The organism is Brevundimonas sp. (genome assembly GCF_036732845.1).
Lineage (GTDB): Bacteria > Pseudomonadota > Alphaproteobacteria > Caulobacterales > Caulobacteraceae > Brevundimonas.
Map to the genome: position 1 here is coordinate 1 of NZ_DAINBO010000007.1, position 54,260 is coordinate 54,260.

Annotated in this window: 60 protein-coding genes (1 of these 60 running past the window's edge); 33 read left to right on the top strand and 27 right to left on the bottom strand. The window is 69.5% G+C overall.

Annotated features, from left to right (window positions below):
• Positions 1-58: 58 nt before the first annotated feature.
• Together V7D63_RS03920 and V7D63_RS03925 are read right to left on the bottom strand one after the other, a co-directional pair.
• The gene (locus V7D63_RS03920; protein WP_333590950.1) at positions 59-1,354 is read right to left on the bottom strand and encodes a Y-family DNA polymerase; all 1,296 of its coding nucleotides are present in this window, start codon (positions 1,352-1,354) and stop codon (positions 59-61) included.
• Between the two features lie 61 nt (positions 1,355-1,415).
• A complete protein-coding gene (locus V7D63_RS03925; RefSeq protein WP_333590951.1) occupies positions 1,416-2,432 on the bottom strand; it encodes an adenosine deaminase in 1,017 nt (338 codons plus the stop codon).
• A gap of 71 nt (positions 2,433-2,503) precedes the next feature.
• Here V7D63_RS03925 and V7D63_RS03930 point away from each other — a divergent pair, with 71 nt between their 5' ends.
• Complete coding sequence (locus V7D63_RS03930; RefSeq protein WP_333590952.1) at positions 2,504-2,662, top strand: hypothetical protein; 159 nt, start codon at positions 2,504-2,506, stop codon at positions 2,660-2,662.
• Positions 2,663-2,665: 3 nt separating this feature from the next.
• Here V7D63_RS03930 and argS read toward each other — a convergent pair whose 3' ends face one another.
• From argS to ileS, 5 genes are all read right to left on the bottom strand, one after another.
• Positions 2,666-4,429, bottom strand: coding sequence for an arginine--tRNA ligase (gene argS, locus V7D63_RS03935; RefSeq protein WP_333590953.1), 1,764 nt, complete (start codon positions 4,427-4,429; stop codon positions 2,666-2,668).
• A complete protein-coding gene (locus V7D63_RS03940) occupies positions 4,426-5,130 on the bottom strand; it encodes a Tat pathway signal sequence domain protein (protein WP_333590954.1) in 705 nt (234 codons plus the stop codon). Before V7D63_RS03940 ends, argS begins: the two co-directional genes overlap by 4 nt.
• A 137-nt stretch (positions 5,131-5,267) precedes the next feature.
• Positions 5,268-5,831, bottom strand: coding sequence for a DUF3035 domain-containing protein (locus V7D63_RS03945; protein ID WP_333590955.1), 564 nt, complete (start codon positions 5,829-5,831; stop codon positions 5,268-5,270).
• 60 nt (positions 5,832-5,891) lie between these two features.
• The gene (gene lspA / locus V7D63_RS03950; protein ID WP_333590956.1) at positions 5,892-6,395 is read right to left on the bottom strand and encodes a signal peptidase II; all 504 of its coding nucleotides are present in this window, start codon (positions 6,393-6,395) and stop codon (positions 5,892-5,894) included.
• 84 nt (positions 6,396-6,479) lie between these two features.
• A complete protein-coding gene (ileS, locus tag V7D63_RS03955; RefSeq protein ID WP_333590957.1) occupies positions 6,480-9,398 on the bottom strand; it encodes an isoleucine--tRNA ligase in 2,919 nt (972 codons plus the stop codon).
• Between the two features lie 244 nt (positions 9,399-9,642).
• Here ileS and V7D63_RS03960 point away from each other — a divergent pair, with 244 nt between their 5' ends.
• Together V7D63_RS03960 and V7D63_RS03965 are read left to right on the top strand one after the other, a co-directional pair.
• Positions 9,643-10,185 (top strand): DUF3828 domain-containing protein, encoded by a 543-nt coding sequence (locus V7D63_RS03960; RefSeq protein ID WP_333590958.1) that lies wholly within the window; start codon positions 9,643-9,645, stop codon positions 10,183-10,185.
• 53 nt (positions 10,186-10,238) lie between these two features.
• Positions 10,239-10,778: a DUF3828 domain-containing protein gene (locus tag V7D63_RS03965; RefSeq protein WP_333590959.1), complete on the top strand. Its 540-nt coding sequence runs from the start codon at positions 10,239-10,241 to the stop codon at positions 10,776-10,778.
• On the opposite strand, the gene V7D63_RS03970 is transcribed toward V7D63_RS03965, so the two are convergent.
• The 5 genes from V7D63_RS03970 to tipF all read right to left on the bottom strand — a co-directional run bounded on the left by V7D63_RS03970 (position 10,759) and on the right by tipF (position 14,937).
• Positions 10,759-11,709 (bottom strand): bifunctional riboflavin kinase/FAD synthetase, encoded by a 951-nt coding sequence (locus V7D63_RS03970; RefSeq protein ID WP_333590960.1) that lies wholly within the window; start codon positions 11,707-11,709, stop codon positions 10,759-10,761. The two genes, V7D63_RS03965 and V7D63_RS03970, sit on opposite strands and share 20 nt — an antisense overlap.
• Position 11,710: 1 nt before the next feature.
• Positions 11,711-12,172 (bottom strand): MaoC family dehydratase, encoded by a 462-nt coding sequence (locus V7D63_RS03975; protein ID WP_442882111.1) that lies wholly within the window; start codon positions 12,170-12,172, stop codon positions 11,711-11,713.
• A 70-nt stretch (positions 12,173-12,242) separates the two neighbouring features.
• On the bottom strand, positions 12,243-13,112 hold the full coding sequence (locus V7D63_RS03980; protein ID WP_333590961.1) for a TIGR01459 family HAD-type hydrolase: 870 nt from the start codon (positions 13,110-13,112) through the stop codon (positions 12,243-12,245).
• 43 nt (positions 13,113-13,155) lie between these two features.
• Complete coding sequence (locus tag V7D63_RS03985) at positions 13,156-13,650, bottom strand: YkgJ family cysteine cluster protein (protein WP_333590962.1); 495 nt, start codon at positions 13,648-13,650, stop codon at positions 13,156-13,158.
• A gap of 12 nt (positions 13,651-13,662) precedes the next feature.
• Positions 13,663-14,937 carry a flagella assembly cyclic-di-GMP phosphodiesterase TipF gene (gene tipF, locus V7D63_RS03990; protein WP_333590963.1) on the bottom strand — a complete coding sequence of 425 codons (1,275 nt, stop codon included), beginning with the start codon at positions 14,935-14,937 and terminating at the stop codon, positions 13,663-13,665.
• 99 nt (positions 14,938-15,036) lie between these two features.
• Between tipF and V7D63_RS03995 the strand changes: the two genes are divergently transcribed.
• Positions 15,037-15,807, top strand: a complete 771-nt coding sequence (locus V7D63_RS03995) for an SDR family NAD(P)-dependent oxidoreductase (RefSeq protein WP_333590964.1) — start codon at positions 15,037-15,039, stop codon at positions 15,805-15,807.
• Complete coding sequence (locus tag V7D63_RS04000) at positions 15,797-16,723, top strand: lysophospholipid acyltransferase family protein (RefSeq protein ID WP_333590965.1); 927 nt, start codon at positions 15,797-15,799, stop codon at positions 16,721-16,723. Before V7D63_RS03995 ends, V7D63_RS04000 begins: the two co-directional genes overlap by 11 nt.
• Here the strand turns inward: V7D63_RS04000 and V7D63_RS04005 are convergent.
• The 4 genes from V7D63_RS04005 to xseA all read right to left on the bottom strand — a co-directional run bounded on the left by V7D63_RS04005 (position 16,693) and on the right by xseA (position 19,921).
• Positions 16,693-17,205: a response regulator gene (locus V7D63_RS04005; protein WP_333590966.1), complete on the bottom strand. Its 513-nt coding sequence runs from the start codon at positions 17,203-17,205 to the stop codon at positions 16,693-16,695. The genes V7D63_RS04000 and V7D63_RS04005 overlap by 31 nt on opposite strands.
• A gap of 91 nt (positions 17,206-17,296) precedes the next feature.
• Positions 17,297-18,160 (bottom strand): M23 family metallopeptidase, encoded by an 864-nt coding sequence (locus V7D63_RS04010; protein ID WP_333590967.1) that lies wholly within the window; start codon positions 18,158-18,160, stop codon positions 17,297-17,299.
• A complete protein-coding gene (locus V7D63_RS04015; RefSeq protein ID WP_333590968.1) occupies positions 18,157-18,360 on the bottom strand; it encodes a DUF2093 domain-containing protein in 204 nt (67 codons plus the stop codon). Before V7D63_RS04015 ends, V7D63_RS04010 begins: the two co-directional genes overlap by 4 nt.
• A 97-nt stretch (positions 18,361-18,457) precedes the next feature.
• Positions 18,458-19,921: an exodeoxyribonuclease VII large subunit gene (xseA, locus tag V7D63_RS04020; RefSeq protein WP_333590969.1), complete on the bottom strand. Its 1,464-nt coding sequence runs from the start codon at positions 19,919-19,921 to the stop codon at positions 18,458-18,460.
• A gap of 114 nt (positions 19,922-20,035) precedes the next feature.
• Between xseA and purD the strand changes: the two genes are divergently transcribed.
• Positions 20,036-21,325 (top strand): phosphoribosylamine--glycine ligase, encoded by a 1,290-nt coding sequence (gene purD, locus V7D63_RS04025; protein ID WP_333590970.1) that lies wholly within the window; start codon positions 20,036-20,038, stop codon positions 21,323-21,325.
• A 156-nt stretch (positions 21,326-21,481) separates the two neighbouring features.
• Here purD and V7D63_RS04030 read toward each other — a convergent pair whose 3' ends face one another.
• The 4 genes from V7D63_RS04030 to V7D63_RS04045 all read right to left on the bottom strand — a co-directional run bounded on the left by V7D63_RS04030 (position 21,482) and on the right by V7D63_RS04045 (position 24,857).
• On the bottom strand, positions 21,482-22,387 hold the full coding sequence (locus V7D63_RS04030; protein ID WP_333590971.1) for a cobalamin biosynthesis protein CbiG: 906 nt from the start codon (positions 22,385-22,387) through the stop codon (positions 21,482-21,484).
• A gap of 61 nt (positions 22,388-22,448) precedes the next feature.
• Entirely contained in the window at positions 22,449-22,964 is a 516-nt protein-coding gene (locus V7D63_RS04035) for a hypothetical protein (RefSeq protein ID WP_333590972.1), read from the bottom strand.
• 3 nt (positions 22,965-22,967) lie between these two features.
• On the bottom strand, positions 22,968-23,771 hold the full coding sequence (locus V7D63_RS04040) for an exodeoxyribonuclease III (protein ID WP_333590973.1): 804 nt from the start codon (positions 23,769-23,771) through the stop codon (positions 22,968-22,970).
• 99 nt (positions 23,772-23,870) lie between these two features.
• Positions 23,871-24,857, bottom strand: coding sequence for a hypothetical protein (locus V7D63_RS04045; RefSeq protein WP_333590974.1), 987 nt, complete (start codon positions 24,855-24,857; stop codon positions 23,871-23,873).
• Between the two features lie 151 nt (positions 24,858-25,008).
• Here V7D63_RS04045 and V7D63_RS04050 point away from each other — a divergent pair, with 151 nt between their 5' ends.
• The 6 genes from V7D63_RS04050 to V7D63_RS04075 are packed head-to-tail and all read left to right on the top strand — an operon-like array spanning position 25,009 to position 29,817.
• Positions 25,009-26,073 carry an MBL fold metallo-hydrolase gene (locus tag V7D63_RS04050; RefSeq protein ID WP_333590975.1) on the top strand — a complete coding sequence of 355 codons (1,065 nt, stop codon included), beginning with the start codon at positions 25,009-25,011 and terminating at the stop codon, positions 26,071-26,073.
• The gene (locus tag V7D63_RS04055; RefSeq protein ID WP_333590976.1) at positions 26,070-26,840 is read left to right on the top strand and encodes an enoyl-CoA hydratase; all 771 of its coding nucleotides are present in this window, start codon (positions 26,070-26,072) and stop codon (positions 26,838-26,840) included. Before V7D63_RS04050 ends, V7D63_RS04055 begins: the two co-directional genes overlap by 4 nt.
• A gap of 35 nt (positions 26,841-26,875) precedes the next feature.
• Entirely contained in the window at positions 26,876-27,370 is a 495-nt protein-coding gene (locus V7D63_RS04060) for a GNAT family N-acetyltransferase (RefSeq protein WP_333590977.1), read from the top strand.
• 40 nt (positions 27,371-27,410) lie between these two features.
• Positions 27,411-27,965 carry a DUF1285 domain-containing protein gene (locus V7D63_RS04065; protein WP_333590978.1) on the top strand — a complete coding sequence of 185 codons (555 nt, stop codon included), beginning with the start codon at positions 27,411-27,413 and terminating at the stop codon, positions 27,963-27,965.
• Positions 27,962-28,615, top strand: coding sequence for a CoA pyrophosphatase (locus V7D63_RS04070; RefSeq protein WP_333590979.1), 654 nt, complete (start codon positions 27,962-27,964; stop codon positions 28,613-28,615). Before V7D63_RS04065 ends, V7D63_RS04070 begins: the two co-directional genes overlap by 4 nt.
• Entirely contained in the window at positions 28,612-29,817 is a 1,206-nt protein-coding gene (locus V7D63_RS04075) for a CCA tRNA nucleotidyltransferase (protein ID WP_333590980.1), read from the top strand. The genes V7D63_RS04070 and V7D63_RS04075 overlap by 4 nt, the downstream gene beginning before the upstream one ends.
• On the opposite strand, the gene V7D63_RS04080 is transcribed toward V7D63_RS04075, so the two are convergent.
• Entirely contained in the window at positions 29,732-30,742 is a 1,011-nt protein-coding gene (locus V7D63_RS04080) for an endonuclease/exonuclease/phosphatase family protein (protein WP_333590981.1), read from the bottom strand. The two genes, V7D63_RS04075 and V7D63_RS04080, sit on opposite strands and share 86 nt — an antisense overlap.
• Before the next feature lie 66 nt (positions 30,743-30,808).
• Between V7D63_RS04080 and V7D63_RS04085 the strand changes: the two genes are divergently transcribed.
• From V7D63_RS04085 to V7D63_RS04125, 9 genes are all read left to right on the top strand, one after another.
• Positions 30,809-31,279, top strand: coding sequence for a DUF4112 domain-containing protein (locus V7D63_RS04085; protein WP_333590982.1), 471 nt, complete (start codon positions 30,809-30,811; stop codon positions 31,277-31,279).
• A gap of 144 nt (positions 31,280-31,423) precedes the next feature.
• Positions 31,424-32,902, top strand: a complete 1,479-nt coding sequence (locus tag V7D63_RS04090; RefSeq protein WP_333590983.1) for a DUF2793 domain-containing protein — start codon at positions 31,424-31,426, stop codon at positions 32,900-32,902.
• A 5-nt stretch (positions 32,903-32,907) separates the two neighbouring features.
• Positions 32,908-33,054: a hypothetical protein gene (locus tag V7D63_RS04095; protein ID WP_333590984.1), complete on the top strand. Its 147-nt coding sequence runs from the start codon at positions 32,908-32,910 to the stop codon at positions 33,052-33,054.
• Positions 33,051-33,317: a hypothetical protein gene (locus V7D63_RS04100; RefSeq protein WP_333590985.1), complete on the top strand. Its 267-nt coding sequence runs from the start codon at positions 33,051-33,053 to the stop codon at positions 33,315-33,317. The genes V7D63_RS04095 and V7D63_RS04100 overlap by 4 nt, the downstream gene beginning before the upstream one ends.
• Positions 33,314-33,697 carry a M15 family metallopeptidase gene (locus V7D63_RS04105; protein ID WP_333590986.1) on the top strand — a complete coding sequence of 128 codons (384 nt, stop codon included), beginning with the start codon at positions 33,314-33,316 and terminating at the stop codon, positions 33,695-33,697. The genes V7D63_RS04100 and V7D63_RS04105 overlap by 4 nt, the downstream gene beginning before the upstream one ends.
• Positions 33,694-34,158, top strand: coding sequence for a hypothetical protein (locus V7D63_RS04110; RefSeq protein WP_333590987.1), 465 nt, complete (start codon positions 33,694-33,696; stop codon positions 34,156-34,158). The genes V7D63_RS04105 and V7D63_RS04110 overlap by 4 nt, the downstream gene beginning before the upstream one ends.
• A gap of 367 nt (positions 34,159-34,525) precedes the next feature.
• The gene (locus tag V7D63_RS04115; RefSeq protein ID WP_333590988.1) at positions 34,526-35,353 is read left to right on the top strand and encodes a flagellin; all 828 of its coding nucleotides are present in this window, start codon (positions 34,526-34,528) and stop codon (positions 35,351-35,353) included.
• Between the two features lie 95 nt (positions 35,354-35,448).
• On the top strand, positions 35,449-35,733 hold the full coding sequence (locus V7D63_RS04120) for a flagellar protein FlaG (RefSeq protein WP_333590989.1): 285 nt from the start codon (positions 35,449-35,451) through the stop codon (positions 35,731-35,733).
• A gap of 141 nt (positions 35,734-35,874) precedes the next feature.
• On the top strand, positions 35,875-36,711 hold the full coding sequence (locus V7D63_RS04125; protein ID WP_333590990.1) for a flagellin: 837 nt from the start codon (positions 35,875-35,877) through the stop codon (positions 36,709-36,711).
• Between the two features lie 6 nt (positions 36,712-36,717).
• On the opposite strand, the gene V7D63_RS04130 is transcribed toward V7D63_RS04125, so the two are convergent.
• A complete protein-coding gene (locus tag V7D63_RS04130) occupies positions 36,718-36,843 on the bottom strand; it encodes a hypothetical protein (protein ID WP_333590991.1) in 126 nt (41 codons plus the stop codon).
• A gap of 117 nt (positions 36,844-36,960) precedes the next feature.
• Between V7D63_RS04130 and V7D63_RS04135 the strand changes: the two genes are divergently transcribed.
• From V7D63_RS04135 to V7D63_RS04155, 5 genes are all read left to right on the top strand, one after another.
• A complete protein-coding gene (locus tag V7D63_RS04135; protein WP_333590992.1) occupies positions 36,961-39,669 on the top strand; it encodes a transcriptional regulator in 2,709 nt (902 codons plus the stop codon).
• Between the two features lie 83 nt (positions 39,670-39,752).
• Positions 39,753-40,430 (top strand): hypothetical protein, encoded by a 678-nt coding sequence (locus V7D63_RS04140; protein WP_333590993.1) that lies wholly within the window; start codon positions 39,753-39,755, stop codon positions 40,428-40,430.
• Positions 40,430-40,852, top strand: coding sequence for a hypothetical protein (locus tag V7D63_RS04145; RefSeq protein WP_333590994.1), 423 nt, complete (start codon positions 40,430-40,432; stop codon positions 40,850-40,852). Before V7D63_RS04140 ends, V7D63_RS04145 begins: the two co-directional genes overlap by 1 nt.
• A gap of 103 nt (positions 40,853-40,955) precedes the next feature.
• Positions 40,956-41,426: a single-stranded DNA-binding protein gene (gene ssb / locus V7D63_RS04150; protein WP_333590995.1), complete on the top strand. Its 471-nt coding sequence runs from the start codon at positions 40,956-40,958 to the stop codon at positions 41,424-41,426.
• A gap of 72 nt (positions 41,427-41,498) precedes the next feature.
• Entirely contained in the window at positions 41,499-42,410 is a 912-nt protein-coding gene (locus tag V7D63_RS04155) for a DMT family transporter (protein WP_333590996.1), read from the top strand.
• A gap of 35 nt (positions 42,411-42,445) precedes the next feature.
• Here the strand turns inward: V7D63_RS04155 and V7D63_RS04160 are convergent, their stop codons facing one another.
• Positions 42,446-43,012, bottom strand: coding sequence for a superoxide dismutase family protein (locus V7D63_RS04160; protein ID WP_333590997.1), 567 nt, complete (start codon positions 43,010-43,012; stop codon positions 42,446-42,448).
• Between the two features lie 122 nt (positions 43,013-43,134).
• Between V7D63_RS04160 and gyrA the strand changes: the two genes are divergently transcribed.
• From gyrA to V7D63_RS04185, 5 genes are all read left to right on the top strand, one after another.
• Positions 43,135-45,888: a DNA gyrase subunit A gene (gene gyrA, locus V7D63_RS04165; protein ID WP_333590998.1), complete on the top strand. Its 2,754-nt coding sequence runs from the start codon at positions 43,135-43,137 to the stop codon at positions 45,886-45,888.
• Between the two features lie 174 nt (positions 45,889-46,062).
• Positions 46,063-46,863 (top strand): aminotransferase class IV, encoded by an 801-nt coding sequence (locus V7D63_RS04170; protein WP_333590999.1) that lies wholly within the window; start codon positions 46,063-46,065, stop codon positions 46,861-46,863.
• 75 nt (positions 46,864-46,938) lie between these two features.
• Entirely contained in the window at positions 46,939-47,427 is a 489-nt protein-coding gene (gene coaD, locus V7D63_RS04175) for a pantetheine-phosphate adenylyltransferase (RefSeq protein ID WP_333591000.1), read from the top strand.
• Complete coding sequence (locus V7D63_RS04180; RefSeq protein ID WP_333591001.1) at positions 47,424-48,269, top strand: peptidylprolyl isomerase; 846 nt, start codon at positions 47,424-47,426, stop codon at positions 48,267-48,269. The genes coaD and V7D63_RS04180 overlap by 4 nt, the downstream gene beginning before the upstream one ends.
• A 10-nt stretch (positions 48,270-48,279) precedes the next feature.
• The gene (locus V7D63_RS04185) at positions 48,280-49,158 is read left to right on the top strand and encodes a peptidylprolyl isomerase (protein ID WP_333591002.1); all 879 of its coding nucleotides are present in this window, start codon (positions 48,280-48,282) and stop codon (positions 49,156-49,158) included.
• Here V7D63_RS04185 and V7D63_RS04190 read toward each other — a convergent pair.
• Positions 49,125-50,240 carry a Ppx/GppA phosphatase family protein gene (locus V7D63_RS04190; RefSeq protein WP_333591003.1) on the bottom strand — a complete coding sequence of 372 codons (1,116 nt, stop codon included), beginning with the start codon at positions 50,238-50,240 and terminating at the stop codon, positions 49,125-49,127. The two genes, V7D63_RS04185 and V7D63_RS04190, sit on opposite strands and share 34 nt — an antisense overlap.
• Before the next feature lie 162 nt (positions 50,241-50,402).
• Here V7D63_RS04190 and hspQ point away from each other — a divergent pair, with 162 nt between their 5' ends.
• Both hspQ and phhA read left to right on the top strand, forming a co-directional pair.
• Positions 50,403-50,717 (top strand): heat shock protein HspQ, encoded by a 315-nt coding sequence (hspQ, locus tag V7D63_RS04195; RefSeq protein WP_333591004.1) that lies wholly within the window; start codon positions 50,403-50,405, stop codon positions 50,715-50,717.
• A 70-nt stretch (positions 50,718-50,787) separates the two neighbouring features.
• A complete protein-coding gene (gene phhA / locus V7D63_RS04200; protein WP_333591005.1) occupies positions 50,788-51,663 on the top strand; it encodes a phenylalanine 4-monooxygenase in 876 nt (291 codons plus the stop codon).
• Here phhA and V7D63_RS04205 read toward each other — a convergent pair.
• The 3 genes in view from V7D63_RS04205 to astD are tightly spaced (at most 20 nt apart) and all read right to left on the bottom strand, a layout consistent with a single transcriptional unit that may run on beyond the window.
• Positions 51,660-52,271 carry a DUF998 domain-containing protein gene (locus tag V7D63_RS04205; protein WP_333591006.1) on the bottom strand — a complete coding sequence of 204 codons (612 nt, stop codon included), beginning with the start codon at positions 52,269-52,271 and terminating at the stop codon, positions 51,660-51,662. The genes phhA and V7D63_RS04205 overlap by 4 nt on opposite strands.
• A 20-nt stretch (positions 52,272-52,291) precedes the next feature.
• Positions 52,292-53,623 carry an N-succinylarginine dihydrolase gene (astB, locus tag V7D63_RS04210; protein WP_333591007.1) on the bottom strand — a complete coding sequence of 444 codons (1,332 nt, stop codon included), beginning with the start codon at positions 53,621-53,623 and terminating at the stop codon, positions 52,292-52,294.
• On the bottom strand, positions 53,620-54,260 hold the 3' end of the coding sequence (gene astD / locus V7D63_RS04215; protein ID WP_333591008.1) for a succinylglutamate-semialdehyde dehydrogenase. Its footprint extends 778 nt past the window's final position; the window shows 641 of its 1,419 coding nt (coding positions 779-1,419); the start codon falls outside the window, past its right edge — the gene reads right to left on this strand; its stop codon occupies positions 53,620-53,622. Before astD ends, astB begins: the two co-directional genes overlap by 4 nt.

Below are 54,260 nucleotides of genomic sequence, written 5' to 3' on the forward strand. Positions count from 1 at the left end.
CTCCCGCGAGAGCGCCGACCTAAGGCCCCGACTCCGGGCCGAAGTCAAGCGAGGCCGATCATTCGCAGAACTCGTCCAACTCGGGGATGCGGTTGAAGGCGATCTTGGCCCCGACATAGGCGGGCAGGTCGGGGCGCGGGCCGATGCTGACCGTATCCTTGCCGAAGCGGCGGTTCAGCGTGTCCAGGGCCTGCGACAGACGCAGCGAACGCGAGGCGCCGCCCTGGTCCGGGCCGGGGTCGAACAGATCGGGCGCGGTCTCGCCGATTGGCTTCAGCGCGTGGATCGACACCCCGACATAGGACGGCCGCGCGCCCAGCCCGGGCGCCGCCCGCCGCCACAGAGTCTCCAGCGCCGCCAACAGCACGAAGGTGTCGCTGGTCGGGGGCACGGCGACGTTGAAGCCGCTCGCCCACCCGCCGCGCTTTTGCGGCTCGTCCAGGTCGATATGCAGGCCCAGGGACCCGCCGGTCAGGCCCAGCCGCCGCAGCCGGGCGCCGCATTTGACGATCAACCGCCGCGCCACCGCCCGCGCTCCTTCGGGCGTGCGCATGGCCGAGGCCAGGACATGGCTGTGGCTGATCGAGGCGATGGGCTTGGGCGGGGGCGTGTCGCTGTCCAGGCCGCGCAGGCCGCGCCAGATCCGCTCGCCCTCGACGCTGCCCCATAGGGCGCGGGCGCGGCGGGCGTCCAGCGCCCACAGCCCGGCCGTGTCGGTGATCCCCGCCGCCGCCAGCCGCTTGACCATGCGCGGGCCGACGCCGGGATATTTCGACAGCGACAGGCCCAGCAAGGGACCGGGCAGGGCGTCGGCGCGCAGCACGGTCAGGCCGTCCGGCTTCTGCATCCCGCACGCCGTCTTGGCCAGGAATCGGCTGGGCGCCAGGCCGACGGAAGAGTGCAGGCAGTCGCCGACCTCCTTGCGGATCGCGGCCTGGACGGCCCGGGCCAGGGGAACGGCCTGGTCCACCCGTCGCTGGCCGCGGGTCAGTTCGCAGGACGCCTCGTCGATCGAGCCGACCTTGAAGATCGGCACATGGCGGTCCAGCACCGCCATGATGCGGTGATGGATCTTCACATAGAGGTCGGGCCGGGCGTCGGCGACGATCAGGCCGGGGCACAGGGCGCGCGCCTCGGAGACCCGCATGCCCGTCCGCACGCCGAAGGCCTTGGATTCATAGCTGGCGGCGATGGCGCCGGTGTGTTCGCTGGGGGCGGGCCGCACGATGACGGGCTTGCCGCGCCAATCCGGGTTCATCTGCTGTTCGACGCTGGCGAAATAGGCGTTCAGGTCCAGGAACAGCCAGCGCAGGCCCGCACCATCCTCTCCGCCGTCTGGAACCGCATCGCCCATGACGGGAACATATCAGGAACATTTAGGCGAATGAAGAGGACCGCCCCAACCGGCGGCAGGGTCAGGCCGCGTAGGCGTCGATCTTTGCGAGATGACGCGCCTTCTCGCTTTCGCTCAGGAAGCTGCCCTCGAAACTGTTCCGGGCGATCTGGGTCACCTGTTCGCGGGTCAGGCCGACCGCCGCCGCCAACTGTTTGTAGTTGGCGTTCACATAACCGCCGAAATAGGCCGGGTCGTCCGAGTTCAGGGTCACGTGCAGACCCCGGCGCAGCATCTCGGGGACCGGGTGGTCCTTCAGGTCCTTGACCACGCACAGTTTCAGGTTCGACAGCGGACAGACGGTCAGGGTCATCCGTTCGCCGGCCAGGCGGCGGATCAGGCCCTCGTCCTCCATCGAACGGTTGCCGTGGTCCATGCGGTCGATGTGCAGCAGGTCCAGCGCCTCATGCACATAGGCGGGCGGGCCTTCCTCTCCGGCGTGGGCGACACGCTTCAGGCCCAGTTCGGCCGCACGCGCGAAGACCCGCGCGAATTTCGACGGCGGGTGGCCGACCTCGGACGAATCCAGCCCGACGCCCACGATGCGGTCGAGGAAGGGGGTTGCGGCCTCCAGCGTGGCGAAGGCGGCGGCTTCGTCCAGATGGCGCAGGAAGCACAGGATCAGTTTGGAGGTGACGCCCAGCTCGTTCTCGGCGCGGGTCATGCCGTCCCACAGGCCCTCGATCACCGTCTCCATCGCCACGCCGCGGTCGGTGTGGGTCTGGGGGTCGAAGAAGATTTCGGCGTGGCGGACATTGTCGGCGGCGGCGCGCTGGAAATAGGCGAAGGCCAGATCCTCGAAATCGCGCCGGGTCAGCAGGACGTTCGCCCCCGCGTAATAGATGTCGAGAAAGTCTTGCAGGTTCGAGAAATCATAGGCCGCGCGCACGGCCTCGACGCTGTCGAACGGGATCGACACGCCGTTGCGCCGGGCCAGCTCGAACATCAGCTCGGGTTCCAGACTGCCCTCGATATGCAGGTGCAGTTCAGCCTTGGGCAGGCCGTCGATATAGGCGTCCAGGGATTGGGGCTGAGACATCACGGTTTCCGGCGCTGACAGGAACGAGGCCTGTCTGTTAGCGTTGAACGATCCACCTTAGGAGCACCGCCATGACCGACAAGCAAGACAAGCCGATCATCATCAACACCACGCCCGGCGTCATGGGCGACGGCACCGAGGAACAGAACCTGGGCCAGCCGGGTGATCCGTCCAAGCGCATCACCGAAGACGAAGTCCAGGACGCCTTCGGCGAGAAGAAGCCGGGCTGAACCCTACATCCGCTCCGGCGTCGCGATGCCCAGCAAGTCCAGCGCGATCTCCAACTGATCCAGCGCGGCCTTCGACAGGGCCAGGCGCGAGGCCCTGGTCGCGTCGTCCGGCGCGATCAACACCGGGCAGGCGGCGTAGAATTTCGAGAACGACTGCGCCAGACGATAGGCGTGCTCGGCGATCAGGTGCGGCATGCGCTTGTCATAGGCGTCGGAGACGGCCTGGTCGAAGGCGTCCAGCGTCAGGGCCAGGTCGCGCTCGGCCGGTTCGGCCACCGCGATGGCGCCGGGCGTCAGCCCCTGGTCGGCGGCTTTGCGCAGCAGGGATTTGATGCGCACGGCCTGGTACAGCAGATACGGCCCGGTCTTGCCCTCGAACGACATGAACCGGTCCAGGTCGAAGACGTAGCTGGTGGTCCGCGCGTTCGACAGGTCGGCGAATTTCAGCGCGGCGACGGCCACCTTGTGGGCGGTTTCCTCGAACTCGGCCTCGGGCAGATCGGCGCCCAGGTCGGCCTCTTTCAGCCGCTCGCGCGCCTTGTCCCTGGCCTGGGTGATCAGGTCGTGCAGCTTCAGCACCCCGCCCGCGCGGGTCTTGAAGGGCTTGCCGTCGGTTCCGTTCATGGTGCCGTTGGCGGTGTGCTCCAACTGCCCCGGCGCGGCGTAGCCGGCCTTGTAGGCGGCGCGGAACACCTGTTCAAAATGGTCGCCCTGACGCTGATCGACGCAATAGAGGATCAGGTCGAAGTCCTGGTCGCGGCGGCGTTGCAGGATGGTGGCCAGATCGGTCGTGCCGTACATGGCCGAGCCTTCCGACGACACCAGCAACAGCGGCGGCAGCTCGCGCTTGTCGCCGTCCTCGACCACGCGGATGATCCAGGCGCCCTGATCGAACTCGGCCAGGCCGCGCGCCTTCAGCTCGGCGACCATGTCGGGGATCAGGGGGTCGGCGTCCGACTCTCCGTTCCACAGGTCGAAGGTCACGCCCAGCGCGCCGAATTCACGCTCCAGCGCCGTGCGGCTGACGGCGACGAAATGCGACCACAGGGCGCGATAGCCGGGACGTCCGGCCTGAAGTTCGGCCGTCGCCTTGCGGGCGCGGTCGCGGAAGTCGGGGTCTTCCTTGGCCTTGGCGGCGGCCAAAGGATACAGGCGCTCCAGGTCCTCCAGCGTCACCGGGCTTTCGCTCGGGAAGGGACCTTCGCCCTCGGGCAGGAAGGCGTCGACCCTGCCCTCGTCGCCGGCGGCGACGATCAGCAGGCCCATCTGAAAGCCCCAATCGCCGAAATGGGCGTCGCCCCAGACGGTGTCGCCGCGGAAACGGAACAGCCGCTTCAGGCTCTCGCCGATGATGGAGCTGCGCAGGTGGCCGACGTGCATCGGCTTGGCCACGTTCGGCCCGGCGTAGTCGATGATCACCCTGCGCGGTTCGGCGACCGTGGAGGCGCCCGCGTGCACGGCGTCGCCCGCCGCCTGGGCCGCGCGCGCGGCCAGGGCCTGATCCGAGACCTTCAGGTTGATGAAGCCGGGACCGGCGATCTCGACCGAGACCAGACGCGGATCGCCGTCCAGCCGCGCGGCGACGCGGGCGGCCAGTTCACGCGGATTGGCGCCGATCGACTTGGCGGCGGCCAGGGCGCCGTTCGATTGGAAGTCGGCCAGATCGGGTCGATCCGAGGCGGTGACGCGCCCCTGGGAACCCGCCACGCCTTCGGCGGCGAAGGCGGCCTGGACCGCTTCGCCTAGAGCCGTCCTGAGATCGGTCATTGGGCGCCGGGCGCCGGGGTCTGAGCCGGGGCCTGGGCGGGCGTCTGCGGCTGGCCCGCCGGGATGCGGAAGCGGCTGCCCGAGCGGTTGAACTCGGCCATTTCCGGCGTGACCTCGAAGCCGACCAGAACCTCGAAATTATCACCGGCCACGGTGGCCGTGGCGCGCGGGATCAGGATGGTGTTGTCCTGGGTGACGGACGCCGTCTGCTGACCCTCGAAATTGACCGGCAGGTCGAAATACTCCTTGGCCAGGACGGCGCGGTTCCGCTCGGTCACGGCGATCCAATAGCGATAGGTGCGCTGGTCGCCCTGGGCCTGGGGGCCGCGACCCAGGTTGAACAGGGTGCGGATCTCCAGCTCGATCGGCTCGTCCGACTGATAGGCGCAGTCCGAGACCAGGCCCTCGATCTCGCCGGTGAAGCCGACGTTCTGCATCGACGGCCGGTTGTCGGTCAGTTCGACGTAGCGGGCGCCTTCGTACAGGATCTTCACATAGGGGCAGGGACCGGCGGCGGCGCGGCGGCGCAGCGGCTGGATGCGCGGCCGATTGCGGTTGGCGTCCTGATCCGTTCCGTCGGCGGTCTCGCGGCGGCCTTCGGTGCTGCGGCTGCCGCGCGTGGCGACCTGAGCCTCGGCGACGGTGGCCAGGGTTCCGCCGGCCAGGGCGGCGGCGGCGAGGGCGAAGAAGACGCGACGCATCGGGTTCAATCCAAGCGGAAAAATCGGGCCAGGCGGAAAATTGGTGTCGCGCCGGGACCGGCGTCGATCCCGCCACGCTCAATGCAGATAGCGGCTAAACCGAGGCGCGGCAAACCGGCGCCCCGATCAAGCGAGGGTCACAGACCGGGCAGTTTGAAACCGCTGCGACGCGGGGCGATCAATATGCCCGCCTGGCCGCCGGTCAGGGCTTGCAGCCGCTGATATTCGCTGGTCGCGTCGATGGTCACCGCGCCGCTCGACGTCTGGGCGGTGGTCGCGACCTGGGTGGCCGGGTCGTTGCGGCGCCAGAACAGCACGCGGTCGGCGAAGCTGGGGTCCTTGTGGGCCAGGTCGCCGAACTCGTCGTCGATGACGTAGCGGGCCAGGGGATCGGCGCGATCGGCGCCGGCCTGGGCGGTCAGGACCTGTTCGCCCGGCGTGCGGGTCACCGCCTGGCGCTGGCCCAGCAGGATCTGACGGGCGGCGCTTTCGGGGGCCAGTTCCTGGGGGCGCGGCTGGCCGGGGGCCGGGGGACGCAGGCCGTATTCCGGCGGCACCGTCAGCGGGGCGGTCGAAACGGTCACGAACTCGTCCGGCACGACCTTCACCAGGCCGATCGACTGACGGATGCCGCCGCAGGCGGTCAAGGCCAGGGCCGAAACGGCGAGCAGGGACAGGGCGGCGACGCGGCGGATTCGCATGTTCAGTTCAGGCTCCGGGCGCGGTTCACGCGCGATCACGGGTCTAGGAAGACCGCGTCATTACGACTTTTCGTTGGCCGCGCCAACCTTGGCCGGGCGGTCGGACAACAGGCTGTCGAGAAGCAACAGGGCGACGCCCACCGTGATGGCGCTGTCGGCCACATTGAACACCCAGGGGAAGACGCCCGTCTGGGAGAAGTCCAGGAAGTCGACCACATAGCCGAAGCGCACGCGGTCGATCGCATTGCCCAGCGCGCCGCCCATGATCAGGCCCAGGGCGGTGGTCAGAAGGCGACGATCCGATTTCGTCGCCCACCAGGCCAGAACGCCCGAGACGGCGATCGAAAAGACCGTCAGCGCCCCGCGCGCGGCGCCGCCGCCGAACAGGCCGAAGCTGACGCCCGTATTCTCGACCCAGGTGAAATTCAGGACGGGCGGCAGAACGGGGATGCGCCCAAGCTCGCGCAGATCGGCGCCGATCATCCAGGCCTTGGTCATCTGGTCGATGACGATGACGATGAGGGCGAAGGCGTAGGCCGTGACCGCGAGACGAGTGATCTTCATGCCGCGCCGGTAGCAGGAACCGGCGCGCGGGCGAAGAGGGAAAGCGTCATCCTGCCTTCTCCCTCGAGGGGGAGAAGGCAAAGGTCAGGCCCGCTGTGCGTCCCACCACCGCACCGCGTCGGCGTCGCGGGCGGACAGGTCGGGGTAGGCGGGGTCCGAGCCGACGTCCGGCACGCGGCGCCATGAGCGGGCGCATTTGGCGTATTCGGCCAGGCGGACTTCAGCGCTCACGCCATCGCCGCCGGGAGCCAGCTCGGCGCCCGATGTGCGGAAGACCTCGGCCGGGTCCAGACCGTCGAAGGCCGACAGGGCCTCGGCCGGGCCGGACACGCGCGGCCAGGCGTCCAGCGCCCCGCCGATGATCTTGTCGCGCCGCGCCGCCTCCAACTGTTCGTTGACGACCTCCAGCACGGCGTTGACGCGGCTCCAGCGCGCGGCCTCGGCCTCGTTGCGCCATTCGGCCGGCGTGTCCGGGATCACGCGCGCGCAGTTGGAGCCGCCGTCGGGGAAGCGGGTGGTCCAGGCCTCTTCCATGGTGAAGGGCGTCAGCGGGGCCAGCCAGGCGGTCAGGCGCATGAAGACCTCGTCCATCACCGTGCGGGCGGCGCGCCTGCGATCCGCGTCGGGGCGGTCGCAATAGAGGCTGTCCTTGCGGATGTCGAAATACAGCGCCGACAGGTCGCCGGAACAGAACTCCAGCACCGGCCGCACCACGTCCTGGAAACGGTACTCCGCATAGGCCTGGCGGACCTGGCCGTCGAGTTCCCACAGCCGGTGCAGGATGAACCGCTCCAACGGCGGCATCCGGTCGTAGGGCAGGCGCTCGCTCTCGTCGAACCCGGCCAGGGCGCCCAGCAGATAGCGGACGGTGTTGCGCAGCTTGCGATAGGCGTCGACCGTGGTTTGCAGGATCTGTTTTCCGATCCGCTGGTCCTCGGCATAGTCCACCAGGGCGACCCACAGACGCAGGATGTCGGCCCCGCTCTCCTTGATCACCACCGCCGGATCGGTGGTGTTGCCCTTGGACTTCGACATCTTCTCGCCGTTCTCGTCCTGGGTGAAGCCGTGGGTCAGCACGGCCTTGTAGGGCGCGCGGCCGCGCGTGCCGGAGCCTTCCAACAGGTTCGACTGGAACCAGCCGCGATGCTGGTCCGAACCTTCCAGATACAGATCCGCCGGCCAGTGCGACGGGCGGTCGCCCGTATAGCCCTGCTCGGGCGTGCGCGGCTCCAGGGTGAAGGCGTGGGTGCAGCCCGAGTCGAACCAGACGTCCAGGATGTCCTCGACCTTTTCGTACCGGGCCGGGTCGTGGGCGCCCAGGAAGGCCGCGTCAGGGGTTTCAAACCAGGCGTCGGCGCCGCCCGCCGCGACGGCGGCGGCGATGCGGGCGTCGACCTCGGGATCGTGCAGCGGCTGGCCGGTCTGTTTGTCGACGAACATGGCCAGGGGCGTGCCCCAGGCGCGTTGGCGGCTGATCAGCCAGTCGGGACGACCCTCGACCATCGAACGGATGCGGTTCTTGCCCACGGCCGGATAGAAGACCGTCTCGTCGATGGCGCGCAGCGCGGTCTCGCGCAGGGTGTCGCCGTCGTTCAGCGACTCATCCATGCGGATGAACCATTGGGGCGTGTTGCGGAAGATGACCGGCGCCTTGGATCGCCAGCTATGCGGATAGGAATGCTCCATCCGGCCGCGCGCCAGCAGGGCGCCCGCCTCGATCAGCTTGTCCATGACCGCGCCGTTGGCCGGGCCGAATTTGCCGGTCTTCTTGCCCTCGGTCTCCAGCACCTTCAGCCCCCCGAACAGCGGGACGTGGTCGTAATAGGCGCCGTCGGGATCGACCGTGTCGGGCACCTCGTGATGACCGTGGGCCTTCCACACCTCGAAGTCGTCGGCGCCGTGGCCGGGGGCGGTGTGCACGAAGCCCGTGCCCGCGTCGTCGGTGACGTGATCGCCCGCCAACAGGGGCACGGCGAAGCCATAGCCGGGGTGCAGCGGGGCCAGCGGATGGGCGCACTCAAGCCCTGACGGATTGACGGCGTCGATACGGGTCCACTCGGCGATCTTGGCCGCGGTGCGCACGTCCTCGGCCAGCTTGTCGGCGACGATGAACCGCTCGCCCGGCTTGGCCCAAGGCTCGAACTCCAGCCCCGTCTCCATGGCCGTGACCTCATACAGGCCATAGGCGATCTCGGGACCATAGCTGATCGCCCGGTTGGCCGGGATGGTCCAGGGCGTGGTGGTCCAGATCACCACCGACGGCGTGGCGTGGCGGAAGGCCAGCAGGTCGTCCGGGTGGTCGTCGCTGACCCCTGTGACCGGGAATTTCACCCAGATCGTCGGGCTGACGTGGTCATGATATTCGACCTCGGCGTCGGCCAGGGCGGTGCGCTCGACCGGCGACCACATCACCGGCTTGGACCCGCGATACAGTTGGCCCGAGTTCTTGAAACGGTGGAATTCCTTGACGATGGCCGCCTCGGTGGCGAAGTCCATGGTGGCGTAGCGGCGGTCCCAGTCGCCCAGGACGCCCAGGCGCTTGAACTGGTCGCGCTGCACATCGATCCAGCCGGCGGCGTATTCGCGACAGGCGGCGCGGAAGGCGGCTTTGGACACCTCGTCCTTGCGCTTGCCCTGGCTGCGGAACCGCTCCTCGATCTTCCATTCAATCGGCAGGCCGTGGCAGTCCCAGCCGGGCACGAAGTCGACGTCGTAACCCAAGAGGAAGCGGCTGCGGACCACGAAGTCCTTCAGCGTCTTGTTCAGGGCGTGGCCGATGTGGATGTCGCCATTGGCGTAGGGCGGGCCGTCGTGCAGCACGTACAGCGGAGCCTTCTGCGACTGGCGCAGGGCGCGAAGCGAGCCGTACAGGTCGCCCCACTGCTCCAGGATCACCGGCTCCTTCTGCGGCAGGCCGCCGCGCATCGGAAACGGCGTGTCGGGCAAAAAGACGGTGTCGCGGTAATCGCGGCCGGAGGAGGTGGTGTCGTTGGCGTCGGCCATGGAAAGTCTCGGCGTCTTGAATGATCGGTTCGCGTCTTGATTTCAGTCCCGACGTGCGTGGGGCGAATGCCCTGTGGCGCTACGCCGGGCGGCTAATCGAAATCTTGCGAACGACGCGGACGGTCATGGTTCCGGCGGTCTAGCAGACGCCGGGGCGGGGACGCCAGCGCGGATCGTCAGGAACCGCGAGCTTGGCGGCGGCAAGCGACGAGCGCAGCATGACGAGAATGCGGGAGGGACCCCCATGAGACGCCTCGTCATCGCCCTGGCTCTGATGTTGACGGCCTGTGACCGCCAACCCGCACAGGAAGCCGAGACTGCGATCCTGACCGCCTTGCCCGCGCCGCCGCCTCAGGTCCCGGCCGAAGGGGCCGAAGCCTATGTTCGGGCGCTGTACGCCAGCTATTCGGCGGGTGACGCCGCGCCGTGGTCGGGACGCCGGGTCTGGTCGCGGCGCATGGGCGCCCTGGTCCGGCGCGACGCCGAACTGGCGAACGGGGACCTGCCCTATCTGGACGCCGATCCCATCTGCGACTGTCAGGATTGGGAGAATCTGTCGGTGCGTTCGGTCGCCCTGTCGCCGGTGCGGGCCGACGGCTCGGTCGAGGCGACGGTGCGTTTCGTCAATGCGGGCGAAGACCAGACGGCCCTGCTGAAACTGGTGCGCGAAGCCGACGGCTGGCGCGTTGACGACGTGATGAACCCCGGCCATCCGTCGCTGGCCGAGAACCTGGCCGCGTCCAACGCCCGGATCGAGACGGGCAAACAGGCCATGGGGCGCGACTGACCCTTGTCGGGCGGCGCGTCCGCGCGGATAGTCGGCTCCACAGTGAGGACGTCATGCGCCATTTCGCCCTGATCGCCACGGCCGCCGCCGCTCTGGCCGCCAGTCTGGCCTCCTGTTCCGACCCCGACGCCGCCGAACCCGCCGACGCTCCGGCCGCCGCGACCCTGCCGCCCGGCCGCCCCGCCGTCTATCAGGCCGCCGTCGAGGGGGCGGAACCCTTCGTACGCGCGGTCTATGCGATGTATGAGGCGAACGCGGCGGGCGAAACGCCGCCGCCCGGCCGTGACCCGATGTACGGCCGCACCTTCAACGCCGCCGCCGGCGCCGACTTCCGCCAGAACCAGGGCCAGGTCCCGTTCCTGAATTTCGACCCGGTTTGCGGCTGTCAGGACGGGCAGGTGCGTCTGACCTCGGTCACGCTGACGCCGACCGAGAGGTTCAAGGCCGACGCCGCCGTCGCCTTCACCGTCGACGGCCAGGCCAAGACCCAGGTTCTGAAGCTGGAGCGCGAAGGTCAGAGCTGGAAGATCGCCGACGTGGTCCCGGCGGGCGAGACCTCGCTGCTGGAACGGATCATCGCGACGCTGAAATAGCGGCCAGGGCCGTGCGCGCGGCCTGGGCGTCGGCGTCGATCTGGACCTTCAGCGCCTCCAGGCCGTCGAAGGTCATTTCCGGCCGCAGCCAGGCGATCAACTGGGTCTCGACGACCTGGCCGTACAGGTCGCCGTCGAAGCCGAACAGCCAGACCTCAAGCATCGGTTCGGGTGTCCGCCACATAGGCCGGACGCCCAGATTGGCCACGCCGTCGAAGACGCGGCCGTCGGCCAGGCGGGTGCGGGTCGCATAGACGCCGAAGGCGGGGCGCATATAGCCGCCCAGGGGCACGTTGGCGGTGGGCACGCCGATGGTCCGGCCGCGCTTGTCGCCATGAACCACTTCGCCCGCGATGGCGAAGGGGCGGCCCAGTATGGCGGCGGCGCGCGCCATGTCCCCGGCCTTCAGGGCCTCGCGCACGGCCGATGACGACAGTTTCAGCCCGTCCGGGTCGTCGATCCGGTCGGTCACCGAGACGGTGAAGCCCAGTTCGGCGCCATAGGCCCTGAGCGCCTCGGGCGAGCCGGTGCGGCCCTTGCCGAAGGTGAAGTCGAAGCCGACGGCCGCATGACGGACGCCCAGGCCCTGGGCCAGCACCCGTTCGGCGAAGTCGCGGTCGCTCATCCCCGCCATCTCGGCGTCGAAGGCCAGCAGATACAGGCGCTCGACCCCCTGTTCGCCCAGGGCCTGGGCTATCTGGTCCGGCGTCATCAGGCCGAAGGGGGCGGCGTCCGGCTGGAAGAAGCGGCGCGGATGCGGGTCGAAACTGACCACGCCCAGGGGCGCGTTCAGCGCGCGGGCGGCGCGGGCCGCGTCGGCGATCACCGCCTGGTGTCCGCGATGCACCCCGTCGAAGGCGCCCACGGCGACGGCCGCGCCCTTCAGCCCGGCGGGCAGGTCGCGCGGGCCGCGGATGATCTCGGCGGCCAAGTCAGTCCTTCGCCGGCCGACGGCGGCGCGGCACGCGGACCAGGGCCTCGCCATCCATGACCACCTCTTCGCCGACCAGGCCCTGGGCCTTCAGCACGACGCGGGCGCTTTCGGGGTCGATCTCGGCCACGGTGACGCGGGCGGTCAGGACGTCGCCGATGCGAACCGGCTTTTGAAACGACAGGGTCTGGGACAGGAAGATGGCCCCCGCGCCCGGCAGCATGGTGCCGACCACCGCCGAACCGATCGAGGCCGACAGCAGGCCATGGGCGATGCGCCCGCGATAGGCGGTCTTGGCGGCATAGGTCTCGTCCATATGCACCGGATTGAAGTCGTCGGACGCCTCGGCGAACTGGACGATGCGCGCCTCGGTGATCTCGACGTGTTTCTCGGCCGTCATGCCGACGAACATTTCGTCCAGGATGTAACCGCCGGACGGATGGGCTTGGACCAGATCGCTCATGGCCGGGCTTTAGCCGTAAGCAGGCGGAGTGGAAACCCTCTCCCTCCCTGTTCGGGGAGGGGGCGTCGTGTCACCAGCCCAGGTCCAGCGCCGCGTAGCGCGCATAGGTCGTCTCGGCCTTCAGCAGGTCGAAGGCGCGGGCGGGGTCCAGGGCGCCGTCGGGACCACGCGCCTGGTCGCCGTGGATGCCCTGGGCGATGAACAGGCAATCCAGCCCCTGGCGGTTGGCGCCCATGACGTCGGTCACCACGCCGTCGCCGATGCACAGGATGCGCGATCGGTCGATCGGGCCGCCGCGCAGGGCCTCGGCCGCATCGACGGCCAGGTCGTAGATCGGGCCGAACGGCTTGCCCGCCATCGTCACCCGTCCGCCCAGGCTTTCGTACAGATCGGCCAGGGCGCCGCCGCAATAGATCAGCCGGTCGCCGCGCTGGACCACCCGATCCGGGTTGGCGCAGATCATCTCCAGATCGCGCGCAGCGGCGGGGATCAATCGTTGACGATAGTCTTCGGGCGTCTCGGTCTCGTCATCCTCGGGACCGGTGACCGAGATGAAGGCCGCATCGTCGGCGCCCGCCGCGCGGATCAGGCCGACGCCGTTGTACAGAGCCTCGTCGCGATCCGGGCCGATGATCCAGGCCGGGCCGGGCGCGCGGCGGCTTAGCTCGGCGCGGGTCGCGTCGCCCGAGGTGACCACCGTCTTCCACGCCTCACGCGGCACGCCCAGGGCGTCCATCTGGGCGACCACGCCGTCGGCTGGGCGCGGCGAGTTGGAGATCAGCACCACCGTGCCGCCGCGCGCATTGAACCGCGCCAGGGCCTCGCACGGGCCGGGCCAGGCCTCGCGGCCGTTGTGGATCACCCCCCAGACGTCGCACAGCAGCACGTCATAGGCGTCGGCGACGTCGGACAGATGGGGCAGGGCGTGGGGCAGGCTCATGAGGATCGGGTCTCGAACGCCGGGGGAGAGGCGCCAGGGACTATCAGGCGGGCGGCAGCACGGCCACCTTCACCTTGCCGTCCGGCCCTCGGCTGATGTGAAAGCGGGCGTCGGCGGGCGGCGCGCCCAGGTCGATGTCCTCATCCGGGGCGATCAGCCAGACGCGGGGGAAGGCGACGGCATAGACGGTGTCGCCTCGCGCCCAGCCCACGCGCGACCAGGCCTTGAGCCGACTGTACAACGGCTCCTTCTTCCAGGCGGTGGGGTTTGAGGCGTCGCAGCGCGCCATCAACCGCCCGTCGGGACCCAGGTCCAGGATCACCTTGGACCGGTCGGGCCGCAGGGAATCGGGCATGGACGGATCTTGCAGCCAGCCGCAGCGGAAGGTGCGGCAGGCCTGGGGGCGGGTCTCATAGGTCTTGCAGCCCTTGCCGATGTCGCAATGGACGCACCACTGGCCGATGGGCTTGTCCAGCGCCTCGATCAGCATGGTCTTGCAGCACAGGGTGCAGGCGCCGCAGGTCCGAGCCTCGGTCACGACAGGCCGGTCTCAGCCGAAACGGCGGCGCTGTTCGGCGCTGCGCAGGGTCGACCGCAGGAAGTCCGGCGGCGGGTCGGTCTCGGCCAGCACCTGTTCCTTGATGGCGCGCGGCTCTCCGAACAGGTGGCCTTGGCCGGCGGCGACGTCCAGTTCCAGGATGTCGACCACCTGACGCTCGTTCTCGACCTTTTCGGCGATCAGTTCGATGCCGTAGCGACGGGTCAGGGCGGCGAAATCGGCGGCCTGGATATCGGGCATGGACCGCAGCGGGGCGGCCCCGTCCAGATCCAGAAGCTGCTCGATCATCAGGTCGGCGGCGACCTTCATGAATTTCACGTCCGAGCGTTGCAGGTCGGCGAAGTCGACGTCCAGCGTCTGGACCTTGTCGATCGAGAAGCGGAAGCCCAGGTCGGCCAGCTTGGCCATGTTGCGCGCCTCGACCGCCCCGCGCGCATCGAAGGTGGCCTGGCCCAGTTCAAAGATCAGGGCCTGGTTCAGGTCGCGGTTCTCGTTCAGGAAATCGAGGAACTGCGGGAAGAAGGTCTCGTCGCCCAGGCTGGTCAGGGCGATGTTGCAGAAGACGCCGACCTTGCGATCCTGACGCGCCAGGCGCCGTACGATCTGGGCGCAGCGGAACAGCAACAGGTTGTCGATCACCGGCGCCAGGCCCTCGCCCTCCGCGACCGACAGATATTCGGCCGGCATCATCACCCGATCCGAGGCGTCGCGCAGGCGGGTGAAGCTTTCGTAGAAGATGGTCCGCCGCTGGGGCAGGGAGACCACCGGCTGGAGATACAGATCGACGCGGTTCTGGCTCAGCGCCTCGTGCACGACCTGGAGCAGGGCGGTGGACTGCTGCTGGCGGCGCGCCTCGACCGGATCGGCCACGGCGACGGGACCGGCCTTGAACCGATCCTCCAGCGTCTCGGTCATCTGCTGGACCAGGCCTTCCAGCATCCGCACCTCGCCCGACAGCTCCTCATTGCGGTTCAGGGCGCCGCTTTCGATAGCCTGGGCCAGGTCGCTGAGGGCGCCTTGCGTCTCCTCAAGCGCATCGGCCAGCAGACGGTGCGCCTCGCGGACCTGGTCGATTTCCTTCTTCAGGGACCGACGGTCGGACATCTGGGAGATCAGGCCGTGGACGGCGGCGAACAGGCCCAGGGCGCCGACCGCCCCGGCCGCGCCCGCCCCGGCGCCGAAACCGGCACGCCAGATGAAGGTCCCGACCGTCATGGCCAGGAACAGATAGGCGAACGCCAGAAACGCCGAGGTGATGTTGCGCATGGGAACGGATCGACCGCCTTCCCGGATGGAATCGGCCGAGTATCGGGGTATCAGGGACGCAGGGCTAGTGCGCCGGATGACGAAAGGGCGGGAAAACGCATGGAATTGTTCGATCTCAGCGGCAAGGTCGCCGTCATCACCGGTTCCTCGCGCGGCATCGGGCTGGCGATCGCCGAGCGGATGGCCGAGCACGGCGCCCGCGTGGTCATCTCGTCACGCAAGGCCGGACCTTGCGATGAGGCCGCCGCCGCCATCAACGCCAAATACGGCGAGGGCCGCGCCATCGCCGTTCCGGCCAACATCGCCTCCAAGGACGATCTGCGACGGCTGGTCGATGAGACGATGGCCGCCTGGGGGCGGATCGACATCCTGGTCTGCAACGCCGCCAGCAATCCCTACGCCGGGCCGATGGCGGGCATCGCCGACGAGCAGTTCGACAAGATCCTTCAGAACAACGTCGTCTCCAACCACTGGCTGATCCAGATGGCCGCGCCCCAGATGCTGGAGCGCAAGGACGGGTCGGTCATCATCGTCTCGTCGATCGGGGGCTTGCGCGGCAACGCCCTGATCGGCGCCTACAACATCTCCAAGGCCGCAGACATGCAGTTGGCGCGCAACCTGGCCGTGGAGTGGGGACCGTCGAACGTGCGGGTCAACTGCATCGCGCCCGGCCTGGTCCAGACCGACTTCGCCAAATACCTGTGGGAGAACCCGGCCCTGCTGAAGGAGGTGACCGGACCCGCGCCGCTGAAACGCATCGGCCAGCCGGACGAAATCGCGGGCGCGGCCGTCTATCTGGCGGCTCCGGCCTCGTCCTACATGACCGGTCAGACCCTGGTCGTCGACGGCGGGATCACCATTGCCTGGTGATCGGCCCGGCCTGGGCCAGACGCTGGCCTGGCGGCTGGAGGCGGCGGGCTTCGCCCTGCTGATTGCGGGCCTGCGCGCCCTGGGCGTCGAGCGGGCCTCGGCATTCGGCGGTTGGCTGTTGCGGACCCTGGGACCGAAGACGGGCACCCAGCGCACGGTCATGCGCAACCTGCGCATCGCCTTCCCCGAGATGAGCGACGCCGACCGTGAACGGCTGGCCGCCGATCAGTGGGACCAGACCGGCCGCACCTTCGCCGAACTGACCATGATGGACCGGCTGACGCCCGCCTCGGGCCGGATCGAGATCGTCGGCGCCGAGCGGCTGGAGGCCATCCGCGACAGCGGGCGTCCGGTAGTCTTCGTCTCGGGCCACCTGGCCAATTTCGAGCTGATGCCGGCGGTGATCCTGGCGGCGGGCGTGCCGTGCCAAATCACCTATCGCGCCACGAACAACCCCTATGTCGACGCCATGATCCGCGAGAACCGGGCGCGCTATGGGGTCAAGCTGTTCGCGCCCAAGGGCGGCGACGGTGCGCGCGAACTGCTGGCCGGGATGCAGCGCGGCGAATCGGTGGCCCTGATGAACGATCAGAAGTTTTCCGAAGGGCCGGAAGTGACCTTCTTCGGCCAGCCGGTGAACGCCGCGCCTGGACCCAGCCGCCTGGCCCTGCGCTTCGGCACGGTGCTTCAGCCCCTGTCGGTGACGCGCCTGCCGGGGGTGCGGTTCCGCCTGACGGTGCATGAGCCGATCACGATCACGCCGTCAGGCGACAAGTCGGCCGACATCGCGCGCGGCGTTCAGGCCGTGACGACCTTCGTCGAGGATCGCGTGCGCGAACATCCCGTCGACTGGTTCTGGGTGCACAGGCGGTGGCCCGACGCCGTCTATGCGGCGCTGGAATCCTCGCGCTTCTGATCCGTGGCGCGACGGAACGGGCCTTTGTAGTTGACCGGATTCTGGCGGCGGCGGTCGGGTCCGAAATAGCTGTCGGCCTTCACATAGGCGCGGGGGCGCAGGATCACGGCCTGCATCCGTTCCAGGATGGCCCGGGCGGTGATCGGCTTGACCACGAACTCGGTGACGCCGGCGTCGCGCGCCTCTTGGACCCGGCTTTTTTCCGAGTGGCCGGTCATCATGATGATCGGCAGATAGGGGTTGGCGCTGTCGGGGCTGTTGCGGACCAGGCGCGTGAACTCGACCCCGTCCAGCGGGAACATGTTGAAATCGACGATGGCCAGATCGACCGGATGGTCGCGCAGGGCCTCCAGCGCCGCCGCGCCGTCATGCGCCTCGCGCACCTTGCGGATTCCGGCCGACTGCAGGATCGCGGAGGTGATGGCCCGCATGTGCTGGTTGTCGTCCACCAGCAAGACGTGAACGGATTCGAGAGACGCCATGCAGGGCCGTAAAAATAGGAACGCCGATTTCTCGACCGGTGATTTCTGAACTTAGCGCGGCAATGGTTAGCGGACTGTGACCGATTCGTATTCAGGGTTGATTGTAAACGGTTTCCGGTGCTCGCCTGCCGACCATCAGGGCTGGGTTCAGGTTTCGGTCCCGCCACTTCATGCGCCAGCACAGATGCGGACCCGTGGCCCGTCCGGTCATGCCGACGCGGCCAATGGCCTGGCCCCGCGACACGCGCTGACCGGCCGTCACGTCGATGCGGGACTGGTGCAGATAGGCGGTGATCAGGCCTTGTCCGTGGTCGATCAAAGTCAGGCCGCCCTCGAAATGCATGCCTGTCTGGGCCATGGCGACGCGGCCGTCGGCGGGCGCGCGGATGATCGAACCCTGGGGCGCCGCCAGATCGACGCCGTAGTGCGGGCGCGCCGGCGTGCCGTTCAGCACCCTTTGGCTGCCCCACTGGCTGGTCACGCGATAGCTGGCCAGGGGCCAGTCGAAGCCGTCGCGGAAATCGTCGCCCGCGACCCGGCTGGTGAAGGCCTCGGTCTTGGCCAGCACCTCTCGCTGGATGCGGGCCAAGAGTTCGGGATCGGTCGGTTCGACCGTCGAGGGCGGCAGGCCGTTGACCGTCGTCGAGGGAAACCGTCCGGGCGCGATGTCCAGCGTCCGGCGCGCCGTCTGGCCGTTCGGGCCGCGCGCCTCGATCTGGGCCGAGCCGGGCGCGTCGCGATCAAAACCGACCACGAACAGGCCTGCGTCGGAAGCGGCGGTCAGGGCTTCTCCATCCACGAAGACCAGGGCGCGGGGCCAGGTGCGGCCGAAGGCGAAGCCGCCCTGGCGCCATTCGCCGTTCAGGACCAGGCCGGGCGTCTCTTGCGCCAGGACGCCGCCGCCGACCAGGCTGGCGGCGCCGCCGATCAGCAGATGGCGGCGCGCGGGGTTCAATCGATCGGTCCCATGCGGCTGAGCGCCTCCAGCGGGCCGTGATAGGCCTCCTGCCGTTCGGAACTCCAATAGCGCAGGATCTCCAGCGGGATCGGCTTTTCCGTCACGGCGCAGGTGACATAACGGCCGGGCTTCAGCACCGCGAACTCGCCGTCGCCGAAGTGGACGGTCGCCTGGCCGGGAGTGGTCACATCGTTCATGAACCCACGATAGCCGGGCCGCGCGAACCGCGCCAAGCCCTGCGCGTCTGACGGGAGATGACGAACCGGTGAGCGCCCCTTGGGAGAGAAGGCGCGGTCAGAACAGGTCGCCCTGTCCCGGCGCGGCCGGCTTGGGTTTCGGCGTCGGACGCAGCTTGCGCGGCGCCGGGCTGTCGCCGTCGCCGTCGATCCGCGCGCCGCGTGCGCCGTCGGGGAAGACCAGATTGACCGTCTGACCGGCCGTCAGGCCCGCCGCCTGGGCGATCCAGCGGCCGTCGGCGTCCTCGACACGGGCGAAGCCCGGCTTGGGCTTGGCGGGGTCCAGGTTGGACAAGGCCCGCGCCAGGGCGGCCAGACGTTCGCCGTCGCGCTCGATCCTCTGCGGCCAGCGGCCCAGACGATGCGACAGGGCCTCCAGCCGGTCGCCGCGCCGCTGGATCGCGTGGTCCAGCAGGTTGCGGTTCAGCCGCCCGGTCGTCCGCGCCAGTGCCTGACCATGCCGGATGGTGTTGAGCTGTAGGGCCGAAAACAGCCTGCTCCCGGCCAGGTCCAGCCGTTGTTGCGGCAGGGCCAGCAGGTCCTCGGGCCGGGCGGGCAGGCCGCGCGCGGCGGCGCGCAGACGGGTGCGGCGATCCTCGACCAGCCGCCCGCCCGCCCGCGCCAGGCGTCCCGACAACTCAGCGACGGCGTATCTCAGATCAGCCAGAACCGGCGTCGCCATCTCGGCCGCCCCGGTCGGCGTCGGCGCGCGCCGATCCGAGACGAAGTCGATCAGGGTGGTGTCGGTCTCGTGCCCCACGGCCGAGATGATCGGCGTGGCCGCCGCGGCCACGGTGCGGGCCAGCGTCTCGTCGTTGAACGCCCACAGGTCCTCGACCGAGCCGCCGCCGCGCGCCACGATGATCACGTCGGGCCGAGGCAGGGGACCGTCGGCCGACAGGGCGTCGAACCCGCGCACCGCCGCCGCGACCTGGCCCGCCGCCGCATCGCCCTGAACCACGACGGGCCAGACGACGACCCGGCAAGGCCAGCGCTCGGCGATGCGGTGCAGGATGTCGCGGATCACCGCGCCGGTCGGGCTGGTGATCACGCCGATCACGGAGGGGAAGGCCGGGATCGGCCGCTTGCGCGCCGTCTCGAACAGACCCTCGTCGCGCAGTTTGCTCTTCAGCCGTTCAAGCTGGGCCAGCAGGGCGCCCGCGCCCGCCGCCTCCATGGTCTCGATGACGATCTGATAGCTGGACCGCGCGGGGTAGCTGGTGATCTTGCCGGTGACGATGACCTCCAGCCCGGTCTCGGGCTGGACCCCCAGGCCGCGCGTCGAGCCTTTCCAGACCACGCCGTCGATGGCCGCCTTGTCGTCCTTCAGGGTCAGATAGACGTGGCCCGAGGCGTGGCGGTTGACCTTGCTGATCTCGCCCCGCAGCCGGACGTGGCCGAACCGGTCCTCCAGCGTGCGCTTCAGGGCGAACGACAGCTCGGAAACGGTCTGGGGCGGATTGTTGTCGCGCGCCGGGGCGGCCGGGGCCTCGCCCTCGAAGACGTAGGAGTCGTCGCTCATGGCCGCAGCCTAGAGCAGGTCGCCGCGCCGCGAAACGGTCGGAGCGCCGCGCCAAGGTTCTGTTCACCCCTTTCCTGCCTTGACCCGCCGACCCGCGAAGGCCATTGCGCGGCCATGAACATCCTGCTGGTCGGATCGGGCGGGCGCGAACACGCCCTGGCGTGGAAGATCGCGCAGTCGCCGTTGTGCAAACGGCTGGTCTGCGCGCCCGGCAACCCGGGCATGGAGGCGCTGGCGGAGTTGCGCGACGTCAAGGCTGTCGACGCCGACGGCCTGGCGGCCCTGGCGCGCGAGATCAAGGCGGATCTGGTCGTGGTCGGGCCGGAATCGGCGCTGGAAAAGGGTCTCGCCGACCGACTGGCCGCGGCGGGCATCCCCTGTTTCGGACCCACGGCCAAGGCCGCCCAACTGGAGACGTCCAAGGCCTTCTCCAAGAATTTCCTGGAACGCCATGACATCCCGACGGCGGGCTACGGCGTCTATGAACGGCTGAAGGACGCGCGGGCGGCGCTGGACGTGTTCAAGCCCCCCTATGTGATCAAGGCCGACGGCCTGGCGGCGGGCAAGGGCGTGGCCATCAGTCCCGATCGCGCCGACGCCGAGGCCGAGATCGAGCGGATGCTGGGCGGCCGGTTCGGCGCGGCCGGGGCGCGGGTGGTGATCGAGGAATTCATGGCCGGGGAGGAAGGCTCGCTGTTCGCCCTGTGCGACGGTCAGCGGGCCGTGCTGCTGGGCGGCGCCCAGGACCACAAGCGCGCCTATGACGGTGACCTGGGACCCAATACCGGCGGCATGGGCGCCTATTCGCCGGCGCCGGTCTTCACGCCGGACCTGGTGGAGCAGGCCGACGAACGCATCGTCCAACCGACCATCCGCGCCATGGCGGCCGAGGGCATGCCCTATCGCGGCGTGCTGTACGCCGGGTTGATGGCGACCGAGGACGGTCCCAAGGTGGTCGAGTTCAACGCCCGCTTCGGCGACCCGGAATGCCAGGTGCTGATGATGCGGATCGCGGGCGACATCACGCCCTATCTGCTGGCCTGCGCGTGCGGCGACGTCTCCGCCCTGCCGCCGCTGGAGTTCCATCCGCAGACGGTGATCTGCGTGGTCCTGGCGGCCAAGGGCTATCCCGACAGCCCGTTGGAAGGCTCGATCATCCGTGGCGCGTCACAGGATTTCGGCCCGGACGTCCAGGTCTTCCATGCGGGGACCAGGAAGCGCGAGGACGGCCAGTTGGTCGCGGCCGGGGGGCGGGTGCTGAACGTCTGCGCCCGGGGCGACGACATCCAGCAGGCCCGCGAACGCGCCTATGCCGCCATCAAGAAGATCGACTGGCCCGGCGGTTTCCACCGCTCGGACATCGGCTGGCGGGCCTTGGAACGGGACGAGGCGCAAGAAGGGTAGCCTTCTCCCCTTGGGGGAGAAGGTGGCTCGCGGAGCGAGACGGATGAGGGGTAGGCCTGATCCGTCCTGGACGTCAGCCGGTCAGCGTGTCTGACACAGCCCCCTCATCCGAGCGCCTTCAGCGCCCACCTTCTCCCTCAAGGGGAGAAGGCAAAGTCACACCCCCAGGATCCAGCCCTCTTCGCTCTCGACCTTTTCGATCAGGTCGGGCGTCGCCGACTTCGGGGGAGCGAACGCCTTGCCCAGGGTTCCGGCGTCGTCCATCGCCGCCAGGGCCTCAGCGGTGACCCGCACCTGGGCCTGGTCCTTGAATTCTCCGGCCTGGGGCTTGGCGCCGAACAGCGACGGCCAGACCTCGACGACCAGGGCCGACAGAGGCTCCACATCGTCGGCGCCCAGCGCACGCCAGCCCGTGCCGAACGGCCAGACGGCGCCGGACGGTCCCATCTTCTCCAGCAGGCGCATCACCACCGGAACGCCAACCAGGGTCTGGCCGCCGACGGCCCCGGCGCCGTGCATCTGCCAGACGCTCTTGGGCTGGAGCTTGCCCTTGCGGGCGGCGTTCTCGGTGACGCGGAATTCGGGGATGTCGGCGCCTGCGCCCTCGGGCGGCTTGGTGGTGGTCAGCCAGCGCTGGGCCTGGCTGGCCGGGGCGCCCCACAGAGGCCAGGCCTCGCCGGTCATCAACCGGTTCATCTTGGCCGCCACCTGATAGCGGTTGTTGGTGTTGTCCGGCTTGTCGACGACGTTCTTGTCGATGAAGGACCACAAGGCGCGCCACGGCGAACCCTCCAGCCCCAGCCGCGCCGCCGTGCCCGTCGGATAGCCCAGGTTGAAGTCGAAGCCGACCAGCACCCGATCGCCGCGCTTCCTGTGGTCGGCCAGGATCGACGCCAGCAGGGCCTCGCCCTCGGCGCGGGTGGCGACGTTGTGGGTCTCGGAATACAGGCGGAAGCGCACGTCGCGCTTGGCCACGCCGATCCACAGCGAATTATCGCCGAGCTTCTTGCCTTCGGCGGCGGTCCAATCGGCGACGACATAGGCGTCGAAAAGGCGGGCCAAGACGGCCTCCTGAGTAAGAACACACGGTGGGGAGTCAGGCGGGGCTTCTAGCTCCCCCCGCTCAGGCCTTCAACAGCGCCTCGATGTGCGACAGCCAGCGTCGACCCAGGCGCAGCGCCTCCTGCGGCGAACCCGCGTGGCCGGGCGTGGCGGCGTTCCACAGGCCCAGCTCGAACTCCGGGTGACGGGCGTCCGCGAACATTAGCCGCAGCACCACCTGTTCGGCCTCGGGGGCCATGACGTCCAGGGCCTTTCTCTGCTCGCCGCGCCGGATGCGGGCGACGACGCAGCCGTCGACGATGATCTCGCCGCCCTCGACCTCGGCGAAGTCATAGACCAGGCCGTGTGCGCCGCGCGACCACAGCACCGCCATCTGGCCGCCGTCGAAATCCAGCGCGGCGGCCTTGCCCTCGGCCGGGGCGTAGGCCTCGGCGTCGGCGACGTGGCCGAGAGATTTCAGCATGGCGCGACGCAGCCGGCGTTCCGGCTCCATCCACCAGGCCAGGGCCAGGGCGCAGGTGGTCAGGGCGGCCGCCGCCAGGGCGATCAGCAGAACGGTGCGGAACGCCTCGCCCACGGCTCAGTCGCCCAGATCGATGTCGACGACCACCGGCACGTGGTCGCTGGGCTTGTCCATGTCGCGGGCGTCGCGATGGGTCTCGATCCCTCGGAACCGGTCGGCGGCCTGGGGCGACAACAGGGCGAAGTCGATGCGGATGCCGTGATCCCTCTGCCAGGCCCCGGCCTGATAGTCCCAGAAGGTGAAGGTCCCCGGCGGCTGGTTCCCCAGTTCCGAGGCGTCGGCCAGGCCCAGCCACTTCAGGGCGCGCAGGGCGGCGCGGCTCTCGGGCTGGAACAGGGCGTCGCCGGTCCAGGCCTCGGGGTTCCGGGCGTCCTGTGGTTCGGGAATGACGTTGTAGTCGCCGCACAGGGCCAGCGGCTCTTCCAATGTCAGCAGGTCGCGGGCGTGGTCGTGCAGGCGGCGGAACCACGACAGCTTGTAGTCGAACTTGGCCGTGCCGACGGGATTGCCGTTGGGCAGGTAGATGGCCGCGACGCGGATGGGGCGGGGCGCCTCGATCACGGCTTCCAGATAGCGCGCCTGCTCTCCGTCCGCTTCGACGCCCGAATCGTCGGTTCCCGGCAGGCCGCGCCGCACGTCCGACAGGCGATGCTTCGACAGGATGGCGACGCCGTTATAGGTCTTCTGCCCGTGGACCTCGACGTTGTAGCCCAGCGACTCCATGGCCTCGCGCGGGAATTTCTCGTCGATGCATTTGATTTCCTGCAGGCAGGCCACGTCGGGTCGGGCGGTCTCCAGCCATGCCAGCACCGTGGGCAGGCGGGCGTTGACGGAGTTGACGTTCCAGGTGGCGATGCGCATCGCCGGGACGCTAAGACCGGCGCCGCGAAAGTCTAGATCAAAACGAAAACGGCCCGGCGAGGGGTCCCGCCGGGCCGTCGTCGATGAAGGTCGGAGACCTTATTCGTTGGCCGCGGCCGGGGCGGCGGTGGTCAGGGTGCAGCCGCCGCCGATGCGGGCGGCCGTGGCGCAGGCATAGACCTGTTGCACGGCGCCTTCGCCGTTGGTGCGGGCGATGTAGCCCACGCCCTCGGCGGCGCATTTGGCCTCGTAGAAGCGGCCGTTGTTGTTGGCGCCCATGAAGCGGACCTGGGTCACGTCGCAGTCGTCGGCGGCGGTGCCGGCCAGACGGGTCTTGAAGCTGGCCGCGATCTCGCCGGTGGTGGTGAAGCGGCAGTTGGCGTTCTGGGCCGTGATGATGGTGCACTCGGTCTTGGTCCAGGCGCCGTTGTCGTCACGCTCGACCCAATAGCCGTCGGCGCCGTTGCAGCCGATTTCATAGACGTCCTTGCCGGCGTTGCGGCCGATCGACATGCCCTGATCGATCGTGCAGGTGATGCCCGCCGCCTGGGCGTAGCCGGTGATGATGCCCAGCGGGTTCTGATTGCCCGGCAGTTTGCAGGTGTCGGCCTCGGCCGCCGGATTGGCCGCGCGGGCGCGTTCGGCCTGACCGGCCAGCAGCACGCAGTCCAACAGTTCCGGCGCGGCCGGGGGCGTCTTGGCGACCATGATGTAGCCGGGACCGGTGCCGGCGGCGCAGACGACCTCATAGACCTTCTGATGCTGGTCGTCCTGGCCCATGAAGGCGGCCTCGGTGGGGGTGCAGTTGTCGCCCGCGGCGGTCAGCACGGCCTGGGCCTCGGCCATGACGACGGCCGGATCGGCGGGCGCGGCCTGACGCTGGCGGCGCGGCGTGCGGATGCGGCCCTGGCTTTCGGCCGCTTCACGGTTGGAGCGGCTGGTTTCGCGATTCTGTTGTGTTTGCGCCGCCGTGGAGGAGCCGCGAACGGTCGAACCGCTGGAGGTGGTCTGGGCGAAACCGGGGGAGGTGACGCCGACGCAGATCAGCGCGGCGCTGCAAAGGGCGGCGAGAGGGGTCTTGAACACGACAGTCAGCTCCTGGGCGGAAAATCCGCGCGCAGCCTTGGCTCCAGCCGGGGGCGGGGTCAAGGCCGAGATGCGGCTGAGGCTGGACACGGCGGCCTAGACGCCGATGGGAGATCGGCTTATGTCGGATCAGTTTCGATTGGAGACGCACTTGGCCGACGGCGCGCCGACCTCCCCGACGCGGGGCCTGACCTATCCCTTCGGCGATCCGCCCGCGCCGGGCGCGGCGATCGAGGTCGCGGCCGGGGTTCTGTGGTTGCGTCTGCCGTTGCCGATGACGCTGGACCATATCAACGTCTGGGCCTTGGCCGACGGGGACGGCTGGATGGTCGTGGACACCGGCCTGCGCACGCCCGCCTCGATCCAGGCTTGGGAGGCGGCGCTGGCGGGCCCCCTGGCCGGACGGCCGGTGACGCGCGTCCTGTGCACCCACATGCACCCGGACCACATCGGCCTGGCGGGTTGGCTGTGCGAACAATTCGACGCGCCCCTGCTGATGTCGCGGCTGGAGTACGTCACGGGGCGGATGCTGGTCGCCGATACGGGACCGGCGCCGGAAGCGGGCGCCGTCTTCTATCATCGCGCGGGCTGGACGACGGAGCAGATCGCGCGTTGGCGTTCCGGCTACGGCATGTTCGGCAAGGCCGTCGCGCCCCTGCCGACGGCCTATGATCGTGTCCGCGAGGGCGATTGTCTGAGCATCAACGGGGCGGACTGGCGCGTCGTCGTCGGCGACGGCCACAGCCCCGAGCATCTGTGCCTGTGGCGCGAGGCGGACGGGGTCTTCATCTCGGGCGACCAGATCCTGCCCAAGATATCGTCCAACATCTCGATCTGGCCGACGGAGCCGGGCGCCGATCCCCTGGGCGACTGGATGGCGTCGCTGGCCAAGCTGCGCGCCCTGTTGCCGGACGACCTCTTGGTCCTGCCTTCGCACGGCGAGCCGTTCACCGGCGTCCATGCGCGGCTGGACGCTCTGACGCGGGGTCATGAGGTGGCGCTGAAGCGACTGCGGCGCACGTTGAAGACGCCCAGCCGGGCCGTCGACGTTTTTTCGGCCCTGTTCGCCCGCCCCGTCGGCGACGGCGTGCTGGGCATGGCGACCGGCGAGGCGCTGGCGCATCTGAACTATCTGAATGACAAGGGACAGGCGGTCAGCCGGATCGACGCCGAGGGCGTGGTCTGGTGGTCGGCCCAAACGGAGATGACGCAATGAGCGAGATCGAAACCCGGCTGGAGAACGGCGTCCTGACGGTGACGCTGAACCGGCCCGACAAGAAGAACGCCATCACCCAGGCCATGTACGCCGCGCTGGCCGAGGCGGCCGAGCGGGCGCGCACCGACGACGCCGTGCGGGTGCTGCTGTTCCGGGCCGAGGGCGACAGCTTTTCGGCCGGCAACGACATCGGCGACTTCATCGCCCTGGGGTCACAGGGCCAAGGCCCGACCGACATGCCGGTGTTCCGTTTCCTGAAGGCCCTGGCCGATCTGGACCGGCCCGTCGTCGCCGCCGTGAAAGGCCGCGCCGTCGGCATCGGCCTGACCCTGCTGCTGCATTGCGACCTGGTGGTGGTGGCCGAGGACGCGCTGTTGTCCGTGCCCTTCGTCAATCTGGCCCTGGCCCCTGAGGCCGCGTCCAGCCTGCTGCTGCCGCTGACGCTGGGCCATCAGCGCGCCTTTGAACTGTTCGCCCTGGGCCAGCCGCTGGACGGCAGAACCGCTCACGCCTGGGGCCTGGCTAACCGCTGCGTGCCCGCCGATCAGGTCGAGGCCGCCGCCGCCGATCTGGCCGCCCAGGTCGCGGCGCGGGCGCCCAACTCCATCCGCAAGACCAAGGCCCTGATGCGCGACGCCGAGGCCCTGTGGGCCATCATGCAGAGGGAAGGCGAGGCCTTCGGCGGCCAGATGAAGAGTCCCGAGGCCATGGAGGCCTTCATGGCCTTCACCCAGAAACGCGCGCCGGACTTTTCAAAAGCCGGTTGATCCGCACGCGCAACGGCCCTATCGGCGCGCGCTCAATGTCGAACGCCCCCGCCCCCCTGTCGAATTCGGCCGTGCAAGCCGAAACTCCCGCCGACGCCTCGGCCGTGGAGGCCCTGGTGCTGGCCGCCTTCGGGCCGGGCCGCTTCGCCAAGACGGCCGAGCGGCTGCGCGAACAGGCCGGGATCGAGGCGGGCTTCGTCGTCCGTGAGGGCGGCCGCATCGTCGGTTCGGTGTGGTTGTGGCGGGTCATGGTGGGCGAGACCCCGGCCCTGTTCCTGGGTCCCATCGCCGTGGACGCCGCCAGCCGTCGCGCGGGCCTGGGCGCTGATCTGGTGGCGGCCTGCGTCGATCATGCGAAGAGGGCGGGAACGGCCGGGGTGCTGCTGGTCGGCGATCCGCCCTATTTCTCACGCTTCGGCTTCCAGGCCGCGCCGGACGCGCGCATGCCGGGACCGGTCGATCCTCGGCGGGTCCTGTGGCTGCCGGTCGCGGCCCAGGCGCCGACGGGAATGACGCGCGCCGTCGTCTGACGGCTTTCGCCCAGGCGCGGGCGGGTCTAGGTCTGGACCCATGACCGATGCGCCCTCCACGACAGGACTGGCCGGCGTGGCCCAGGCGGCGCGCGCCGAGCGCGGTCTGCCGCCGGTGCATCTGTGGAATCCGGCCCATTGCGGCGACATTGACATCGTCATCCGCGCCGACGGCGTGTGGATGCACGAAGGCAGTCCCATCGGCAGGGCCGAACTGGTGCGGCTGTTCTCGACGGTGCTGAGGAAGGACCCGGACGGCTATCACCTGGTCACGCCGGTCGAGAAGCTGAGGATCACGGTTCAGGACCTGCCGTTCCGCGCCGTGGCCGTGGAGCGCGAAGGCGACGCCCTGATCTTCTTCACCGACGTCGGCGATCGTACGACGGCGGGACCGGCGTTTCCCATCGTCGTCGAGACCGATCCGGCCACCGGCGAACCCGCGCCGCGCGTGCGGGTGCGGGCCGATCTGTGGGCGCGGATCGTGCGGCCGGTCTTCTATGAACTGGTCGAGACGGCGCGGCTGCGGGACGGGCGGCTGACCGTGGCGTCGGGCGGCGTCGATTTCGACCTGGGCGCCGTGGAGACCTCCGCGTGAGCCTGGAAACGCTGAAGGCCCGGCTGGTCGAACGTCTGCGCCCGGTTTCGGACTGGTCGCCGGACCCCGCGCCGACACGCTCGGACTATGATCTGAACCCGGACCTACGTCAGGTCGGGCGCACGCTGCGGCCCGCCGCCGTCCTGGCGCCGGTCATGGCCCATGCGGACGGCGCCACGGTGCTGCTGACCCGTCGCGCCGACAGCCTGACCAGCCATACGGGCCAGATCGCCTTTCCCGGCGGTCACCTCGATCCCGGCGAGACGGCGGTGCAGGCGGCCCTGCGCGAAGCCTGGGAAGAGGTGGCCCTGGCGCCCGCCTCGGTCGAGGTGCTGGGGCTGGGCGACGCCTATGAGACCGGATCGGGCTTTCTGATCACCCCGGTGGTCGGCTGGGTCACGCCGCCGGTCATGTTGGCGCCGTCGCCGGACGAGGTGGCCGAGGTGTTCGAGACGCCCTGGGACTTCCTGATGGACGTGGCCAACCACCGCCGCGACCACCTGGAGATGAACGGCGTACGTCGCTTCTTCTGGGCCATGCCATGGAACGAGCGCTACATCTGGGGCGTAACGGCGGGTCTGCTGAAGGCCTTGCACGGGCGATTGTACGGCGCGGGCGACGCGGCCGCCGAGACCGAGGACGCGGCATGACCGACCGCCTGCCGCCCACCGACTGGCTGAATGATCCGCGCACCGTGGCCGTGATGGACGCGCTGGAGATCCAGGGCGGTCCCGACTGCGCCCGTTTCGTCGGCGGCTGTGTGCGCAATGCGCTGGTCGGCAAGCCGGTGCTGGACATCGACATCGCCACCCGGCTGACGCCCGACCGCGTGATCGCGGCGGCCACGGCGGCGGGGCTGAAGCCCGTGCCGACCGGGGTGGAGCACGGCACCGTCACCGTGGTCTCGTCCAAACGCCCCTATGAGGTCACCACCCTGCGCCGGGATGTCGAGACCGACGGCCGTCGCGCCGTGGTTGCCTTCACCGACGACTGGGCCGAGGACGCCGCGCGCCGCGACTTCCGCCTGAACGCCCTCTATGCCGACCGATCCGGTGTGATCTTCGATCCGACGGGCCGTGGGATCGAGGATGCGAAGGCGGGCCGCATCGTCTTCGTCGGCGAGGCCGAGACCCGCATCCGCGAGGACGCCCTGCGCATCCTGCGCTTCTTCCGCTTCCAGGCGCATTTCGGCCGGGGCGACCTGGACGCGGACGGGCTGGCGGCCTGCGCGCGCCTGTCGGAACTTGTCGAGGGGTTGTCGGCGGAACGGGTTTCGACCGAACTGCTGAAATTGTTGGCCGCCGACGATCCGCGCCCGACCGTTCGGTCCATGGCCGAGGCCGGGGTGTTGGCGCGTGTCCTTCCAGGCCACGCCGGCCTGTCGGTGTTCGAGACCATGGTCGATGTCAGCCCCGATCCGGCCCTGCGCCTGTCGGCCCTGCTGCCCGCCGACGCCGATGTCGTGCGCGAGGCGGCGGCGCGGCTGCGGCTGTCGAACGCGCTGCGCGACCGACTGGCCGCCGCCGTCGACGACGGGACGGTTCAGGCGGTCTCCACGGCGGTTCAGGCGCGGGCGGCGGTCTATCGTCTGGGCGGCCGGGTGGTGCTGGACCGGCTGGCGCGGCGTCAGGCGGCGGGAGCCGATCCGACGACCTTGAGTGAAGCGCGGGCCGTGGCGACGGACTGGACCCCGCCGCGCCTGCCCGTCGGCGGGCGCGAGATCGCGGCCCTGGGGATCGCGCCGGGACCCGAGACCGGCCGCCTGCTCAAGGCGTTCGAGGCGGCGTGGATCGCGGCGGATTTTCCAACGACGGGCCATGCCCAGCGTCTGGCGCGGCTCGCGCGCGGCTGAAGACGGTGATCACCGGGGCGTGGTCCGACCCGGTCGGCGCGCCCAGGCGACGCGAGGTCAGGGCCAGGCGCGGCGAATAATAGACCTGGTCGATGGTCACCCGAAACGCGCCGGGCACAAACGACGGCCAGGTGCCGGGCCATCCCGGCGCGGCCCAGGCGCCGTTCAGATCCTTGATCAGCGTGCCGACACGGGCGGTCGAGACGCTGTTGAAATCCCCCGCCAGGATGAAGGGCCGCGCATCGTCGCCCTTCAACTGGGCCAGGCGTTCGGCGTGGCTCAACTGGCCCCACTGGTAGCGGAACGGCCAGGGCCGGGTCATGTGGGCGGCGATCAGGCGCACCGGACCCAGCGGCGTCTCCACGACGCCTTCCAGCCCCCAGACCGGATCGCTGAACCGCGTTTCGGTCAGCGGCCAGCGTGAGGCGATGACGGTGCGCGAGCGGCCGTTGGCGCCGTCATGGACCCGTGACGTCAGCCGATGCGGGTGGCCCGTCAGCAGCCGATCCAGATGCGGCGTCACGGCGTCGCCGACCTCGACCAGCATGACGATGTCGGCCTGGGACGCGGCCACGGATCGGATCTGGGCCTCCACATCCGGGTTTCTGGCCCACAGATTGGCGGAATAGACGGTCATCGCCGGACTGTTCGGCGCGGGCGGCGCGCGGGGCGGGAACCACTGGGACCAGGCGGCGGCGGCCAGCAGTCCGGCCACGGCCAGGCTCAGCAAGGCGACGCGCCGCATCGACAGCACCAGGGCCAGGACGGTCAGCACGACGGCGCAGGCGAAGGCGGGCGCCGGGAACTGGGCCAATATGTCCACCCAGCGGTGGCCGATTCCGCTGAACGCCGCCGCCCCGATCACCGCCAGGGCCAGGGCGGCGCCGACGAAAGCCAGGGTCAGAAACACACGAAAGATGGACATGGGACGTGTTCTCGGTGAACGCTGCTCGCCATCAAGCGTTACCGCAGGCGGTTAACGGGAGACCTCATGGCCAAGCGCAGCATCCGCGATATCGAGAAGATATGGTCCAATGTCGAGGGCGTGCGGAAACTGTCCGACCGCGCCGTCGGGTTCGGCCCGTTCAAGATCGGCATGGACGGCCTCTTGGCCTTCGTGCCCATCGTGGGCACGGCCTACACCGTCGGGGCGGGCGGCTGGCTTCTGATCCAGGGCTTACAGGCCAAGGCCTCGCCCGCCACCCTGGCGCGGATGATCGGCTATCTGGGCGTCGACAGCGTGCTGACGGCCGGGGGCGAGTTCGTTCCGTTCGGGGCCGATCTGCTCGACGTCGTCTTCCAGGGCCACGCCTTGGCCGCCGGCGCCCTGCAAAAGGACATCGAGAGCACCCACTGGGTCGAGGCCGACGAACGCGAGGCCAAGGCTTCGGGCGAGCACGACCGCCATCTGGGCGTCATGCGCGACACCGGGAAACGCCGCATCGTCTATCTGCACGACTGAGGGTTGCGCCCAACGCCGTGAACCGTGCGCGCCTGACGGCCCGCCGCCTTGATTTCTAAGGACTTCCGCTAGGCCTGAAGACGCCGACGCGCCTGGGCTTGCGCGCGCTGGATGCTGATCTCCGTCAAACGACGGAGATCGACAGTGAGCGACGACCACAGCGCCCGCCTGGGGCTGCCCTATCTGGCGGCCGGGCAGATGCAGAAACATGTGACCCTGAACGAGGCCCTGACCCGCCTCGACGCCCTGACACAGACCGCCGTGATCAGCCGCGGTCAGGCCGCCCAGCCCGGCGGTCCCGACGACGGCGACCTGTACATCCTGCCTGTCGGCGCGACCGGCGCGGCCTGGACGGGCCAGTCGGCGGGGACGCTGATGCGGTTCGAGGCCGGCGGCTGGAGCGTCGTGCCCACGCCGGACGGGCTGATCGTCGTGGTGCTGGACGAACCGGCGGTGGTGATGCGGCTGGACGGCGGCTGGGCGCCGTTGGGCCAGACCCTGGGCGAGATTCAGGGGCTGAGCCGCCTGGGCCTGGGCGCGACGGCGGATGCGGCCAACCCCTTCTCCGTCAAGCTGAACAAGGCCCTGTGGGCGGCGCGCGGCCCGGGCGAGGGCGGCGACGGGGACCTGCGCTTCACCTTCAACAAGTCGAGCGCAAGCGATGTGCTGTCGCTGTTGTTTCAAAGCGGCTGGAGCGGCCGGGCCGAGATCGGTCTGATCGGCGACGACGATCTGAGGCTGAAGGTCAGCCCCGACGGCGCGACCTGGGTCGACGTCCTGTCCGTCGATGCGGAGACCGGCCGTTGCGCTTTTCCGCTGGGCGCCGCGCGCATCGAGACCACGGTGTTGACCGCCGACGGCGGCTGGACCTCGCCCGCCTGGGCCTGCTGGGTCGAGGCGACGGTGATCGGCGCGGGCGGCGGCGGCGGAGCCGGTGCGCAAGGATCGGCCGGAACCGTGCGCTTCGGCGGCGGCGGCGGCGGCGCGGGCGGGATCAGCCAGGCGCGGCTGCCCGCCTCGGCCCTGTCGGGCGGCGTCGTTGCGGTCGTCGGCGCGGGGGGCGCGGGCGGGACCTCGGCGGGCGGCGCGGGCGCGGGCGGCGGCGATGCGACCCTCAGCCTGGGCGGAACGGTCATCCTGACGGCGCGCGGCGGTGCGGGCGGTGCGGGCGGTGACGCGGTCTCGGGTCTGGGCGGAGCGGGCGGGGCCGGAGACGGATCGGGCGGCGCGGGCGGCGCGGCCTCGACCGTCGCCAGCGGCGGTGCAGGCTCTACGACCTCGGCCGCGCCCGGCGGCGGCGGCGGCGGCGGCGGTCTGGACGCTTCGGACACGGCGCGTGCGGGCGGGTCGGGCGGGGCCGGGGCCGGGCTGCGCGTCTCGGCGGCGGGCGGTGCGGGCGGTTCGGGCGCGGCCGGGTCCGCCGGATCGGTCTCGCCCATGCCCGACCTGTCACGTGCGGGCGGCGGCGGGGGAGGCGGCGGCGCCTCGATTTCGGCCGGTCACGCCGGGGGCGCGGGCGGCGGGCGCGGCGCGGGCGGCGGCGGCGGCGGTGCGGGCGCGACCGGCTTCGGCGCAGGCGGCGCCGGTTCGGGCGGCGTCGTCATCCTGACCGCGATCGGATGACGGCCGTGACCGTCGACCGAAACCCGGACCACCGCGTGCCCGACGTCGAGACCTGGGACGCGCCCCGCCGACTGAACCCCGACGACTGCCGCGTCGAAATCGGCGGCCGCGAACGCGAACCGCCCCGCTTTGATGAAGAGGATGATCAATGAGCGCACCCGAACCCCTTCCCCTGGCCGAGGCCCGATGGCTGTGGCGGCGGCTCTATGTCTATGCCGTCAGCGGCCTGGCCTGGGGCCTGTTGGCCTGGGCGGTCGGCCGCGCCCCGGTCGAGGCCCTGCCGGTCCTGGCCCATGGACTGATGATCCTGCTGGGGATCACCATGGTGCTGTATCTGGTCGCGCCCTCGGCCCAGCAACTGGTCAGCCTGCTGGCCGAGATGCGGCTGCGCCTGGCGGCGGGAGGCGGGCGATGAGCTTCGCCCTCTCGGCTCGGTCACACGCGCGGCTGGACGGCGTGCACCCGGCGCTGGTCGGCGTGGTGAAGCGCGCGATCCAACTGACGCCGGTGGACTTCATGGTCGTCGAGGGGCTGCGCGGCCCGGCGCGTCAGGCCGCCCTGGTCCGCGCCGGGGCCAGCCGGACGTTGAACAGCCGCCACATCACCGGCCATGCAGTCGATCTGGCGGCCCTGGTCGATGGGCGGTTGCGCTGGGACTGGCCGCTGTATCCGCGCATCGCCGGAGCCATGAAGGCGGCGGCGGCCGAGCGCGGCGTGGCCCTGATCTGGGGCGGCGATTGGAAAAGCCTGAAGGACGGCCTGCATTTCGAGCTGGATCGGCGGGCGTTCCCATGAGGGCGCCGATCCTGAACGCCCTGACGCCGTGGGGCTGGGCGGCGGCGGGCCTGGCGGGTCTGGTCGTCCTGGTCCTGGCGGCGGGGGCGCTGGGTTTCCGCTGGGACCCCTTGCGTCTGAGCGAAAAGCGGCTGGAGCGCACCCGCGCCGAACTGGCCGTCGCCCAGGCCGACGCCGACGCCCGCCGTATCGAACAGGCGGCCGAGTTCGGGCAGCGCGCCCGTCTCGACGCCCATCACCGACAGACCACGGCCGTGACCGCACTGACCGTCGCGGCCCAGACCGAAGCCAGGAAGGCCGCTGATGCCGATCACCCCCTCGACGCCGCTCGTGTTGCTCGTCTGCACGACCTTGACCGCGGCCTGTGCCGCCTCGCCCCCGATCTCGAAGGCTGCGCCGCCGCGCCTGGTCCTGCCCGAACCGTCGACGCGGCCCTGCGCCCTGGCGACCCTGCCGGTTGAGCCGACTCTGGGGGACCTGGAGACCGCCTATGCGGCGCGCGGCGCCCAGATCGCGGCCTGCGACGCGGCCCGACGGCTGGCTGTCGAGACGCTTCTGGCCGAGCGCAAGGCGATCGACGCCTGGCTTGCGGGGGCCTGGGGCGGTCCCGCCCGGCAGAAATGACCCGGCGCCCGGCAGTTTCTGCCCGGCCCGGCAGGTTTTGCCGGGCGAGGGGTGTGGTTAAGGTAAGGTAACGCAGTAAAAACAGTAACTTGGCGATGCGGCGAAATTTCGGCCTCTGGTCCGCTCCTTGCTGCGAGAGGGCCGAGCAAAATGCTCCCGGCAGCCAAAATGGCGTCGGACACCTTGAAAGAAGGACTACGTGCCATGGCGCTGAACAGCGTTAACACGAACATGGGCGCTATGATCGCCCTGCAGAACCTCCAGTCGACCAACGACGAACTGGCCACGGTTCAAAACCGCATCAACACCGGCAAGAAGGTCAACTCCGCCAAGGACAACGGCGCGGTGTGGGCCATCGCTCAAGGTCAGCGCGCCGAGATGGGCGCCCTGAACGCGGTCAAGGACAGCCTGCAACGCGGCCAGTCGGCCGTGGATGTCGGCATCGCCGCCGGTGAGACCGTCTCCGATCTGCTGTCGCAGATGAAGGAAAAAGCCCTGGCCGCGACCGATGCGTCGCTGACCACGGCCGCCCGTAACGCCCTGAACGAAGACTTCGTGGCTATGCGCAAGCAGATCGCCTCGACCGTCTCGAACGCCAAGTTCAATGGCGTGGCCGTGATCTCCGGCACTGCCGGCTTCAAGGCCCTGGCGAACACCGGCGGGTCGAGCACGATCGACATCGCGGCCGAAAACATGACCCTGTCGGGTTCGGTCGTGACCCTGTCGTCGACGGCCCAGATCACCACCCGCACGATGGCTCAGGCCCGACTGACGGCGGTGAACACCTCGATCGACAACGTCTCGGCTTCGCTGGCCCGTCTGGGCACCGGTTCGAAGGCCCTGGGCACCCACCTCAGCTTCGTGGGCAAGCTTCAGGACACCATCGAGTCGGGCATCGGCAACCTGGTCGACGCCGATCTGGCCAAGGAGAGCGCTCGCCTCCAGGCGCTGCAAACCAAGCAGCAACTGGGCGTGCAGGCTCTGTCGATCGCCAACTCCTCGACGTCCATCCTGCTCGGCCTGTTCCGCTAAGGAACAGATCGCGGAAGGGCGGGGCCTCGCGCCCCGCCCGACCCGCGCGAGCGTTCTTAACCGGAGACGCCGGGTAAGGTCCGGCGGCTGGAGACATGAATGCCAATCCGAAAATAGCACCCGTCGCGGTCGCGGCGGTCGGGTCTGGAGGAGCCTGCGACGGCTTCGACGCCCGGCACTCGTCGGCGGCCCAGGAGGCGGAACGCGCCGCTCGCTACAGACTGGTGATCGAGGAAGGCCCCCAAAAGGGGTCGTTTGTCTATAAGACCCTCGACCGCGTCACCGGCGAAGTCGTGCGCCAACTGCCCCGTGAAGACGTCGTCCGCATGATGGACGAGGGCCGCTACAGCGTCGGCGCGGTGGTCGACACCACCGCCTGAGCTGAAACCCGCTTCAAGCCTCGACGCCGCGCAGGAGCGATCCGCGCGGTTAAAGCACGTGGTGAATCGCCGTTAACCATACGCATACGACTCGCCCCTTAGGCTGATGTGGAATCAGACCCTTGGGGCTTCGAGAATCGAATGACCAACAGCGTTCACACCAACGCCGCCGCCGCCATCGCGCTGCAAAATCTGACGAAGACCAATGAGCGTCTCGGCGATGTCCAGAACCGGGTCTCCACGGGCCTGAAGGTCCAGGGAGCCAAGGACAACGCCGCCATCTGGGCCATCGCCCAGGGTCAGCGCGCCGACATCGGCGCCCTGTCGGCGGTGAAGCAGAGCCTGGACCGCGCCACTTCGATCGCGGACGTGGCTCTGTCGGCGGGCGAGTCGGTCTCGGACCTGCTGAACCAGTTGAAGGAAAAGGTCGTCGCGGCCAAGGATCAGTCGCTGAAGACCCAGTCGCGCCAGTTGCTGGACGCCGACTTCAAAGCCCTGCTGCGCGCCATCAAGTCGGCCGTGGACAACGCCGCCTTCGACGGCGGCAACATCCTGAACGGCACGCTGACTAACGGCATCCGCTTCCTGGCCAACGCCGACGCCTCGGCCTTCGTGACCCTGTCGGGCAAGAATCTGACGCTGGGCGGCTCGATCATCGAACTGTCGTTGTCCGACAGCCTGTTGACCATGACGGGCGCGACCACGGCCTTGAACAAGCTGGACGATTCCATCACCCAGTTGAACGCCGCCCTGGGCGAGCTGGGCGCCCAGGCCAAGCAGATCACGGCCCACAACAGCTTCGTCTCCAAGCTGATGGACACGCTGGAATCGGGTGTCGGCAACCTGGTGGACGCCGACCTGGCCAAGGAAAGCGCGCGGCTTCAGGCCTTGCAGGTGCAACAGCAGCTCGGCGCCCAGGCCCTGTCGATCGCCAACTCGGCGCCGCAGATCATCCTGTCGCTGTTCCGCGGCGGCTAAGCGGGCCTAGGAATAACGCGGCGGCGCGGCTCGGCCGATCAGCATCGGCGCGACGGTTCGACGGCGGGGGGATTTGGTTCCGAACCCATACAGGGCCAGGACGGATTGCAGCACGCTAAGCGGAAAGAGCATCGGACGGCACTCCCAGCGAGATACGCGGCTTAACGAACATCGTGATTCTCAGTTCCCGTCGAATCCTCAGCCTGTCTTAACCCCTGTGGGTCATGCTGACGGCTGGAGCCTTCCGCCTTGATCAACAACAGCTATCTGCTCGGCCTGTACGGCCTGTCGGGTTCGACCGCACAGGATGCGACGACGAGCGCCTCGCTGTCGGCGGCGGCCAAGAAGAAACAGCCGACCCCGCCCTGGGACGCCAAGGCCGCGGTTCCCAAGCCCGACGCCCTGGTGCGCGCCGCCCTGGGCGGGCGCCGCATCATCGACGAGAATTCGGCCAAGCTGGACCTGACGGGCGCCTCGGCCGACTACAAGAAGCTGTTCGCCCTGTACCAGGGGCTGGACACCTTGACCGCCCTGACCAATCGCGCGGCGGTCAAGGGGCTGGCCTCCAGCGAACAGAGCCTGTTGGACAAGCGTTTCGCCTCGGGCCTGGCCGAGGTCCATGCCTATCTGACGGCGACCACGCTGGACGGCGTGCGCATGGTCGCGGGCGTCTCCTCGACCACCAGCAAGTCCACGGCGGGCGTGCCGCGCGACAGCGCCCGCTCTCTGACCGGGCCGATCCATGAAGGCTCGCCGGATGACGCCGTGGCCGCCTTCGCGGGCGACGTGGCCTTCGACATCACCTTGAAACGGACGTCCGGCGACGTGACCGTCAACATTGATTTGTCCGAGATGGGGGCGACGACCCGCAGCCTGACCGAGGTCCTGGGCTACATCAACGGCAAGCTGGAGGCGGCGGGCGTCGAGACGCGGCTGGGCCGCGAACTGATCAAGGCCGAACCGAAGACGATCACCGCCGGCGGCAAGACCGTCACCCTTCCGGCGGGCGCCGACCGCTGGGCCTTGGTCATCCGGGGCGTCAGCACCGAAACGGTCGGCTTTTCGGCCGCCGACGCATCCGACGCCGCCTATGTGGTCCAGGGTTATGGAGCCGCCGGTGGAAAACAGGTGCTGAAATTCACCGCCGATCAGACCGGGGCGGCCCGCATCGGCGAGACCCAATGGGTCGACGGCCGGGTTTCGCAGACCGCCCTGCCTGACGGCGTCGACGCCGTGCGGGCCTCGGCCGCCGCGCCCGACGGCGGGATGTGGATCGTCGCCGACCTGACCGCCGGGCCGGACAACCAACCGATCAAGGGTCAGAGGGACGTGGCCCTGATGAAGCTCGATTCGGCCGGGCGCGTGGTCATGACCCGCGCCATCGGCGCCGCCTCGACCGCCAGCGGTTACGCCATAGACGTGGACGCCAATGGCCGTGTCGCCGTGGCCGGATCGGTCGTCGGCGCCCTGGAGCCAGGCAGGACCGGCGATGCCGCGACCGTCGCCGACAGCTTCGTCACCGTCTTCGACGCCGAGGGCCAGGAGGTCTGGACCCAACGTCGCGGCGCCCGCGCCGAGGACGAGGCCACGGCCGTCGCCTTCGGTCCCAACGGCACGGTCCAGGTCGCGGGCCGCGCCAAGTCGGCCATGCCGGGCGAGGCCGCCCAGGGCGGCTGGGACGGCTATCTCCAGACCTTCAGCGAAAGCCAGGCGCACATCTATGCGCCGGTGGTCGCCACGGCCTCGGCCACGCGCCAGTTCGGCACGACGGGCGACGATTCGGTTCAGGCCATGACCATCGACGGATCGGACCTCTACACCGCCGGGGTCGAGGACGGACGGCTGACGGTGCGTCGTTTCGCCCTGGACGGATCGGGCGTTCCCACCCTGGTCTCTAGCCGCGACCTGGGTCTGGCCAGCGGGGATGTGGCCGGAATCTCGGTCTCGGGCGGACAGGTGATCCTGAGCGGCACGACGCGCAACGCCGCCCTGGACGTAGCGACGACGGCCGAGGCCCATCACGGCGGCCAGGACGCCTATGTCGTCAGTCTGAGAACGGATCTGGCCGCCGACGCCGCCGACCGCGTCACCTATGTCGGCGGGGCGGGCGACGATACGGCGGCCGATGTGAAGGTTGTGGACGGCAAGGTCTGGCTGACGGGCGTCAACGACCGGGCCGAAGGCGCCAAGGCGACCGATCCGACCCGCGCCTATCTGACCCGGCTGGACGCCGTCACCGGCGCCATCGACTGGACCCGGAACTGGTCGGGCGACAACGATCAGGCCGCGCCGATGACCCTGGCGGTCGTCTCGAACGGCGCCAGCGTGCTGGACCGGCTGGGCCTGCCTCAAGGCGACATCGACCAGAAGGATTCCAAACGGCTGATCGACGCCACCTCGCTGCGGGTTGGCGACCGTTTCTATGTCTCGCCCGCCTCGGGCGGCCGGGCCGCGGCCGTGACCATAGAGGCGCGCGACACGCTCCAGACCCTGGCCCGCAAGATCGAACAGGCCTCGGGGACCAAGCTGAAGGTCACGGTCTCGTCCGACAGCGAAGCCAAGGCCGAGGCGGGCGCGCTCAGCGGCGTGGCCGGCGGCTTTCAGCGGCTGACCATCACCGCCCGCGACGGCAAGGTCGGCGCCGTCATCTCGGCGGGCGAGGGCGGGCGCGACGCCCTGGCCGGTCTGGGCCTGTCGCCCGGCTATGTCGGCCCGTCCAGCGGCGGCGACGCGCTTCAGACCTTCGGCCTGAACCTGCCCAAGACGCTCAGCCTGGCGAACCCCGCCTCGGTCAAGGCGGCGGGCGAAGCCCTGCAAGCGGCGTTGAAGGCGGTGCGCGACGCCTATCGCGCCCTGGCCCCCAAACCGGCGGCGTCCGCCGGGTCGGGAACCGTGCCCGCCTATCTGACCAATCAGCTCGCCAACTATCAGGCCGCCCTGGCCCGCCTGGGCGGTTAGGGACGCGGGCCGGCCGCATTGGGCGTTGACTGTCGAAGGGCAGGCGGGGTTATTGGACCCGTCCAGCCCCGCACGAGTCCCGAATGGCCGCCTCGAACGACAAACGCATCATCATCGCCGTCGGCGCCGGACTGGCCGTCCTGGCCGCGGTGGTGCTGGCGCTGGTCTTCTCGGGCGGGCGTCAGGGACCGGCCGAGCCGCCGCCGGCGTCCAAGGGCGGCCTGACCGTCGACCTGGCCGACGCCCCCGCGCTGGAGCCGACCCGCCAACTGCGCTGCTTCGTCGAGGGCCAGTATGTCGGCATGGCGACCCTGACCGAATGCGCCCAGCGCAACGGCCTGGCCACGGATGCGCTGGACGTCGGCATAGACGCCACCGGCGCCCTGGCCGCCGCCCCGACCGCCGCCTTCGCCCCGATTCCCGAACTGCCGCCCGCCGCCCTGACCGAGCCGGCCGACGTCGGCCCGCCCGCGACCGCGCCGACCACGCCGGCGGCGACGCCCGCTGTTCCGACCGGGACGGCCTGTCTGCGTCATACCGGTTCGGAATGGCGCGCCCTGTCGGGGAACATGAGCCTGAATCAGTGCGTCCAGGCCCTGTACGCCGGAACCTGCGTCCGTCCGGGCGAGGCCCAGTACGGCCGCTGGGGCGAGCTGACCCTGCGCCTGGTGCCGCGTCGGGTCGAACAATCCAACGACAACAACCGTTTCCGCGCCCTGGCCGAACAGGACCGCAACTGCCAGTTTCCGAGCCTGAATTGATGCGTGCGTTTCTGATCCCCGCCGTCGTCGTCCTGGGCCTGGCCGCGTGCGAGAGCGCGCCCGAAGCGCCGCGTGAGGCGGGCGTCTGCTATTCGGTGCAAACGCCGAAACAGGGCGAGAAGGGCGCGCCCCAATTCCACGTCGTCGCCACCGATCAGCCGCAGATCGAATTCTGCGCCGCGCGGCTGGAGGAGATGCGCCTGCGTTTCCTGCGCATGGGCGGCTCGAACCGCGAGATCATCGGCGCCTATCAGGGCCAATACATCTTCATCGAACGACGCGGCGTCTCCTTCTCCCAGACGCTGGACGGGGTGCGGTTCATGGCTCTGGCGCGCACGGGCGACGGCCGCCTGGCCATCCCCGGCGCCATTCAGCGCGACATCGACGCCGCCTCCGCCGCTCCGGCCGCCCCGGCGGGCTGAGCGGAACAGAACTGGAACATTTCAGCGCCGTCGGCTATGACGGCGTCAACGAACAGCGGGCCGTCCCATCCTCGAGGCGGCTCCAAGAACAAGGAAAACGGCGATGGCTGGCAGCGTCAACAAGGTCATTCTGGTCGGCAATCTGGGCAAGGACCCGGAGATCCGCACCCTGAACAACGGCGACCGGGTCGCCAATCTGTCTCTGGCGACGTCCGAGACCTGGCGCGACAAATCCACCGGCGAGCGCAAGGAAAAGACCGAGTGGCACCGCGTGGTGATCTTCAACGACAACATCGTGAAGGTCGCGGAAAACTATCTGAAGAAGGGTTCGACCGTTTACGTCGAGGGCCAGCTATCGACCCGCAAATACGAACAGAACGGCGTCGAGAAATACACCACCGAGGTGGTGATCCAGCGCTTCGGCGGGCAACTGACTATGCTGGGCGGGCGCGGCGACGGCGGCGGCGCGGGCCGTTCGGACGACGACTATGCCTCGGGCTTCTCGACCGGCGGCGCCAACAAGCCTTCGGGTCCCAAGGAAAGCTACGACCTGAACGACGACATCCCGTTCTGATCGAACAGGGGCGAAACGCCGGGTCACGCAATGTGAGACCCTGACCCGGCGTCGCCGTGCGATAGGCGAGGGGTGACCGACGCCGTTCCCGCCCCCCCGCACAGTCATCGCCTGACCCTGGTCGAGATCGCCGCCATCGCGGCGGTCGTGGTCATCTGGGGCGTCAACAACGCCGCCGCCAAGGTGGCCACCGACACCCTGCCGCCGTTGCTGATGGGGACTCTGCGCTTCGCCGTCGCGGCGGGCTGTCTGGTCGCCTTCGTACGGCCGCCCTTTCCGAACTGGAAGAGCCTGGCGATCATCGTCATCCTGGGCGGGCCGATCCACTATGGATTGATCTATCTGGGGTTTTGGCTGGCGCATGACGTCAGCCCGGTGTCGGTGGCGTCGCAGTTGTGGATTCCGTTCACGGCCCTGTTCGCCTGGCTGATGCTGGGCGAACGGCTGTCGAAATTCGCCATGGTCGGACTGGGGCTGGCGCTTCTGGGGGTCGGCTGGATGTCGCTGGACGCCCACGCCATCCAGGACTGGAAGGCGATTCTGGTCGTCATCGCCGCCTCGGCCGCCTGGGCCGTGACCACGGTGATCGCCCGCCGCACCACCTCCATTCCGCCGCTGAAGATGCAGGGCCTGCTGGCCTGTGTCGCCCTGCCAACGCTCGCACTGGGTTCGGCGATGTTCGAGACCGGCCAGGTCGAGGCCATGCGCCAGGCGACGCCCCTGGTCTGGGCCTGCGTGTTCTGGGCCGGATTCGTCTCCTCGGTGGTCGCCACCACCCTGGTCTTCTGGCTGGTGCAGAAGCGCGAGGCGGGACGGGTGACGCCCTATTTCCTGGCCACGCCGCTCGTGTCGATCCTGATCGGCTGGATGATGGGCGACGTGCTGACCGTCCAGATCCTGACCGGAGCGGCCCTGACCATCGCCGGGGTCGGCGTGGTCTCCCTGGCCGAACGCAACCTCAGGGCCGGTGCGGCCAAGGCATGATCCCTCAAGCCGCCGACAGACGATAGGGGGCGGCGTCAGCCGGCCGCCATCACTCCGCAGGCCACGCGGGCGCCCGCGCCGCCGATCGGCTGGCTGGCGTGATCGTCGGCGGCGGCGTGGATCACCAGGGCCGAGCCGTCCTCGTCCCACAACCACTGGCCGGGACCCGATCGGGCGATGCGGGCGCGGGTGGTGAACAGCTCGGCCTGGACGCGGCCCTGGGCGTCGGCGTGGATGTTGGGCAGGTCGCCGTCGTCGGGTCCGTTCGCGTTCAACAGGCCGTGCGGCGCCTTGGGTTCGCCGTGGTTCACATGGGCACCGGCCGAGGTGAAGGGGGCCGCGCATTCGCCCGTGGCGTGGATGTGCACGCCGTGCCAGCCGGGGGCCAGGCCCTCGGCCTCGATGCGGATCAACAGGCCGGTCGGTCCCTGGGTCAGAACCGCCCGCCCGATGCGCGCGCCCGAGCCGTCGATCAGAGTCGCCTCGCCGAAATCACCCGTCGGCGCCCGTTCCGGGGCGGTGGTGGAATAGTCGTTGGCGGTCACGCTGACGCAGGCGGCGAGCGGCAGGGCGGCCAGGGCGGCGATCAAGGCGGGGCGCATGGAATTTCCTTCCGTTCAGGCGGGTCGAAAAGGCGGGCGTTTCTTTGCTTAACCGGCCCTCGGGTGCTAGAAAACCCGATAGCGGATCACGTTCCGATTCCGGCCGATTTAGCCAGATTTCCTTGACCGACGACATCATTCACAACGCCGCGCCCCCTCCGGGCGGCGGCGCCGACATCGCCCCCATCTCGATCGAGGACGAGCTTCGCCGCTCCTACCTCGACTACGCCATGAGCGTGATCGTCTCGCGCGCCCTGCCGGACGCGCGCGACGGGCTGAAACCCGTGCACCGTCGCATCCTGTATTCGATGCACGACCTGGGCATGGAGCCTAGCCGCGCCTATTCAAAATGCGCCCGCGTGGTCGGTGACGTGCTGGGCCGGTTCCACCCGCATGGCGACGCCTCGGTCTATATGGCCCTGGTGCGCATGGCCCAGCCCTTCTCGATGGGGCTGATGTTGATCGACGGCCAGGGCAATTTCGGCTCGGTCGACGGCGATATGCCGGCCTCGATGCGATACACGGAATCGCGCATGGCCCCGGCGGCCGTGGCCCTGCTGGCCGATATCGACAAGGACACGGTCGATTTCCAACTGAACTACGACGAGAAGGAGCTGGAGCCGGCGGTCCTGCCGGCCCGGATTCCCAATCTGCTGGTCAATGGCGCGGGCGGCATCGCCGTCGGCATGGCCACCAACATCCCGCCCCACAACCTGGGCGAGGTGATCGACGCCTGCCTGGCCCTGCTGGACGATCCCGAGGTCTCGGACGAGACCCTGCTGGACCTGGTGCCGGGTCCCGACTTCCCGACCGGCGGCGAGATCATGGGCCGCACCGGCGCGCGCAACGCCCTGCGCGACGGCCGCGGCTCGGTCATCGTGCGCGGCAAGGCGGCGATCGAGACGATCCGCAAGGATCGCGAAGCCATCGTCATCACCGAACTGCCCTATCAGGTGAACAAGCAGACCCTGATCGAACGCATCGCCGAAATGGTGCGCGAGAAGCGGCTGGAGGGCATCGCCGACGTCCGCGACGAATCCGACCGCCAGGGCATGCGGATGGTCATCGAGCTGAAGCGCGATGCGTCCGGCGACGTCATCCTGAACCAGTTGTTCCGCTACACGGCGCTGCAAAGCTCGTTCGGCGTCAACATGCTGGCGCTGAACCATGGGCGGCCCGAACAGATGGGCCTGCGCGCCCTGGTCCAGGCCTTCCTGGACTTCCGCGAAGAGGTGGTGGTCCGCCGCATCAAGTTCGAGCTGGGCAAGGCGCGTGATCGCGGCCACGTCCTGGTCGGCCTGGCCGTGGCGGTCGCCAATATCGACGAGGTGATCCACATCATCCGCTCCTCGGCCGATCCGACCGAGGCGCGCGAGCGGCTGCAGGCCAAGGCCTGGCCCGTCGGCGACATGATGGCCCTGGTCGAGCTGATCGCCGATCCGCGCAGCGTCGTCATCGACGGCGACAAACTGCGTCTGACCGACGAACAGGCCCGCGCCATCCTGGCCCTGACCCTGTCGCGTCTGACCGGCCTGGGCCGCGACGACATCTTCGGCGAGGCGCGCGGCCTGGCGGACACGATCCAGGGGCATCTGACCCTGCTCAGCGACCGGGCCAACATCCTGGCCGTCATCCGCGCCGAGCTGATCGAGGTGAAGGACCAGTTCGCCGTTCCCCGCCGCACCGTCATCGGCGAGGGCGACGCCGAGATGGAGGATGAAGACCTGATCCCGCGTGAGGACATGGTCGTCACCGTCACCCACGGCGGCTATGTCAAACGCACCAATCTGGCCGCCTATCGGACCCAGCATCGCGGCGGCAAGGGCAAGTCCGGCATGGCGATGAAGGACGAGGACGCCATCGTCGGCGTCTTCTCGGCCTCGACCCACACGCCGGTGCTGTTCTTCGCCACCAACGGCAAGGCCTATAAGCTCAAGGTCTGGAGACTGCCGCTGGGCGCCCCGACCGCGCGCGGCAAGGCCTTCGTCAACCTGCTGCCGATCGAGCCGGGCGACAGCATCATGAACGTCCTGCCGCTGCCCGAGGACGAGGCGGCGTGGGGCGACTACGACATCATGTTCGCCACCCAGTCGGGCGACGTGCGCCGCAACAAGCTGTCGGACTTCGCCACGGTGAACCGCGCCGGCAAGATCGCCATGAAGCTGGAGGACGGCGACCACATGGTCGGCGTCGCCCTGTGCACCGGCGAGGACGACGTGCTGCTGACCACCGCGCTCGGCCGCGCCATCCGCTTCAAGGCCGATGACGTGCGGGTGTTCAAGGGCCGGGACTCCACCGGCGTGCGCGGCATCCGCCTGGCGCCGGGCGACGAGGTCATCTCCATGGCCGTCCTGGGCCGCGTCGATGCGACGCCTGAGGAACGCGCCGCCTACGTCAAACACGCCAACGCCATGCGCAAGGCGGCGGGCGACGAGGACGATACGCCGGTCGAGACCGATGGCGACGAAGAGGTCGGCGACGCGGCCCTGTCGTTGGAGCGCATCGCCGAACTGGGCGCGGCGGAGCAGTTCATCCTGACCATCACCGACACCGGCTTCGGCAAACGCTCGTCGGCCTATGAGTATCGCCGCACCGGCCGGGGCGGGCAGGGGCTGACGGCCCACGGCCTGGGCGGCCGCGCGGGCAACCGCCTGGCCGCGACCTTCCCGGTCGAGGAAGGCGACGACCTGCTGCTGGTCACCGACGGCGGCCAGATGATCCGCACCCCGGTCGGCCAGATCCGCATCGTCGGCCGCGCCAGCCAGGGCGTCACCGTCTTCCGCACCGCCGAGGGCGAGAAGGTGGTCTCGGTCGAACGCCTGGCCGACGCGGGCGGAGATGAGGGCGAAGACACGGGTGAAGGCGAAGGTTCCTGATCCCTCTCCCGTTGGGAGAGGGCTTGAGCGCACGGCGCCGCAGCCGTCGTCCTTGCGCGAAAGGGTGAGGGGCGACTGGCGGGTGATGATCGGCGACATCCGACCCTCGCCCTTTCGGCTGGCGCATCGCTACGCTCCGCGAGCCTCAAGCCCTCTCCCAAAGGGAGAGGGGGGATGAGCGCGCCCCTCTTCATCGACGGCGTCCCCGCCACGGCCGAGGACCTGGCCCATCCAGCCCTGGTCAACTACGGCGCCTACACCTCGTTCGCGGTCCAGGGCGGCGGTGTGCGGGGGCTGGACCGGCACCTGGCCCGTCTGCGCGACGCCGCGCTGGAACTGTTCGGCGAAGCGGTCGATGACGACCAGGCCCGCGCCTGGATGCGCCAGGCCCTGGACGGCCGTTCCGACGCCTGGATGCGGGTCGGTCTGTTCGCGCCCGAGATCGGCGTGCGCACGCCCGACTGGATCGGCCGCCCCCGCATGACGGTCGGGGTCTTCGCGCCCGCATCGCCTCTGGCCGAGCGGCCCTTGCGTCTTCAGCCCCAGACCTATGCCCGCGAGGCGCCGCATCTGAAACACGTCGCCACTTTCGGCCTGATCCGGGCGCGGCGGGCGGCGCGGGCGGCGGGGTTCGACGACGCCCTGTTCATCGGCGCCGACGGGCGAATCTCCGAAGCTAGCGTGTCCAACATCGGCTTTCTGTCCGGCGACCGGGTGATCTGGCCCCAGGCGCCGATGCTGGCGGGCGTGTCCCAGGCCCTGATCGCCGACCATCTCATGGCCGCGGGCCTTGCTCAGGAGACTCGGCCGGTGACCCTGACGGACCTGGCGGTTTTCGACGCCGCCTTCATCACCAACAGCGCCACCCCCGCCTGTGCGGTCGCCTCGATCGGGGATCAGGCCTTTGCGACGTCCACCGAGCGGATCGACGCGCTGGTCTCGGCCTGGACCGCCGCGCCGGTCCAGCCGATCTGAACGCGACCCCGCCGCGCCCCGACTAGGCCCGGTCGGAACGGGCTGCTAATCAAGGGGCGAACGGGGGGACACGCCATGCGCATCGGCTTGTATCCGGGCACTTTCGACCCGGTCACCAACGGCCATATGGACATCATCGGCCGGGCGGTGAAACTGGTCGATCGGCTGGTCATCGGCGTGGCGCGCAATGACGACAAGGGTCCCTTGTTCACCACCGACGAACGGGTCGTAATGGTGCGCGAGGCGGTGGCCGGCATGAAGGCCGACATCGTGGTCCAGCCCTTCGACACCTTGTTGATGCATTTCGCCGAGAAGCTGGACGCGTCGGTGATCGTGCGCGGCCTGCGGGCGGTGGCCGACTTTGAATATGAGTTCCAGATGACGGCGATGAACCAGCGCCTGAACAGCCGGATCGAGACCGTCTTTCTGATGGCCGACCCGCGTCACCAGGCCATCGCCAGCCGTCTGGTCAAGGAGATCGCCCGGCTGGACGGCGCGATCGACAGTTTCGTCAGCCCGGCGGTCGCCGCCCAGGTGCTGGCCAAGGTCAAGGAAAACCGATGAGTCCGCGTGTTTCGTTTCTGGCTTCCGCCGTCCTGGCCCTGTCGGCGGGCGTCGCCTCGGCCCAGGCGGTCTCTGAGTGGCGCACCGTCGCGCCCGAGAATCTGCTGATCATCGACACGGCTCACGGCCGCATCCTGGCCGAACTGTCGCCCGCCCAGGCGCCGCGCCATGTCGAGCGTATCCGCGCCCTGGCCGATCAAGGCTTCTATGACGGGCTGAAATTCCATCGGGTCATCGAAGGGTTCATGGCCCAGACCGGCGATCCGCAAGGCACGGGGCAGGGCGGCAGCGACCTGCCCGACGTGGCCGGCGAATTCACCTTCCGTCGTCCGCCCGGCGGCGGCTTCGTCTCGGTCGGTCCCAATCCGACCGGCGGGCAGATGGGCCTGTTGGGTTCCATGACCGTCCAGACCCAGCCGGACGCCCAGGCCATGGTCAACGCCGACTTCAAGGTGCCGGGCGTCGGCCTGTTCTGCCCCGGAACCCTGGGCATGGCCCGCGCCGCCAATCCCGACAGCGCCAACAGCCAGTTCTTCATCATGACGGGCCGCAAGGACGATTTGAACGGCGGCTACACCGCCTTCGGCCGCGTGATCCTGGGCATGGAGGCGGTGCGCGCGCTCAAGGCGGGCCGCCCCGAGGCCGACGGCCAGGTTCAGGGCGATCCCGACGTCATGACCCGCGTCCGCATGGCGTCCAGCCTGCCCGAGAGCGAACGCCCGGCCGTGCGGGTGATGGATGTCCGCTCGCCCGCCTTCGCCGCCCTGCTGGAACGGACCCGCGCGGCGCGCGGCGGCGCCTTCAACGTCTGCGACATCGAACTGCCCGCCCAGGGCGGCTGAGGAGAGCGCCATGATCCGTCCCGCCCTGATCGCCGCGCTTTCGCTTCTGGCCGCCGCGCCCGCCCTGGCCCAGGAGACGCCCGCGCCGGCCGCCGCCGCAGCCTCGGAATGGCGGGCCGTGGCGCCCGAGAACCTGTTGGTCATCGACACCACCAAGGGCCGCATCCTGGTCGAGCTGGCGCCGCTGGCCGCGCCCAAACACGTCGAACGCATCCGCATGCTGGCCCAGCGCGGCTTTTATGACGGCATCGTCTGGCACCGGGTGATCGACTGGTTCATGGCCCAGACCGGCGACCCCCTGGGCACCGGCGACGGTCAAAGCCCTTATCCCGACCTGGAGGCCGAGTTCACCTTCCGCCGCGACGGGACCATGGGCTTCGTCCCGGTCGCCCGGCCGATGGGAAGCGAGGTCGGCTTCATCAACAGCCTGCCGGTTCAGACCCAGCCCGACGCGGCCATGGCCGTGACCGGCGACGGCAAGGTGCACGGTTGGGGCCTGTATTGCCCCGGCGTGGCGGGCATGGCGCGCGGCGAGGCCAACGACAGCGCCAACAGCCAGTTCTTCTTCATGCGCCAGGCTTATCCGGCGTTGGAGAAACGCTACACCGTCTGGGGCGCGGTGGTGTCGGGGCTGGACGTGGTCCGCGCCATCAAGGTCGGCGACGGCGAAAACGGCGCGGTGACGTCAGAGCCGGATCGCATGACCCGTGTCCGTGTGGCCGCCGACCTGCCCGAGGCGGAACGGCCCGTGGTCCAGGTGCTGGATGTGCGCTCTCCCACCTTCGGAACCCTGGTCGAGAGCGCGCGTCGGGCGCGCGGGGCCGACTTCTCGGCCTGCGACGTCCAACTGCCGGTTCAGGTCTCGGGCGCGCCGGCGCCGTCGGCCTGACGGGAGCCGCCGCCGCGACGGCGACGCCGTTTGGGCCTGCGGTCCTGCTTCATCCGTTGCAGCAACAGGCCCTCGCGCAGGCCACGGTCGGCGACCCGCACCCGTTCGCACGGCCAGAGCCGCTGCACCGCCTCCAGGATCGCGGCGCCCGCCAGCACCAGATCGGCGCGATCCGGCCCGATGCACGGTTCGGCGGCGCGCCCCTTCGGTCCCAGAGCCATCAGCCGGTCGGCGGCGTCGCGGCACTGGCCGCTGGTCATCCACAGGCCGTCGACCAGGTCGCGCTGATAGCGGCGCAGGCCCAGATGGATGCCCGCCAGGCTGGTGATCGCGCCCGAGGTGCCCACCAGATGCGCCCTGCCGTCGTCGAACAGGCCGCGCATGTCGGCGTCATCGATCCCGCCCGCCCGGACGGCGGCGGCCATGTCGGCGACCATGGCCTCGTACCAGTCCGGGCCCGACGGGTCCGGTTCCGGGTGCCGCTCAGCCAGGGTCACCACGCCCAGCGGCGCCGACATCCAGGCGACGGTGCGGAACCCCCCGCCCTCGCGCTTTAGCCACGACATCTCGGTGGAGCCGCCGCCGACGTCGATGACCAGAACGGCCTCGGTCCTGGGGTCGAACAGATTCAGGCAGCCCTGGACCGCCAGCCGCGCCTCCTCCTTGGGGTCGATGACGCGCAGGTTCAGCCCGGTGCCCTTTCGCACCCGCTCGATGAAGGCGGTCCCGTTGTCGGCGGCGCGGCAGGCCTGGGTGGCGACGGCGCTGATGCGGGCGCCGGTCAGGCCGCGTCGGGCCAGGCGTTCGGCGCATTGGGCCAGGGCCTCATAGGCGCGGTCCATGGCCGCCGGGTCCAGGCGGCCCGTGCGCGACAGGCCTTCGCCCAGGCGCACGATGCGGCTGAAGGAATCGACCACTCGAAAGCCCTCGCGCGACGGGCGCGCGATCAGCAGACGGCAGTTGTTGGTCCCGAGATCGAGGGCGCCGTACAGGGGGCCGTCGCGTCCCGACGGTCTCGACCTGGGCGCTCCGCCTCTGGACCGGTCGTCGCGCCTCAGGGACGCGCCGGCGGTGTCCGGCATGGCCGAGCTGTTTGATGTGGGCGGTCCAAAGCGGCGCCCGTCGGAACCACCCTAGACTGTGGTTCGTGCTCGAAACAAGCGCCATGGATCGGTCACATGGCTGTCGCTTGGATGAACGGCGTCATCGGATCAGGCTCAGCCGCCGCCGCCTAGGGTCGGCGCATGACCCAGCCCCTGTCCGCCAAATTCAGCCTCGGCCAGATCGTGCGTCACCGCGACGCCGCCTTTCGCGGCGTGGTGATGGACGTCGATCCCAGCTATGCGGGCGATCCGGCCGCGCCGGGACCGGACAAACCGGCCCAGCCCTTCTATCGCGTCTTCGTCATGGGGACCGAGGGCGGCTTCCTGGCCTATGCGGCCGAAGAGGTGCTGGAATACGATCCCGACGTCATGCCCCTGTCCCAGGCGGACCAGCACCGCTGGTTCACCATCGACGCCCAGGGACGCCATGCGCCGAAATCGCAGCCGATCCACTGATGACGACCCCGCCCCGCACGCGTTAGACTAGGCGAAAGGCCGCCAGAGCCGGAATGCGTGAGAGTCCGTCATGTCCGATTTTGAACACGTCTTTGAACAGCCGCCGCAAGGCGCCGCGGCTGACTGGACCATCCCCCAGAACTGGCGCGCCTACACCGAGGTCGAACACAAGACCTGGGACACGCTGTACGCCCGGCAGATGAAGATCCTGCCCGGCCGCGCCGCCGACGCCTTCTTCAAGGGCTTGGACGCGCTGGACCTGAACACCGGCGGCATTCCCGACTTCGCGGTGATGAATCCCAAGCTGCAGGCCCTGACCGGCTGGACCGTCGTCTGCGTGCCGGGCCTGGTGCCGGACGAGGTCTTCTTCGACCATCTGGCCAACCGTCGCTTCGTCTCGGGTCAGTTCATCCGTCGCCCGGACCAGTTGGACTATCTGCAAGAGCCGGACATCTTCCACGATGTCTTCGGCCATGTGCCGATGCTGACCGATCCCGACTTCGCCGCCTATATGGAGGCCTACGGCAAGGGCGGACAGCGGGCCGTCTCGCTGGGCATGTTGCAGAACCTGGCGCGGCTGTACTGGTACACGGTCGAGTTCGGCCTGGTGCGCGAGAACGACCAGTTGCGCATCTACGGCGCGGGCATCGTGTCGTCGGCGACCGAGAGCGTCTTCTCGCTGGAGGACCCGTCGCCGAACCGGTTGGGCTTTGATCTGGAGCGGGTGATGCGGACCCTGTACCGCATCGACGACTTCCAACAGGTCTATTTCGTCATCGATTCGATCGAACAGTTGAAGCGCGAGACGCTGAAGGACTTCGGCCCGATCTACGACCGTCTGAAGGGCGCCGAAGACATCGCCATCGAAGCGGTCCTGCCGACAGACGCGGTCTTCACGCACGGCACCCAGGCCTATGCCGCCAAGGGCGGACGTTTCGCGGCCTAACCCGCGCGCCTCATATCCCGCACCAGGGCCAGGATGACGCCGACGGCGAACAAGGCCAGGCCCAGTTCGACCACCCGCTGGGCCGCGCCGCGCCATTCAAAGGCGGGGTGAATGAAGCCGATGGCGAGGATGGCGGGTACGGCGCAGGCCATGCCCAGGGGGAACAGATAGCGGTGGCGGGACCAGCGGCGGGCCGACAGGGCGATCAGGAAGACCCCCGCCACGCCGCACAGATAGCCGACGCCGCTCAGGGCGTCATGCAGCGTCGCCGTCGGGCTGTGATCGATGAACGCGCATTCAAAGTCGCAGGGAAAGACCCCGCCGAACATCAGGCCCAGACCGTTCAGCGCGCTGAGACCGAAACCGATGACGGCCAGCGGCGTCCGGGGCAACTGGGTCATCGCCGACAGCCAGAACAGGGCGAGCAACGTGCCCGAAGCGATGAAGGCCAGGCTGACCAGGCGGCTGGTGACCGCCCCGTTCGCGCCCAGTTCGCTGATGAACTGCGTCAGGTGGTCATAGTCCGCATAGACCAAGCCGCCGACCACGGTGGCCGTCGCCAGGATGACCAGACTGGCCGCCCCGCAGATGATGCTCAGTCGTCTCATGTCGCCCCTCGGGCTTTGGATCAGTCCCTCTGGAACGGATAGAAGCCCGAGCCGAGGCCCAGGATGGCGGTCAGTTCGTCCAGCGCGCCCCGCGTCTCGTCCAGCAGGGCCGGATCGGCCAGGTCGCGCGCGGTCAGGCTGTCGCGATACCAGCGCAAGGCCCAGACGCTGAGCGCGCCGTGCAGTTCGTCGGTCAGACGCATGGCCGGGTTCACCGCCGCCAGTTCGTCGTCGGTCAGCACCACGCGCAGGCGCAGACAGGCCGGGCCGCCGCCGTTGCGCATCGACTGGCGCACATCGACGTAATCGACATGGCCGATCGGGCCGTTGGAGGCTGCCAGGCCTTGCGCGACCGCATGGCTGCGCGGGTTGTCGCGCGTCTCGGTCGGGCAGATCAGGGTCAGTCGGTCCCGGCCGGGGATCGACACCAGCATGGAGTTGAACAGATAGCTGGAGATGGCGTCGGCCAGGGGCAGGTCGGCGGTCGAGACCTCGACGAAGCGCGGCTCGAACCCCTGGGCGGCGCGGCGGATGTCGGCCTGGACCGCCGCCGTGTCCTCGAAGGCCAGTTCGTGGTGGAACAGGGTGTCCAGCGCCCCGACGCAGACCACGTCGTTATGGAAGGTCCCCCCGGCGATGGCCGCGCGCGACTGGCGCGCCAGCACCGCGCCGCTGGCGCCGTGACGGCGGGCCAGGGCTTCCGAAGCTTCGCGCGTCTGACGGGCCGGATAGGGACCGTCCCAATGCTCCCAGGCCTCGCGGCCCCAAACCAGCAGATTGACGCCTGGCGACCCGTGATCGGCGCACAGCCGCACGTGATTGGCCGCGCCCTCGTCAGCCAGGTGGGCGACGGACGGCAGGGCGTCATGGACGGCGAAACGGGCCGGATCGGGAAACAGGGCGTCCAGCGCGCGCTTGGTCTGGGCGTGCTCCAGGCTGCGGTGCAGGTTGGTGATCAGGTTCGCCGGGGTGAAGTGCGCGCGGCCGTCGGCGGCGTCGGCCGATGGCGTCACCGTCGCGGCGTTGGCGGCCCACATGGGCGAGGCCGAACAGGCGGCGGCGGCGAAGGACGGCGCGTCCTTCCACGCCTGCTCCAGCACCTGGGCGTCCGTGCCGGAAAAGCCCAGCGCGCGCAGGAAGGGGATGTCCGGCCGCTCGTGCGGCGGCAGCACGAACTGGGGCAGGCCCAGGTCGGCCAGACGCTTCATCTTGTCCAGGCCCTGCAACACCGCCGCGCGCGGGTTGGACGCCTCGCCCTTGTTCAGGCTGGAGGCCAGATTGCCCGGCGACAGACCGGCGTAGGAATGTGTCGGCCCGATCAGGCCGTCGGCGTTGGCCTCGACGGCGCTCACGCCAGCAGTCCCTTGATCTCGCCGGTGATGTTCTGGACCGATCCGGCCTCGAAACTGGCGACCGGATAGGCGCAATAGTCGGCGGCGTAATAGGCGCTGGGCCGGTGGTTGCCGCTGGCGCCCAGGCCGCCGAAGGGCATGTCGCCCGCCGCCCCGGTGGTCGGGCGGTTGAAATTGACCACCCCGGCGCGGATGCGGCGGATGAAACGGTCCCAGTTCTTCGGATCGTCGCTGACCAGGCCCGCCGACAGGCCGTAGCGGGTGGCGTTGGCGGCTTCGACGGCGGCGTCGAACGATCCGACGCGGGTGACCGACAGGAAGGGGGCGAAGATCTCTTCGTCGGGCACATCGACGCCGGTGACGTCGATGACGGCCGGTCCCACGAAGGCGCCGGGCAGATTGCCGACCGGGCCAGAGGCGCGGATGACCTTGGCGCCCAGGTCGATGCGGTCTTGCAGGGCCTTCAGCGCGCCCTTGGCCGCCGTCTCCGAGATCAGAGGCCCGGCGTAAGGCTCGGGATCGCTGTTCCAGGGGGCGAAATTCAAACGGTCGGCCAGAGCGACGACGGCCTGGATGATCGCATCGCCGCGCGGTCCCTCGGGCAGGATCAGGCGCCGTGCGCAGGAACAGCGCTGGC

What these genes read in the sequence shown, in the direction of transcription:
- V7D63_RS03995 (WP_333590964.1), top strand. Translation starts at nt 15,037, where the DNA reads ATGGAATTGTTCGATCTCAGCGGCAAGGTCGCCGTCATCACCGGTTCC.
- V7D63_RS03930 (WP_333590952.1), top strand. Translation starts at nt 2,504, where the DNA reads ATGACCGACAAGCAAGACAAGCCGATCATCATCAACACCACGCCCGGC.
- V7D63_RS04115 (WP_333590988.1), top strand. Translation starts at nt 34,526, where the DNA reads ATGGCGCTGAACAGCGTTAACACGAACATGGGCGCTATGATCGCCCTG.
- V7D63_RS04100 (WP_333590985.1), top strand. Translation starts at nt 33,051, where the DNA reads ATGAGCGCACCCGAACCCCTTCCCCTGGCCGAGGCCCGATGGCTGTGG.
- hspQ (WP_333591004.1), top strand. Translation starts at nt 50,403, where the DNA reads ATGACCCAGCCCCTGTCCGCCAAATTCAGCCTCGGCCAGATCGTGCGT.
- V7D63_RS04075 (WP_333590980.1), top strand. Translation starts at nt 28,612, where the DNA reads ATGACCGACCGCCTGCCGCCCACCGACTGGCTGAATGATCCGCGCACC.
- V7D63_RS04145 (WP_333590994.1), top strand. Translation starts at nt 40,430, where the DNA reads ATGCGTGCGTTTCTGATCCCCGCCGTCGTCGTCCTGGGCCTGGCCGCG.
- V7D63_RS04055 (WP_333590976.1), top strand. Translation starts at nt 26,070, where the DNA reads ATGAGCGAGATCGAAACCCGGCTGGAGAACGGCGTCCTGACGGTGACG.
- xseA (WP_333590969.1), bottom strand. Translation starts at nt 19,921, where the DNA reads ATGAGCGACGACTCCTACGTCTTCGAGGGCGAGGCCCCGGCCGCCCCG.
- V7D63_RS04185 (WP_333591002.1), top strand. Translation starts at nt 48,280, where the DNA reads ATGATCCGTCCCGCCCTGATCGCCGCGCTTTCGCTTCTGGCCGCCGCG.
- tipF (WP_333590963.1), bottom strand. Translation starts at nt 14,937, where the DNA reads ATGCGCAACATCACCTCGGCGTTTCTGGCGTTCGCCTATCTGTTCCTG.
- purD (WP_333590970.1), top strand. Translation starts at nt 20,036, where the DNA reads ATGAACATCCTGCTGGTCGGATCGGGCGGGCGCGAACACGCCCTGGCG.
- V7D63_RS04130 (WP_333590991.1), bottom strand. Translation starts at nt 36,843, where the DNA reads ATGCTCTTTCCGCTTAGCGTGCTGCAATCCGTCCTGGCCCTGTATGGG.
- V7D63_RS04005 (WP_333590966.1), bottom strand. Translation starts at nt 17,205, where the DNA reads ATGGCGTCTCTCGAATCCGTTCACGTCTTGCTGGTGGACGACAACCAG.
- V7D63_RS04110 (WP_333590987.1), top strand. Translation starts at nt 33,694, where the DNA reads ATGAGGGCGCCGATCCTGAACGCCCTGACGCCGTGGGGCTGGGCGGCG.
- V7D63_RS04040 (WP_333590973.1), bottom strand. Translation starts at nt 23,771, where the DNA reads ATGCGCATCGCCACCTGGAACGTCAACTCCGTCAACGCCCGCCTGCCC.
- V7D63_RS04105 (WP_333590986.1), top strand. Translation starts at nt 33,314, where the DNA reads ATGAGCTTCGCCCTCTCGGCTCGGTCACACGCGCGGCTGGACGGCGTG.
- V7D63_RS03975 (WP_442882111.1), bottom strand. Translation starts at nt 12,172, where the DNA reads ATGAGCGATCTGGTCCAAGCCCATCCGTCCGGCGGTTACATCCTGGAC.
- V7D63_RS03945 (WP_333590955.1), bottom strand. Translation starts at nt 5,831, where the DNA reads ATGCGAATCCGCCGCGTCGCCGCCCTGTCCCTGCTCGCCGTTTCGGCC.
- argS (WP_333590953.1), bottom strand. Translation starts at nt 4,429, where the DNA reads ATGACCGATCTCAGGACGGCTCTAGGCGAAGCGGTCCAGGCCGCCTTC.
- V7D63_RS03925 (WP_333590951.1), bottom strand. Translation starts at nt 2,432, where the DNA reads ATGTCTCAGCCCCAATCCCTGGACGCCTATATCGACGGCCTGCCCAAG.
- V7D63_RS04080 (WP_333590981.1), bottom strand. Translation starts at nt 30,742, where the DNA reads ATGTCCATCTTTCGTGTGTTTCTGACCCTGGCTTTCGTCGGCGCCGCC.
- V7D63_RS03980 (WP_333590961.1), bottom strand. Translation starts at nt 13,112, where the DNA reads ATGAGCCTGCCCCACGCCCTGCCCCATCTGTCCGACGTCGCCGACGCC.
- V7D63_RS04205 (WP_333591006.1), bottom strand. Translation starts at nt 52,271, where the DNA reads ATGAGACGACTGAGCATCATCTGCGGGGCGGCCAGTCTGGTCATCCTG.
- V7D63_RS03960 (WP_333590958.1), top strand. Translation starts at nt 9,643, where the DNA reads ATGAGACGCCTCGTCATCGCCCTGGCTCTGATGTTGACGGCCTGTGAC.
- ileS (WP_333590957.1), bottom strand. Translation starts at nt 9,398, where the DNA reads ATGGCCGACGCCAACGACACCACCTCCTCCGGCCGCGATTACCGCGAC.
- V7D63_RS04140 (WP_333590993.1), top strand. Translation starts at nt 39,753, where the DNA reads ATGGCCGCCTCGAACGACAAACGCATCATCATCGCCGTCGGCGCCGGA.
- V7D63_RS04180 (WP_333591001.1), top strand. Translation starts at nt 47,424, where the DNA reads ATGAGTCCGCGTGTTTCGTTTCTGGCTTCCGCCGTCCTGGCCCTGTCG.
- V7D63_RS04190 (WP_333591003.1), bottom strand. Translation starts at nt 50,240, where the DNA reads ATGCCGGACACCGCCGGCGCGTCCCTGAGGCGCGACGACCGGTCCAGA.
- V7D63_RS04125 (WP_333590990.1), top strand. Translation starts at nt 35,875, where the DNA reads ATGACCAACAGCGTTCACACCAACGCCGCCGCCGCCATCGCGCTGCAA.
- V7D63_RS04015 (WP_333590968.1), bottom strand. Translation starts at nt 18,360, where the DNA reads ATGAACGATGTGACCACTCCCGGCCAGGCGACCGTCCACTTCGGCGAC.
- ssb (WP_333590995.1), top strand. Translation starts at nt 40,956, where the DNA reads ATGGCTGGCAGCGTCAACAAGGTCATTCTGGTCGGCAATCTGGGCAAG.
- V7D63_RS04060 (WP_333590977.1), top strand. Translation starts at nt 26,876, where the DNA reads ATGTCGAACGCCCCCGCCCCCCTGTCGAATTCGGCCGTGCAAGCCGAA.
- V7D63_RS03920 (WP_333590950.1), bottom strand. Translation starts at nt 1,354, where the DNA reads ATGGGCGATGCGGTTCCAGACGGCGGAGAGGATGGTGCGGGCCTGCGC.
- V7D63_RS04170 (WP_333590999.1), top strand. Translation starts at nt 46,063, where the DNA reads ATGAGCGCGCCCCTCTTCATCGACGGCGTCCCCGCCACGGCCGAGGAC.
- V7D63_RS03965 (WP_333590959.1), top strand. Translation starts at nt 10,239, where the DNA reads ATGCGCCATTTCGCCCTGATCGCCACGGCCGCCGCCGCTCTGGCCGCC.
- V7D63_RS04085 (WP_333590982.1), top strand. Translation starts at nt 30,809, where the DNA reads ATGGCCAAGCGCAGCATCCGCGATATCGAGAAGATATGGTCCAATGTC.
- V7D63_RS03940 (WP_333590954.1), bottom strand. Translation starts at nt 5,130, where the DNA reads ATGCGTCGCGTCTTCTTCGCCCTCGCCGCCGCCGCCCTGGCCGGCGGA.
- lspA (WP_333590956.1), bottom strand. Translation starts at nt 6,395, where the DNA reads ATGAAGATCACTCGTCTCGCGGTCACGGCCTACGCCTTCGCCCTCATC.
- V7D63_RS04065 (WP_333590978.1), top strand. Translation starts at nt 27,411, where the DNA reads ATGACCGATGCGCCCTCCACGACAGGACTGGCCGGCGTGGCCCAGGCG.
- V7D63_RS04160 (WP_333590997.1), bottom strand. Translation starts at nt 43,012, where the DNA reads ATGCGCCCCGCCTTGATCGCCGCCCTGGCCGCCCTGCCGCTCGCCGCC.
- V7D63_RS04120 (WP_333590989.1), top strand. Translation starts at nt 35,449, where the DNA reads ATGAATGCCAATCCGAAAATAGCACCCGTCGCGGTCGCGGCGGTCGGG.
- phhA (WP_333591005.1), top strand. Translation starts at nt 50,788, where the DNA reads ATGTCCGATTTTGAACACGTCTTTGAACAGCCGCCGCAAGGCGCCGCG.
- coaD (WP_333591000.1), top strand. Translation starts at nt 46,939, where the DNA reads ATGCGCATCGGCTTGTATCCGGGCACTTTCGACCCGGTCACCAACGGC.